The following is a 57,671-nucleotide window of genomic DNA, read 5'->3' as shown; positions in this document are numbered from 1 at the left end:
TCGTCGACAATGAACTGCATCTTGCCCGCCTGGAACGTTCGGTCCGGGAACTGGGCATTCCCCTGCCCGCTTCGCTCGACGATATCCGCGCCGCCCAGATCGAACTGATCCGCCGCAACGAATTGCGCGAAGGCGTCGTCTACATGCAGGTGACGCGCGGCGAAGCCGAGCGTGATTTCAACTACGCGGACGATATCAAGCCGAATTTCGTGATGTTCACCCAGGCGAAAAATCTCGCCAATGCCCCGTCGGTACTCAATGGCGTGCGGGTGGATGTGGCGCCCGATACGCGCTGGGCCCGCCGCGATATCAAGACCGTCATGTTGCTTGCGCAGGTGCTGGCGAAGAAGCAGGCCAGAAGCAAGGGGTTTCACGAGGTGTGGCTGGTCGAAGACGGTTTTGTCACGGAAGGCGGTTCCTCGACGGCCTTCATCATAACCGGCGACAATGTGCTGGTTACGCGCCCGAACTCCCATGCCATCCTTCCGGGCTGCACGCGCCGGGCGGTCATCAGCATTGCCGAAGAGCAGAACCTGCGGATCGAGGAACGCCTGTTCACTGTCGATGAGGCGAAGGCTGCGAAAGAAGCGTTCCTGACGAGCGCATCGAGCTTCGTGACGCCGATCGTCGGCATCGCGGATCACATCGTTGCGGATGGCAAGCCGGGGCCGATAACCCGCCGCTTGCAGGAAATCTACATGGAACTTGCGAGAAACAGCGCCGAGCCGGTGCTCTGAAATTCTTGCGATTTCGGGCTGGTGTCAGGCTCTTTCATGTATGTAGGAATGGCCTCACCACTTTTGATTTGCACGGGAGAAACAGGATGGCCGGAACGGCTCGCGATTACGGTATCACCTGCGGTGCGATGCCGACCGGCGTGAACAATGCCATCACGGATGTTCCGGGCGTTCTCGTCGGCCATCGCACCTTGCGCCAGGGCGATATCAATACGGGCGTGACGGCCATTCTCCCGCATAATGGCAATCTCTATCGCCGCAAGGTTCTGGCCGCCTGCGATGTCATCAACGGTTTCGGCAAAAGTACCGGCCTCGTCCAGATCGAGGAACTGGGGACGCTTGAAACGCCGATCCTGCTTACCAATACGTTCGGCGTCGGCACCTGCGCCAATACCCTGATCCGCGAGGCGATTGCCGCCAACCCGGATATCGGGCGCACGACGGCGACCGTCAATCCGGTCGTGCTTGAATGCAATGACGGGCCGCTGAATGATATTCAGGCGATGGCGGTCACGGAAGACGATGCAAGGCTGGCTTTACGGGATGCGGGACCGGGGGTCGCTGAAGGCAATGTCGGCGCCGGAACAGGCATGACCTGCTTCGGCTTCAAGGGTGGCATCGGCACGTCGTCGCGCCAGTTCGAGCTTGGCGGGATGGTGCATCATCTTGGCATTCTGGCGCTGACCAATTTCGGGCGTACTGGCGATCTGGTGCTTCCCGATGGGCGGATGCCCTCCTCGAAGGCCGCCCCCCAGCCGGAGAAGGGGTCAGTCATTCTGGTGTTGGCCACGGACGTAGCGATGGAACACCGCCAGCTCAGGCGCGTAACCCGCCGCTGTGGCGCCGGGCTGGCGCGTCTCGGTTCCTTCTGGGGGCACGGAAGCGGCGACATCGCGGTCGGCTTTTCCACGGCGGTCACGTTCGACCACGACGAGCAGAGGGACGTGTTCAATATCGCCGTGCTGAACGAAAACCGTATCGATACGCTGTTCCGCGCCGCCGCCGAGGCGACACAGGAGGCCGTTCTCAATTCGATGTGCATGGCTGAACCCATGCGCGGAAGGGCTGCGAGCCGCCACTCGCTTGCGGACTGGCTGGAAATTCATGGGAACTAACCGTCCTTATTTCCTGTGCATTGCCGCTCATCAAACCCTGATCCACGATGAGGAAAGTGGCAATATGCGCTCAACCATGAGTCGCTGTCGCCTTTAACAAGGTCCCTCGAATGTGGGCTTTCGGCGCATATTCCTTGTGGATATAAAGGGCGCTTCGTTTCCGGGGCGGTCGATATGCTCTCCGTAGACAATGCCGAATTTCAGGACCCGATTTTTGACGATATCGCTTGTTCGCCTGACCGTTTTGGGAAGTATCGCTCCGCTACTGGCCGCTTGCATCGCGGTCGGTCCTGACTATCGCAAGCCGGATGTGCTGACGCCTTCGGGCTGGAATAGCAAGACCGGAACGCAGGCCCCCCGTCTCGGTGACTGGTGGAACCGCCTTGGCGATCCCCTTCTGGACCAATTGATCGCGGACGGGATTGCGGGCAGTCCCGATATGGCGACGGCCAAGGCGAAGGTTCGTCAGGCGCGCGCCAATTTCACATCGGCGGGCGGCGGGCTTTATCCAGACCTTAAGGGAGCCGGAAAGTACCAGAGGTCCGACGGTCCGGTAACGGCGTCCGGGGACCAGTCCAGCCTCGGCTTCAACACGACATGGGAACTCGACCTTTTCGGCGGCAACAAGCGCGGCGTCGAGGCCGCTTACTACAATGTCGAATCCGCCAATGAACAGTTGCGGGCAGCACTGGTCACGCTCATCGGCGACATAGCCACCAATTATGCAAATTTGCGCGGTGCCCAGGCTGACATCGCCATTGCTCAGCGCAATGCCGCGTCGCAGCGGCAGACAGTGGCGCTCACGCGTAGCCAGCTCGAAGCCGGACAGATTTCGCAGGTCGATCTTCTGAGTGCGGAAACGCAGGCCGCGACCACGGAATCGCAGATACCGGGTCTGCGGATCAATTACGCGCAATATCTGAACCAGCTTTCGGTGCTTACGGGGCGTTCCTCGTCGGCGCTTGCGGCCGTTCTGGACAAACCGCGCTCGATCCCGACCGTGCCGCGCAAAGTGTCTGCCGGACTGCCCGCCGACCTGTTGTCCAGCCGCCCGGATATAAGGGCTGCGGAACGCGATTATGCAAGTTCCACCGCAAGCGTCGGGCAGAAACAGGCCCTGCTTTATCCGTCTGTTTCGCTGACCGGCAACATCAATACGGGCGGGGCGAGTTTCGGCGATCTGGGCAGGCTGTCGACGATCAGCTGGGGCTTCGGGCCGAGCCTTACGGTTCCGATCTTTCAGGGTGGCAAGCTGAACGCTGATGTGGAAGCTGCGAGAGCGGCCCGCGACCAGTCCTTCATCGCCTATCGTAAAGCCATCCTGACGGCGCTGAGCGAAGTCGAGAATGCCAGCGTGTCGCTCAACCAGAACCGGTTGCGGGCGGCGCAGTTGCGGAGGATCGTCAGCAACAGCCGCAAGATCAATCAACTGACGCTTGAACAGTACCGGGCAGGCACGAAGAGCTTTGTCGATGTGCTGACCGCGCAGCGCGATCTTCTGACCGCGGAAAACAATCTGAGCCAGACCAGAACCCAACTGGTCGTCAATTATGTAGCGCTGCAAAAGGCTTTGGGCGGCGGCTGGAACGGGCTTGTCGAGGTCGGGAAACCCGAAGTCGTCGACGGCCGCACAGGGCCGCATATCGTCAGGAGAACGCCCGTGCCGCCGCTGACAACGGATAAGAGACCATTATGAAATCCAAGCAGAAACGCGGTTTTCGCTGGCGCCTCTGGCTGGCTGTCCTCATCGCATTGCTGATCGCCGGATATTTCGTCATGCGCTATCTGACGCAGAAGGAGCCATTGCCTGCCACGATGGCGATTGCGCGGGGCGATATTGAAAGTTCGGTGCTCGCCACCGGCACCCTGCGGCCGAAGAGCCTTGTCGCCATCGGCGCGCAGGCGACGGGGCGCATCCTCTCGTTCAAGGTGGCGCCGGGGCAGCAGGTCAAGGCGGGTGACGTGGTGGCGCTGATCGATTCCACCAACCAGCAGAACGAGCTGAACAAGGCGCAGGCCACGCTTAGTCAGAACGAAGCGACCCGGACGCAATATCTGGCCGAACTGGAACTTGCCCGGCAGGATCTCGCCCGCAACCAGATGATGATCGGCAGGAACGCCGTGGCGCGAGCGGAATATGACAAGGCCGTCAGCGCGCTGAAATCCAAGGAGGCGCAGGTCGCCAACAGCGAAGCGGCCATCGCGGTATCGAAAATCGATGTGCAGATCGCCGAAACCAACCTCGCCTATACGCGTATCACCGCTCCGGTGGACGGTACGATCCTTGCGGCCGTGGTGCAGGAAGGCCAGACCGTCAATGCCGAGCAGAGCGCGCCGACCATCGCCATTCTGGGGCAGCTCGACACGATGACCGTCGAAGCGGATATTTCGGAAGCCGATATCACGCAGGTGCGTGAGGGAATGCCGCTTTATTTCACGATCTCGGGCCAGAATACGAAGCGCTACGATGCCAGGCTGGAAAAGATCGAACCGGCGCCGGATTCCATCGTAAGCGACAAGAGCTTCACGACGACAACAGCGACAGCCGCGGCGGGCACGGCAACCGCTTCGGCGATCTATTACAAGGGGATTTTCAGCGTTCCAAATCCAGACGGCCTGCTCAGAACCTATATGACGACGGAAGTTCATATCGTTTTGGCGAATGCGAAGAATGTGCTTGTCGCTCCCGTATCCGCGCTTCGCGACGCGAAGGTGGAGAACAAGGCCATGGTTCGTGTCGTCACGGCAGACGACAAGATCGAGGAACGGACGGTCGAGACCGGCATTACCGACAGGATCAACACCGAAATCAGGTCGGGACTGAACGAGGGCGACAAGATCGTGATCGACAACCAGTCCGCGCCCGCCGGCCCGACTGGAATGTGACATGAGTGAAGCGCCGCTCATCACGCTCACGGGCATTTCCCGACGCTATCCATCGGGCGAGGATTTCACGACGGTTCTCAACCATGTGAACCTGACCATCGAGCGCGGTGAGATGGTGGCGATCATCGGTGCGTCCGGCTCGGGCAAATCCACGCTGATGAACATTCTTGGCTGTCTCGACCGTCCTTCGGAGGGCGAGTATCTGATTTCGGGTCGCGCCACCTCGGAGCTCGAGGCCGATGAGCTGGCCGAACTGCGGCGTGAGCATTTCGGCTTCATTTTCCAGCGCTATCATCTGTTGGGCGAACTGGATGCGGTCGGAAATGTCGAAATTCCAGCCATTTATTCGGGCCAGAACAAGACGGCACGCCGCGCGAAGGCCGAAAACATCCTGCGGCGGCTCGGCATGGGCGAGCGCACCCATCACCGACCGAGCCAGCTATCGGGCGGGCAGCAGCAGCGCGTTTCCATCGCCCGTGCGCTCATCAACGATGCCGATGTCATTCTGGCCGACGAACCGACCGGCGCGCTCGACAGTCATAGCGGCGAGGAAGTCCTCGGCATCCTGCAGGAACTGAACCGAGAAGGGCGCACGATCATCATCGTCACCCACGACCGGCAGGTGGCCGCGAGGGCAAGCCGCATCATCGAGATCAGCGATGGCGAGATCGTTTCCGACACGCGGAAGGATGAGGTTGCACCGCCGCCTGCCCCCCTGTCCGCAAAACAGGAGGAGAAACCCGGTTTCCTCGCCGGTATGCGTGACCGTTTCAGCGAAGCATTCGTGATGGCGCTGCGTTCCATGAATGCGCACCGGTTACGCACTTTCCTGACCATGCTCGGCATCATCATCGGCACGGCGTCGGTCGTCTGCGTCGTGGCGCTCGGCCAGGGATCGCAGCGGCAGATTCTGGAGCAGATCAGCGATCTCGGCACCAATACGCTTTATATCACGCCCGGCAAGGGCTTTGGCGATCTGAAGGCGGCGCAGATCACCACGCTCAATATAGGCGATGCGACCGAGATGGCGAAACTGCCCTATGTGGTGGCGGCGACGCCCTCTGACACGACGAGTTCCACCGTCCGCGTCGATGGCAAGGAGGTCAGCGTCTCCGTCAACGGGGTCGGCTCGGAATATTTCGTTACGCGCAACAGCAAGCTTCTGGAAGGACGTTTCTTCGATCAGCGCAACGTCGATGACCTGGCACAGGTCGCGGTGATCGACGAAACCGCCAAAACCACCCTTTTCCCACACGAAACCGGGTCCGTGATCGGGAAGATCATCCTTTTGAAGAATGTCCCGGTTCGAATCGTCGGCGTTGTGAAAGCCGAGGAGCGCGGAATGGGTTCCGCACAGACACTGGAAATCTATATCCCCCATACCACGGTGCGGACCCGCATGACCGGTTCGCGCTCGTTGCAGATGGTCATCGTGCGGATTGCCGACACCATGGATGCGGCGGAAGCGGAGAAGGTGATCACGGCGTTTCTGACCAAACGTCATGGAGAGAAGGATTTCTCGATCTTCAACACCGACACTTTGCAGAAGACCATTCAGGCAACGACCGCGACACTGGCCCTGCTCGTCTCCAGCATCGCAGGCATATCGCTGTTCGTGGGTGGCATCGGCGTCATGAACATCATGCTTGTGGCCGTTTCGGAAAGGATCAATGAAATCGGTGTCCGCATGGCCATCGGGGCGCGACGGAGCGATATATTGCAGCAATTTCTCATCGAGGCGGCACTCGTCTGCCTCATCGGCGGCATTCTGGGCGTTCTGTTCGCGGCGGGATTCGGCGTGCTGTTCGCACAGTTCAACACCATGTTCCATCTCATCTATTCGACGGCATCCATCGTCATCGCGCTGCTTTGCTCCAGCTTGATCGGCATCGGTTTCGGCTTCGTGCCAGCCCGCAATGCTTCCAAACTCGATCCCGTCGTGGCGCTTGCGCGCGATTGACCTCGGCAAGCAGGTGAGTCCTTTCCGCCGTTCCGCAACAGTGCCGGAGCGGCGGAATTTACAGGCGGCCAAAACTACCAATGATTGTCTTATTCCTCATATATCATAATAAGAATATTCTTTAATTTATTGAATTATATTTATAATCATATGCAACCGAAGGTCTTGATTGATTAGTTCCATAACAGACGGCATTGCCGCCTGCCGGATAAATTTCTCTCATTCGAGCCGTTTCGGAAGGAGGTTGTTAACCTTCATTTTCTATTACTTGGGCTCATTCAGGCGACAGTATCTATGGTTCAGGTATCATGCGTAATTTGAGAGAAAATTTCCCCCAGTCTACCGGAAATCGTACAGAGAACGCCCAAGACCCGAAACTGTCTCGCGGTCAGACGGGAAGTCACAATCCAGCCAGCGACGATGCCTGGAAAATCCACTTTTCGCTCGGTGAGAACGTTCGGTTTACCCGCACACCGGAAGCGGAGTTGATGCGCCGTCGCGGTGAGGAATTGCCGGAAATCAGCGAACGTTCGCATGGTGATGCCGCAGAAGATGCTTCTGCCGCCAACGTGGGGGAAGTGGCCGAATCTCAACCGATGGCCGTTGCGGCACTGCAAGAGACCGTGTCGCTCGGCATGGTTCGCTCCCCTGTTGCGCCCACGCCGCCCATCGTGCCGAAAGCGCCCGTTGCCGTCGCAGCACCTGTCGCGCCCGTATTGGAAGCTGCTCCGGTTGTGGTCGCCGCGAAAACACCGGCACAACCTTCGGCGTTTGCCTATCTGTCCGATTTCGCCTTCTGGGAAGGCTGCGATGTCGATGCGGCTCTCGTTCCGGCAACGGAACGTACCATGATGGACGCTGTTGTATCGGTCGCTCCCGTCGAGCCGCGCAAGCCCGCGCCGACAGTTGAGTCCATTCTTGCGCAGTTTCGCATTCGCGAATGGTCCAAGCAGCCCGCCGAGGAACCGGCAGTCGCAACCGTGCCGCAGCCGGCGGCTGAAACTCCCGCGCCCGTCGCGACGCCTGCTCCACAGGAAATCCCGGCGCAGGCAGCTGTCGAGCCTGTCGCTGAAGTAGCTGCGGAGGCGGCTATCGAGCCAAGCCTTGAAACTGCCGGCGAAGCCACGGAAGACGAAGTCGTATTGACGGTCGCGGATGCTGAAGAACACGTCGCCGAAGAGGTCGAGATCGCCAGCCCGGTCGCCAAGGCGCCCGCTCCGGCAAAGGCCGCACCTTCGGTCGCTCTTTATCAGCCGCAGCCCCTCCCCCGCGCGGAGGCGCCAGTCATTCACGGCACTTACGAGTTCCCGCCGCGCGATCTGCTTCAAATGCCGCCCGTACTGGACGGAAACGTCATCACACAGGAAATGCTGGAGCGCAGCGCGGGACTTCTGGAAAGCGTGTTGGAAGATTTCGGCGTGCGCGGCGAGATTATCCATGTCCGCCCCGGCCCTGTCGTTACACTTTATGAATTCGAACCGGCTCCGGGCGTGAAATCATCCCGTGTTATCGGCCTTGCCGACGATATCGCCCGCTCCATGTCGGCGCTTTCCGCCCGCGTTGCCGTCGTTCCGGGTCGCAATGTTATCGGCATCGAACTGCCGAACGCCAATCGCGAAACCGTCTATCTGCGTGAGATGATCGATAGCCGCACCTTCGAGGCATCGAATTACCGCCTGCCGCTTTGCCTTGGCAAAGGCATCGGCGGCGAGCCTATCATCGCGGAACTGGCCAAGATGCCTCACCTTCTGGTGGCAGGCACCACCGGTTCCGGCAAGTCGGTTGCCATCAACACGATGATCCTGTCGCTGCTCTACCGCTTCAAGCCGGAAGAATGCCGCCTGATCATGGTCGATCCGAAAATGCTGGAACTGTCCATCTATGACGGTATTCCGCATCTCCTCACGCCAGTCGTGACCGATCCGAAAAAGGCCGTCGTTGCCCTGAAATGGGCCGTGCGCGAGATGGAAGACCGCTATCGCAAGATGGCCCGGCTTGGCGTGCGCAATATTGAGGGTTTCAATCAGCGCTCGGCCTCCGCCAAGGGCAAGGGCGAGACGGTGATGTGCACGGTTCAGTCCGGCTTCGACAAGGAAACGGGTGAGCCGACCTACATTCAGGAAGAACTAGACCTGACGCCGATGCCTTATATCGTGGTCATCATCGATGAGATGGCCGACCTGATGATGGTCGCGGGCAAGGATATTGAAGGCGCTGTCCAGCGTCTGGCGCAGATGGCGCGTGCTGCCGGTATTCATCTCATCATGGCGACGCAGCGTCCTTCGGTCGATGTCATCACCGGCACGATCAAGGCGAACTTCCCGACCCGTATTTCCTTCCAGGTCACGTCCAAGATCGACAGCCGCACGATCCTCGGCGAAATGGGCGCCGAACAGCTTCTTGGCCAGGGCGACATGCTGCATATGGCAGGCGGTGGTCGTATTGTCCGCGTCCACGGCCCGTTCGTTTCCGACGAGGAAGTCGAAAAGGTGGTCAACCATCTGAAGGAGCAGGGGCGCCCGGATTATCTGGCCACCGTCACGGAAGATGAGGAAGAAGAAGAGGCTGCGCCGGAAGCCGCCGTGTTCGACAATACCTCGATGGGGTCTGAAGATGGCGACGACGTATATGAACAGGCCGTCAAGGTCGTGATGCGCGACAAGAAATGCTCGACTTCCTATATCCAGCGTCGCCTCGGCATCGGTTATAACCGCGCCGCCTCGCTCGTCGAGCGGATGGAAAAGGACGGTCTGGTCGGCCCTGCCAACCATGTCGGCAAGCGCGAGATACTGACAGGCAATCGCGACTAGATGAGCATTTATAGAAGGCCGGGGTCATGGTGTGCCCCGGCTTTTCTCTGTCATTCCATGAGCTTGTCAGGGTGGTTTCAGCAAGATGGCGAGAGCCGTTTTGGCGGAATCGAAACTGTTGCGTGAATGCGCTTGTCAATAGTTAAAATTTGGTTAATACTTCATTCATTCGTACATTCTTGACATCAGGCCGGGGTAACCAGATGGTCGCCCTGCGCCCATAAACAGGGAGAATGATCGATGAAGAGCATAATTATCGGCCCTACCGACAAGGACCGGGCCGTTACGCGGCAAATATTGCAGCGTATCCATGCGCAGATGCCCAAACCATCCAACGACAAGACGCAGGTTTGCAACGTCCTGCGTCTTGCGAAGGGTGGTTATTCCCATCGTCGGCGGAAAATTCATAAACTCGCCTGATGGATGATGCGAGTATCGAGTTTCTTTGCAGCGCCATGCGCGCGCCAGCGCAGCAGGCGCTGTCATTGTTTCCGCAAATTCATTGCCGATGCTTCCGGTGGAAGCCTGTCCATTTCCGTATTTCGATCACGGACGCGACCTTTCCGCTCACGCTCTTTTGGTTATCGCGCTCTTTTTATAGGCTGACGACTGGAGTATTGGATGGGGATCAAGGATTTCCCTGCCTAAGGAAAAAACATGCCCTTCACCAGCGCACAAAACCAGCAGAATGTCAGGAAACATTCCCGTTTCTTCCTTGGTTTCATGGTCGTGCTGGGCACGATTTTCTTCCTCCTGTTTGTCGGCCTCGGTGTCTGGCAGGTGGAGCGTCTGCAATGGAAGCTTGACCTCATCGCGCGCGTCGACGCGCACATCCATGCTGAACCCGTCGCGGCACCGGGCAAGGACGATTGGGCCAATGTCAATGCGACGGATGACGAATATCGTCATGTCACGCTGACGGGAACCTATCTGAACGACCGGCAGGTGCTGGTTCATGCGCTGACCGAGCGGGGAGCGGGTTACTGGGTACTGACACCTATGCGCTCAGGCGACGGCGCGCTGACTTTCGTCAATCGCGGCTTCGTGCCGAGCGACGGGCGCGGTACATTGGGACAGGCGGAAACGCAAATTGCAGGCGAAACGACCGTGACCGGCCTTCTGCGGATGCCCGAACCTGGCGGTTTCTTCCTGCGTCCCAACGATCCGGCGCGCGACGACTGGAATTCACGCGACGTCGCGGCCTTTGCGGCCAAGGCCGGTCTGGGGCCGGTCGCGCCTTATTTCATCGATGCGGATGCAAGTTCCAATCCCGGCAAGCTGCCGGTGGGGGGGCTGACGGTGGTCAGGTTCCGCAACAGCCATCTTTCCTATGCCATCACATGGTTTGCGCTGGCCGCCATGGTTGCCGGTGCCGCCATTTTTGTCTGGCGGCACGAGCGGAAATCGTAAGGTCAGATATGCAAGGCGTGACCGAGCGCCTTCATGGTCGCTTCGGCAAAGCCCTCGCCCATGGTCGGATGCGCATGGATCGTTCCCGCAATATCCTCAAGCCGCGCACCCATTTCGACTGCCTGAGCGAAAGCCGACGACAGTTCGGAGATACCCGCGCCGACCGCCTGAATTCCCAGAATGAGATGATTGTCGGCGCGCGCGACGACACGGATCATGCCGTCGTCGCGTTCCATCGTCATGGCGCGGCCGTTGGCCTGGAACGGGAAAATGCCGATCTGGATTTCATGCCCGGTCTTGCGCGCCTCGTCGGGCGACAGGCCCACCGTCACGATTTCCGGGTCGGTGAAGCAGACCGCGGGAATTGCCCGCTTGTCCCAGACCTGTTTTCCGCCCGCGACGATCTCGGCGACCATTTCGCCCTGCGCCATGGCTCGGTGTGCCAGCATGGGTTCGCCGGTAACGTCGCCGATCGCATAAATTCCGCGCATTGAGGTGCGGCAGCGGTCATCGATGCGGATAAAGCGCCCGTCCATATCGAGCCGGACTTCGCTCAAGCCCCAGCCGTCGGTCTGCGGCTTTCGCCCGACCGTGACGAGTACCTTGTCCGCCTCGATGGTTTTCGTGCTTTCGTCCGCTGTCAATACTTCCAGCGCCTTTCCATCCGACGACAGCCCCTTGGCCGATGTGCCGGTCAGAACCTCGATACCCAACGCTTTCAGCCTTGCCATGACGGGGCGTGTCAGTTCGGCATCATATTGCGGCAGGATTCGGTCGGTGGCCTCGACCACGGTGACTTTCGCGCCTAGCTTGGCAAAGGCCGTCCCGATTTCCAGCCCGATATAGCCGCCGACAACGGCCAGCTTCGTCGGTATCTTTTCCAGCGACAGCGCCTCGGTCGAGGAAATGACATTGCCGCCGAACGGCAGCGATTGCACCTCCACTGGGACGGAACCGGTCGCGATCACGATATTTTCGGCATGAATGGTCTGGTGGCCCGTATCGGTATCTACCAGGACGGTCTTGCCGTCCAGAAACCGCGCCTGCCCGTGGAACATGCGCACGCGCGACCGTTTCAGCAGTCCCGCCACGCCGCTGTTGAGGCGGTTGACGATGCCGTCTTTCCATTCGACGGTTCTGGCGAAATCGATCTTCGGGCTTTCAGCGGTGATGCCAAGCGCGCTCTTCGCCGTGAAACCCGTCAGGCGATGAAATTCGTCTGCCGCGTGGATCAGCGCCTTGGACGGAATGCAGCCGACATTGAGGCAGGTGCCGCCGAGGCGGGTTTTCTCCACCAGAACAGTGTCGATGCCAAGCTGACCGGCACGTATGCCGCAGACATAGCCGCCGGGTCCGCCGCCGATAATCAGAAGCTTGCAGGAAATCTCGCTCATTCTATCAGCCTTCCACGAAGATCATTGCGGGCGTTTCGAGCAGGCTTTTCAGCTTCTGCACGAAGACGGCGGCATCCCAGCCGTCGATCACGCGATGATCGAAACTGCACGACAGGTTCATCATCTTGCGCGGCACGAATTGCGTGCCATCCCACATGGGTCGGACCGTCATCTTGTTGATGCCGACAATGGCCACTTCCGGCCGGTTGATGATCGGCGTGGTGGCGATTGCGCCAAGAGGTCCGAGCGACGTGATGGTAATGGTGGAGCCAGTCAGTTCCTCACGTTTGGCGGTGCCGTTGCGCGCCGCTTCCGTGACACGCGACAGTTCCGTTGCCGTCGCGAATACGGTCATGCTTTCGGCATGGCGCACCACCGGCACGATCAGCCCGTTCGGCGTCTGGGTGGCGATGCCGACATGCACGCCGCCGAACTGACGAATGATGTCCGCCTCGTCATCGAAATGCGCGTTCAGCCCCGGCTGTTCCTTCACCGCCTTGACGATGGAGCGGATAATGAAGGGCAGAAGCGTGAGGCGCGGACGCCCCTCCTTCTTCTCGTTATTGAGACCGCCGCGCAGGTCTTCAAGCTGCGTGACGTCCACCTCCTCGACAATGGTGATGTGAGGAATATGGCGCTTGGCTTCCGCCATGCGCTCGGCAATCTTGCGCCTGAGGCCGATCACCTTGATTTCGTTGATGGATGTATCGGCCACATAGCCCGACAGGGCCGGTGCGGCACCGCTTTCCATCTGGAAAAAGGCGTCGAGATCCTCATGCGTGATGCGCCCGGCCGGACCTGTGCCGCGTACGCGGCGCAGGTCGATGCCAGCATCCCGCGCCCGCAATCTGACGGACGGTGTGGCGAGCGGTTTTTCCCCTTCGCCGCGAACCGGGCCGGCACCCGTAAAGGGACGGCTCGCGCTCTCGCGCTTCGGCGTGGCGGGTTTTTCGGGAACGGGCGTTTGCAGGAGAACCGGCGCTTGGGTCGCGGCAGGGACGTCCGGCTTGGTTTCGACCGGCGCAGGCGCTTCGGGTTCCGGCTCTTCAGCCTTTTCTGTCGCGCCGCCTTCAATTTCGAGGCGCACGAGTTCGGAACCAACAGCGATCTTTTCGCCGACTTCACCGTTGAGCGCCACGACCTTTCCGGCGCGGGAGGACGGGATTTCCACCGTTGCCTTGTCTGTCATGACGGCGGCGAGAAGATCGTCTTCGCGAACGACATCGCCAAGCTTCACATGCCATTCGACAAGCTCGGCCTCGGCAACGCCTTCGCCGACATCGGGGAGTTTAATCGTAAACAGAGCCATCTTATCTCCCCTCAGGCTTCCATAATCGATGTCAAGGCGCGCCCCACCCGGTCGGGACCGGGGAAATAAGCCCATTCCTGTGCATGAGGATAAGGCGTATCCCAGCCGGTGACGCGGATGACCGGCGCTTCCAGGTGATAGAAACAATCGCGCTGCACCAGTGCCGCCAACTCCGCGCCATAGCCGCAGGTCAGCGTTGCTTCATGCACGATCACGCAGCGCCCGGTCTTTTTGACCGACGCCATGATGGTTTCGGTGTCGAGCGGCAAAAGCGTGCGCAGATCGATGATTTCGGCGTCAACCCCGGTTTCTTCCGCTGCAGCAAGTGCGACGTGAACCATGGTGCCATAGGCAAGCACGGTCACATCGCTCCCCTCTCGCCGGATCGCGGCCTTGCCGAGCGGCACGGTGTAATAGCCTTCCGGCACATCGCCCAGATCGTGCTTTTTCCATGATGTGACGGGGCGGTCATGATGACCGTCGAAAGGACCGTTATAAAGCCGCTTGGGTTCGAACATGATGACGGGGTCGGGATCTTCGATCGCCGCCAGCAACAGCCCCTTGGCATCGGCAGGCGTTGACGGCATCACTGTTTTCAGGCCGGACACGTGGGTAAACAGCGCTTCCGGGCTCTGGCTGTGGGTCTGGCCACCATAGATGCCGCCGCCGGAAGGCATACGGATCACGATGGGACAGGTAAATTCGCCCGCCGAGCGATAGCGCAGGCGCGCGGCTTCCGAAACGATCTGGTCGTAGGCGGGATAGACGTAGTCGGCGAACTGTACTTCGATGCAGGGGCGCAAGCCGTAAGCGGCCATGCCGATGGCCGTGCCGACAATGCCAAGCTCGCTGATCGGCGCATCGAAGCAACGATCCTTGCCGTATTTCTTCTGCAAACCGGCGGTGCAACGGAACACACCGCCGAAATATCCGACATCCTCACCGAACACGACGACTTTACGGTCCCGTTCCATGGCGATATCGTGGGCGTTCTGGATCGCCTCGATCATGGTCATTTTCGTCATGGATCAGAACCCCGCTTCCTGACGTTGGCGGATAAGGTGCGGCGGCGTTTCGGCATAGACATCCTCGAACATGTCGCGCATGGACGGTCTGCGCCCGTCATGCAGCGTGCCGATGGCTTCCGCTTCACGCTGAGCCGCGACCACGAGGTCCATTACCTCGGCCTCGGCCTGTTTATGGCGTTCGTCAGACCACGCACCGCGCTGGATGAGATGGTTCTTGAGACGCAGGATCGGATCGCCAAGCGGCCATGCATCGCTTTCGGCCTTGGGACGATAGGCCGATGGATCGTCGGAGGTGGAATGTCCGCCAGCGCGATAGGTCACATATTCGATGATGGTGGGGCCAAGGTTGCGGCGCGCCCGCTCCACCGCCCATTTGGCGACTGCATGAACGGCCAGATAATCATTGCCGTCAACACGCAGCGCCGGGATGCCGAAACCGTGGCCACGTGCAGCGAAAGTGCCGGAACCGCCGCGCGCAATGCCCTGAAAGGTGGAAATCGCCCACTGATTGTTGACGATATTCATCACGACCGGAGCCTTGTATGTCGAGGCGAAGACCAGTGCCGCGTGGAAATCGCTTTCCGCCGTCGAACCGTCACCGATCCATGCCGCGGCGATTTTCGTATCATGGCTGATGGCGGACGCCATCGCCCAGCCGACGGCCTGCGTATATTGCGTTGCGAGATTGCCGGAAATGGTGAAAAAGCCATGTTCTTTCGATGAATACATGACGGGGAGCTGGCGGCCCTTCAATGGGTCGTGCTCGTTGGAGAAAATCTGGTTCATCATGGTGACGAGCGGGTAATCGTCGGCGATGAGCAGGCCCGCCTGCCGATAGGTCGGGAAATTCATGTCGCCCTTGGTGAGCGCCTTGCGGAAGGCACAGCTTACCGCCTCCTCGCCCAGATGCTGCATGTAGAATGAGGTCTTGCCCTGCCGCTGGGCCATCATCATGCGGGCATCATAGGCCCGCAGGGTCATCATGTGGCGCAGACCTTCCTTCAGCTCATCGTCGCTCAGCGTGCCCGCCCATGGGCCGACCGCCTCGCCATCGCGGTTCAGAACCCGGATGATGCTGAAAGCCAGATCGCGCATCGCTTCCGGCTTTTCATCGACTTCCGGCCTTCTGACGCTACCGGCGCGCGGAATCTTCACGTGGGAAAAGTCCGGCACGTCACCGGGGCGCCATTCAGGCTCGGGGACATGCAGGGATAGTACGACATCGTCGCTCATGCGGGCATACCTCGCAATACTGGCATTTGATAGTCGAATGAAAGATTATAGGCGGTTAGCGCCAAAACCGCGACCTCGCCCTTGAAGGCATCGGTGCGGCATGTTCAGCAAGACCTCCCCAGGCCCCGCCAGCGCAATCTTCCCGAAGGAAAACCGACTGCTCCTCCCATGCGACATGAAGCCGGTTTTTCCTCCTCCGGCTTCACTTCATTCAGGGTGAAGTGGCTTTCAAAATAAAGCAAGAATATTTTTCATCGGCACGACCAGGTTTAAACGAAAGCGGTTCTCTGGATCGCACAACGCGTTCGCGCCGCCCTCGAGGAAATAAGTTTATTCCCATGATTTCCGGGCTGTTTTATATGGAAAGAAATAATATTGCCTTGCGCAACATTCTTGCGAATGATTGACGGGCGCGTCAGTACTGATCGGTACTATTCTGGCCGATATGGGAGGATTACGGAATGGAAAATGCGGTCAGGTGAGACATTGTGTCCACACTTTCTTGCGTTGGCACGCAACGGATACCGGTAGCGATTCTGATGATGGACAAGAAAAAACCGCGCCGGTTGGCGCGGTTTCGAACACGAATATTCTTCAATATGCGGATCAGCGGATCGCCTTCCCGTTCGCATCGAAGCGATGCATCTTGGCATCGTCGGGCGAAATGAAGATGACGTCGCCTTCATTGTGGTGATGTTCGCCGAACAGGCGCACCGTTATCAGGCCCGCTGCTTCTGTTTCCACGTAAAGGATCGTGTCGGCACCGAGATGTTCGGCATGGATGACCTTGCCGTTCCATTTGCCGGCGTCGCTGCTGACGGATAGATGTTCCGGGCGGATGCCGACAGTCTTTGCCGCCGCATCGCCGATGCGGGCGCCTTCGATGAAATTCATCTGCGGCGAGCCGATGAAACCGGCGACGAACAGATTGTCGGGCTTGTTGTAAAGCTCCATTGGCGAGCCGATCTGCTCGATATTGCCTGCATTCAGAACGACAATCCGGTCCGCAAGCGTCATGGCTTCCACCTGATCGTGGGTGACGTAGATCATCGTCGCCTTCAGTTCCCGGTGCAGCTTGGCGATTTCAAGACGGGTCTGGACGCGGAGTGCAGCGTCGAGGTTCGACAGGGGTTCATCGAACAGGAACAGTTCCGGCTCACGCACCAGTGCGCGGCCGATGGCGACGCGCTGGCGCTGGCCGCCGGACAGTTCCGCCGGACGGCGGGCAAGATAGAGATCGAGCGCCAGCATGGTGGAAGCCTTGCTCACGCGGCTTTCGATCTGGTCCTTCGGCGTCCCGGCCTGTTTAAGGCCAAGGCCCATATTGTCCTTGACCGTGAGGTGCGGATAAAGCGCGTAAGATTGGAACACCATGGCAATGCCGCGTTTCGACGGCGGCGTGACGGTCACATCTTCACCGTTGATGAGCACCTGCCCCGAAGTCACGTCTTCCAGCCCGGCGATGGAGCGCAGAAGCGTGGATTTACCGCAGCCGGAAGGGCCGACGAAGATGATGAATTCGCCGTCCTGCACTTCCAGATCGATGCCTTTCAGGACTTCCTGTGCACCGTAACGCTTGTGTATCGATTTTAGTAGCAGCGATCCCACGTAACAAATTCCCTTACAGTTTTACCGGTTGGCCCGAGCGCACGCTTTCATCTGCCGCAAGGCAGATGCGCAGCGACTGTAGCGCGTCGTCCATATGACGGTTGAGATCGATATCCTCGGCTATGGCCTTGAGCATGTAGGCCTGCTCGCGCTCGCACAGTTCCTGATGGCCCGGTTCGTCGGCCATGGAAAGATCGGTGTCGGGTTTCAGGAACTTGCCGTCCGGTCCCCGTTCGGCGCGGTGTACGCGGATGGTCGAGGTCTTGGTGTGGGCATCCACATCGTCGGACTTGGTGACAGCCTCGTTCATCACGATGGAAACGCAGCCATTGGGCGAAATCACGTCCTTCACGAAGAAGGCCGTTTCCGACATCATCGGCCCCCAGCCTGCCTCGTACCAGCCGACCGTGCCGTCATCGAACAGCACCTGCAAGTGACCGTAATTATACATGTCCGGCTCGATCTCATCGGACAGGCGCAGGCCCATGCCACGCACCTCCACCGGCTTTGCGTCGGTGATCTGGCACATCACATCCACATAATGCACGCCGCAATCGACAATGGGCGATGTGGTGTTCATCAGGTTCTTGTGGGTTTCCCAGGTCGCGCCGCTCGATTGCTGGTTGAGGTTCATGCGGAAGACATAAGGTCCGCCGAGGCCGCGCGCTTCCGAAATCAACCGCATCCAGGACGGATGATGGCGCAAAATATAGCCGATGACGAGCTTGCGCCCGTTGGCCCGCGCGCAGTGGATCACGCGGCGCGCATCTTCGACCGTGGTTGCGAGCGGCTTTTCCACGAAGACATGCGCCCCCTGCTCCATGGCCGCGACGGCGTATTCGGCATGGCTCTCCGAATAGGTCGCGACGCAGGCGAGATCGGGCTTCAGTTCCTTCAGCGCTTCATGGAAGGAAGGGTGGATTTCATAGGCTGCAAGTTCGTCGGGAACCGCGACCTTCGTGCGATTGACGAGGCCGACGATCTCGAAACCCGGATTGCGGTGATAGGCAAGCGCGTGGCTGCGGCCCATATTGCCGAGCCCGGCAGACAATACACGGACGGGCGCCCCGGTTACTGAACTCATTTGACTGCTCCGGCTGTGATGCCGCGGATCAATTGCCGCGAAAAGAGAACATAGAGGATGAGGACCGGCAGCATTGCCAGCGACAGCGCCGAGAGAACGGCATTCCAGTTGGTGACGAACTGGCCGATGAAGAGCTGCGAACCGAGCGTAACCGTCTTGGTGGCTTCGCCAGGTGCGAGGATCAGCGGGAACCAGAGATCGTTCCAGATCGGGATCATGGTGAAGACGGCGACCGTGGCCATTGCCGGACGGATCAGCGGCAGCACAAGCTTGAAGAAGATCGCATATTCCGACATGCCGTCTATGCGCCCGGCATTCTTGAGATCGTCCGACACGGTGCGCATGAATTCCGACAGGATAAAGATCGCAAGCGGCAATCCTTGCGCCGTATAGACGAGGATCAGCGATGTCAGCGTATTGACCAGCCCGACCGCCACCATGCCCTGCAATAGCGCCACCGTACCAAGCCGGATCGGGATCATGATGCCGATGGCGAGATAAAGCCCCATCAGCGTGTTGCCCTTGAAGCGGTATTCGGCGAGCGCGAACGCCGCCATGGCCCCGAACAGGATCACCAGGAAAATGCTCGCGACGGTAACGACGGTGCTGTTCTGGAAATAGGTCAGGAACGAACCCTGCTTCAGCACTGTCTCATAGCCGATAAGGCTGAAGCTTTCCGGTGTCGGAAGCTGGAGCGGCGTGCGAAAGATCGCATTGCGGTTCTTGAGCGAATTGATCAATGTCAGCGCCACCGGGAACACGGCGATCAGCATGTAGAAGATCAGGGCCGCGTGAACGAGCGTGGTGCGAACGGGCGAAGTGCGTGCTTTCGACATGGTTCTCGCTCCTCAGAACTGATAGCGGCGCATACGGCGCTGGATGCCGAACAGATAGAGCGACACGCCGGCCAGAATGATGAGGAACATCACCGCGGCAATCGTTGCGCCCATGGATGGATTGCCGAGTTGAAGCTGGAAGCCGAAGAAGGTGCGATAAAGGAACGTGCCCAGAATATCGGTTGCCTTGTCGGGGCCTGCCAGCGCGCCCTGCATCGAATAGATCAGATCGAAGGCGTTGAAGTTGGCGACGAAGGTCATGACCGAGATCAGTCCGATGGACGGGAGGATCAGCGGCAGCTTGATCTTGAAGAACTGGCTCCAACCGGTGATGCCGTCACATTCGGCAGCTTCGATAATTTCATCGGGAATATTCAAAAGTGCCGCATAGATCAGCATCATCGGGATGCCGACGAACTGCCAGACCGAGACGAGCGACACGGTGACAAGCGCCGTATCGGCCTTGCCAAGCCATGGACCGAACAGCCATTTCAGGCCGACGATGTCCATCATCCACGGCGCGACACCCCAGATCGGCGACAGGATCAGCTTCCAGATGAAGCCGACGATCACGAAGGACAAAAGCGTCGGAAGGAAGATCGCCGTGCGGTAGAAAGCGGCAAGGCGCAGCTTTGGCAGTGACAGCATTGCAGCCAGCAAAATGCCGATCGGATTTTGAACCAGCATATGAATACAGAAGAATATAACGTTGTTTTTCAAGGCATTCCAGAAATCGCGCGACCAGTTCGGATCGCCGAAAAGCATCTGGAAATTCGCAAAGCCCACAAAGCTGCGCTGTCCGTCAACGACATTGAAGAAGGCCTGCCTGAGCGTTTCGATCAGCGGCAGGACCATCACCACCGTATAGATGAAGACACAGGGCAGAAGAAACACGAGAATGTGCCAGCGCCTGGGGCGTTTTTGCGCAATGATCGGCAGGTCGGCAGGCTGGCTCATACGGTATCGCTCTTTTAGAACGCATCCCGGAAAGTGTGAAACGGCTTTCGGATGAGATGCGCGTGAAACCAAAGAATGAGAGCGCCGATCTGGTGAACCAGATCGAAACGCGCTCTGGACATTTCATTCGCCGGATTGCGCCGACGGGAAGTCAGAATGCGCACGGGCGGTGGTTCCAGGGAACACCGCCCGTGAATTTATAAATTACTTGGCTGGCTTGTACCAGCTATCGAGACCGTCCTGCAGCTTCTTGGCAGCAGCTTCCGGCGTATCGGTGCCATTGATGACATTGGCCGATTCAACCCAGGTTTCGTTTTCCAGGTTCGGCGTGCCGCGCGACAGAATCTGATAAGTCGAACGGATGGTCGGCTTGCACTTTTCACGCCAGGAGACGAATTCCTGCGCCAGCGGATCGCTCATCTTTACCGCGGTCGAGTTCAGGCTGAAGAACCCCGGCAGCGCATTGGCGTAAATTTCCGCAAATTCAGGCGAGGAGACCCAGTTCAGGAACACCTTTGCCTGTTCGGCGTGCTTGCTCGAGGCATTGAGACCGATGCCGATATCGTTGTGGTCGGAGATATAGCAGGCGTCGCCTGCGTTCTTCACCGGCGGCGGGAAAGCACCCATCTTGAACTGGGCCTGTGTGTTGAACAGACCGATTTCCCATGAACCAGCCGGGAAAATGGCGGCGCGACCGAGCGTGAACAGGTTCTGGCTGTCCGGATAGGTCTGCGCCTCAAAACCGTCGCCCAGATAATCCTTCCACTTGGCGAGCACCGCGAACGGCTCCACCCATTGCGGATCGGTAAGTTTCTGCTCGCCCGCGATCAGAGCCTTGCGGCCTTCTTCGCCCTTCCAGTAGGTCGGGCCGATATTCTGGTAGCCCATGGTTGCGGCTTCCCACATATCCTTTGTGCCCATGGCCATCGGAATATAATTGCCGTCAGCCTTGATCTTGTCGAGCATCGCGAAGAATTCGGCTTCCGTCGCCGGAGGCGTGATGCCGAGTTCGTCGAACGCGTCCTTGTTGTAGATGAAGCCGTGGATGACCGAAGCCATCGGCACGCAGAAGGTCTTCGTGCCGTCATCGGTGGTCCAGGCGGACTTGGCGACGTCGGAGAAGTTCTTCATGCCTTCGAGGTCGGTCAGATCGGCAAGCTTGCCCTTGTTGAAGAGTTCAAGCGACGTATCGAACGGACGGCACGAAATGAGGTCGCCGCCCGAACCGGCATCGAGCTTGGCGTTAAGGGCCGCATTATATTCCGTCGGCGCGCTCGGTGCGAAATTGATCTTGATGCCCGGATTTTTGGCTTCGAAAGCCGGGATGATCTTTTCCTGCCAGATCTGCAGGTCGTCATTGCGCCAGCTTTCGATCGTCAGCGTGACGTCTTCAGCAAGCGCGACCGATCCCGACGCCAGAAGCGTGGAACCCAGCAGCATGAGTTTCAACGTATTGCGAACCATTTGACCTTCTCCCTTTTGTAGCGCGAACACGCAAAGAGGCGAAATACGCCAGACCGTTTCGGTGCGATCACTTCCTTGCGCCGGAGAAAAGTACCGGCCACCGCCGGCGGTCTTCCTCCCAATTCCGCGTGATCCCTGCCCTCAGCGGTACTGCGTTCCCCTTCTGCTGAAATTAATGCCAAAAACGTACCAATTGTCCAGAGAAGTTTACAGAATTATCGCAGAAAAATGGCTTTCGCTCGCTTTTTGCAAACTTTATCAAGGAATTAATCAATATTTTCACAAGGCTACAAAATCGCTTGGTTAATGGTATTTTTTTGGTATCTTCGTGATGGAGGTATCTTCATGACTGAATTCTTCATTGGCGTCGATGGCGGCGGCACGGGATGCCGCGCTGTGGTGGCAGGTGGCGACGGTGCGATTCTCGGTTCGGGGCGCAGCGGCTCGGCCAATATCGTTACCGATCCGCAGACGGCTCTGGTCAATGTCACCAAGGCCATCGACAATGCTTTTGACGATGCCGGTCTCAGCAAGGCGCATTATGCGGCCAGCCATGCGGTGCTTGGGCTCGCGGGCGGAAATGTCGAGGGCGCGGGTACGCCGATAGAGCAGGCGCTTCCCTTCGCGCATTCCAATGTGGAATTCGACGGGGTGATTGCCTTGCAGGGCGCGCTGGGCGATCAGGACGGAACAGTTGCCATTCTCGGCACCGGCACGGCCTATATCATGCGGCGCGAAGGCCAAATCCACATGGTTGGCGGCTGGGGATTTCCGTTGAGCGATCTTGGCAGCGGCGCACGACTTGGCCAGAGCCTTTTGCAGGAAAGCCTGCTCGTGCATGACGGCATTCATCCGCGCAGCCCGCTGACGACGGACATTCTGGACGAGTTCGGCAACAATCCCGACAATCTGGTCGAATTCGCGTGGACAGCCAAACCGGGCGATTTCGGCAAATATGCTCCTCGCGTTTTTCAATATGCCAGTGAGGGTGACGAAACGGCCCGTATGCTTCTGGAGCGGTCGGCAGCTTATATCAGCGAGACGCTCGATGTGTTGATCGCCCGGGGTACGGAACGCATCAGCCTGCTTGGCGGCATGGCTCCACTCTATGTGGAATGGCTGCCGCCGCACCAGCAGGCGCTTCTGGTCAAGCCGTCCGCCGACGCTCTGACGGGAGCGTTACAGCTTGCGCTCAAGCGCTATGGCTCGCAAAGCGGAAGGGGGCATGAATGAGCGGAAATTTCAGCGCCTTCCTGCCGAAAAACCTGCAGGGTTCAACTCCTTCGAGCGGCGCCGGACCGCTCTACATGCGACTGCGTCAGTCGTTGGAAGCCGCGATCCGCGCCGGGCAACTGGTAGATGGCGAAGCCCTGCCCCCGGAACGGGACATCGCCGAATATGCCAATATCAGCCGCGTCACGGTGCGCAAGGCCGTGGACGATCTCGTGAAGGCCGGACTTCTGGTACGTCGCCACGGTTCAGGCACTTTCGTCGTGCGTCCTGCCGAAAAGGTGCAGCAATCGCTCTCGATGCTGACATCCTTTACCGAAGATATGGCGCGCCGTGGCGTCGCGACCCAGTCCAAATGGCTGGAACGTGGGCTTTATTATCCCTCGCCGGAAGAAATGATGAAGCTGGGTGTCTCGTCGGAGATGCGCGTCGCGCGCCTTGGCCGCCTGCGCATGGCCGGGGAACTGCCGCTCGCTATCGAGCGGGCAAGCCTTTCAAGTGAAATCCTGCCCGATCCCGATGCGGTCAGGGGGTCGCTTTATGCCGAACTCGGTCGGGCGGGTTTTCGGCCCGTGCGCGCCGTGCAGCGTATATCCGCCTGCAATATCAAGGGAGCTGACGCGCATATTCTGGGCGTGACGGAAGGCGATGCGGGCCTGTCCATCGAGCGGATTTCCTATCTTCCATCCGGCCGCGTGGTCGAATTCACAAAATCGCTCTATCGCGGCGATGCCTACGATTTCGTCGCGGAACTGACGATACCGCACCCCTGAACGGAGTTGTCAGGAAAACGGCCCGTTTCTCGGCCGTTTCCCGGGCCGTTTGAATGTATCAGTGGTGCTTGTTGCCTTCGCGGGCAAGTTCCGCTGTCGGGTCGGTTGCAAGACGCTTGCGTGCCCGATCGTCCATCAACTCGTACCACATGGCGTTGAGCACGGCGAAGGCCGCAGCAAGCGGAAGCCCCAGCAGCCATGAAAAATACCACATTTTCTTTCCTTTCCATCCTGACATTCTCCGTGGACGCAATGAATGATTGCGCGCCGGAGAATGCGTGAACAAATAGCCGTAGCAGTTCCAGCGGATGGAACCGCTTCGCAAGGCTCAATAGGCGTGGTTGCTCTCGTCCTCGATCATGCCCTTGTCCACCTTGCCCCACAGGACCTTGTAGACCCAGGAAGTGTAGGCAAGGATGATGGGCAGGAAGATGATCGTCACGACCAGCATGATGAACAGCGTCAGATGACTGGACGACGAATCCCACACCGTCAGGCTCGAACGGGGGTCGATGGACGACGGCAGAATAAACGGGAACATCGACACGCCGACCGATGAAATGACGCCGAAGATCGACAGTTTGCCGAACAGGAGCGGCGCCAGTTCGCGACCGCCGCGCAGGGCGATCAGGACGGCGAGCGCGCCCAGAATGCCAAGCGCCGGAGCAATCAGCAGGATCGGATAGTTCGTATAATTGGCGAACCATGCGCCGTGATCGAGCTCGACGGTCTTGCGCAGCGGATTGGAGACGCCATCAGTCACAATGGCGCTCGTGATCCTGTATCCCGAAACCCAGAGCCAGCTTACGACACCCGCCAGCACATAGAGCGCCAGCGTCAGAATGGCCGCGATGCTGCCATATGACCGGGCGCGTGCCTGAACGTCTCCGGTTGTCTTCAATACCAGCCACGATGCGCCGTGCATGGAAAGCATGGTCACTGAAAGCACGCCGCAAAGCAGCGCGAAGGGATTGAGCAGACCGAAGAACGACCCTTCGTAGAATATCTGCATATCGTCGTTCAGACGGAAGGGAACGCCCTGAAGGACGTTGCCGACGGCTACGCCGAAGATCAGCGCCGGTACGAAACCGCCGATGAACAGCGCCCAGTCCCAACCCTTTCTCCATGCCTCACTGTCACGCTTCGAGCGGTATTTGAAACCGACCGGGCGCAGGATGAGGGCAAAGAGGATGACGAACATTGCCAGGTAGAAGCCTGAAAAGGACACCGCATAAAGCGGCGGCCAGGCGGCAAAGATGGCGCCGCCACCAAGGATAAGCCAAACCTGATTGCCTTCCCATACCGGGCCGATCGTGTTGATGATGATGCGCCGTTCCACATCGGTTTTGCCTATGACGGGCATCAGGATGTCGACGCCGAGGTCGAAACCGTCCATGGCGGCAAAGCCGATCAGCAAGACGCCGAGCAGCACCCACCAGATGAGGCGCAGGGTTTCATAGTCCAACAATTCGCTGAGTATCATGATCCTTACTCCGCAGGTGCGATGCTGGCCGGGGCGAGTATGGCTTCCGGCTTGCTGTCGGGTTCAGGTCCGGCCTTGATGGCGCGTAGCATCAGGCCCATTTCGATGATGAAAAGAACCGTATAGATCGCCACAAAGCCCAGAATGGTCAGCAGCACGACGGAAGCTCCGAGGTTGGAGACCCCGACCGCCGTTGGCAATATGCCTTCGATAATCCAGGGCTGGCGGCCGAACTCGGCGACGATCCAGCCCATTTCGGCTGCAATCCATGGCAGCGGTATCGCGAATACGGCGACCCGGAGCAGCGTCGGATAGTGGTCGAGCGCACGGCGCGCGGACAGCACGAAGAAAGTGCCCGTCAGCAGGATCAGGAAGAACCCGATGCCGACCATGATGCGGAAGGACCAGAACAGCGGCAATACGCCGGGAACGGTATCGTTCGCCGCCTGGGTGATCTGCGCGTCGGTGGCGTTGCGCGGATCGTCCACGTAACGCTTCAGCAGGAGCGCATAGCCCATCCACTGGCTGTTGTCGGCGAAGACGTCCTTGACGTCCTGCGGCACGGCATTCGTGTCGCCAGCGGCGCGTATTTTCTGCAAGGCGTCATAGGCGACGATACCGTTGCGGATATGGCTTTCCGCGCTCTGGACCAGTTCATCGATGCCCTGGATCGGCGTGGTGAGCGAGCGCGTGCCGATCAGCCCCATGACCCAGGGAATGTGAACGGCGAAATGCGTCTCGCGCGTTTCCTGATCCGGGAAGCCGAATGCGGTGAAGGAGGCAGGAGCTGGCTCGGTTTCCCACATGGCTTCGATAGCCGCGATCTTCATCTTCTGGTGTTCGTTCGTCAGATAGCCGCTTTCGTCGCCCAGAACGACAACGGAGAGCGATGCGGCCAAACCGAACGATGCGGCGATCGTCATCGAACGCTTGGCCAGTTCGGTCGAGCGCCCTTTCAGCAGATACCAGGCAGATACGCCGAGGACGAACATCGATGCCGTGGCGTAGCCTGCGGAAACCGTATGGACGAATTTCGCCTGCGCGACCGGGTTCAGGAGAACGGCGTAGAAATCGGTGATTTCCATGCGCATGGTTTCGGGGTTGAACGCCGAGCCGACCGGGTTCTGCATCCAGCCATTGGCAATGAGAATCCACAATGCCGAGAAGTTGGACCCTGCCGCGACCGCATAGGTCGCCATAAGGTGTCCGACCTTCGAGAGGCGATCCCATCCGAAGAAGAAAAGACCGACGAACGTGGCCTCCAGGAAGAAGGCCATGAGGCCTTCGATGGCGAGCGGCGCACCGAAGATATCGCCGACATAATGGCTGTAATAACTCCAGTTCATGCCGAACTGGAACTCCATCACGATGCCCGTAGCGACGCCCATGACAAAGTTGATGCCAAACAGCGTACCCCAAAATTTCGTCATCTGCCGCCAGATGAGTCGCCCCGTCATTACGTAAACGGTTTCCATGATGGCCAGCATCACGGAGAGACCCAAGGTCAGAGGTACGAAGAGGAAGTGATAAAGCGCCGTGATCGCAAACTGCAACCGCGACAGGGAAACAATATCGAGTTCCATCTCTTTAAGCCGGTAATCCGGCCCTCCTGGTGTTATGAGCAGCGCTTCGAGGCTGCCCCTTATGAAAGCGGGTGGTTCGTGAAAACCGCCTACCCGCTTCAATTCGCCGACATGAACCGCAAAACGGCCCGATGCTCGTCACTCACCTCATGGCTTCAAGGATTTCATCGAATCTCGATGATCCCTTACTCCCGGTTTCGACGAGAATGCCTTGATTCAAAACAATGATGCGGTCGCAAATGCGCGCCTCCCGCCGGATATGCGTGGCGATCAGGAGCGTTCGTGAGCCGAGCCGCTGTTTCAGGCGGCCAAGCACATCTTCCGCGGTTGCCCGGTCGAGACCTTCCGTAGGCTCATCGAGCAGCCAGAGCGGCGCATCGGTCAGGAAAAGGCGTGCAAGCGCCAGACGGCGTGCCTGCCCGCCCGAAAGCCCCAGACCTCCCTCGCCCAGCGCGGTGTCCAGCCCGCCCGAAAGGGAGCTGACGAAGGCGCCCAGACCCGCAGCCTGCATGGCTTCCATCAGTTCCGCGTCAGCAGCACCGGGCCGTGCAAGGAGGAGATTGTCGCGCAGGCTGTCCTGAAACAACTCCGTCCGCTGCGTGAGAAGACGGGCAGGCAAGGCCGCAACGCTGCCCTTTTGAACGGGAAGTTCTCCCGCTATCATATTGAAAAGCGTTGATTTTCCTGCACCGCTCGTGCCAACGATAGCCACACATTCGCCTTCCGCGATATCGAGATCGACAGCCCGCAAGGCGTCGTGCGGCGCGCCATCGCGACGGATGGTTATCTTCTTCAGGCTGACCGCCTCCCCCTTGTCGGGACGCTGCAGCGGCACGATTTCCTCGTCTGCCTGCAATTGCGGCGCTATACGCTTTGCGGCCAGAACCGTGCGTCCAAGTTCCATTGCGCCGCGCCGCAATGCCGAAAATGGCTCCATCGCCCCCAGAATGATGAGCAATGCGAGGGCTGCAACGGGCGCGCTCACGGCTTCAGCATTGACCAGCAGGCCGACAACAACGAGACCGCCCGCAAGCAGCGCGGCATGAACCATGCCGAAACCTGCGCCTGCTGCGATCTCGATACGATTGAGCTGGCGGTCTGAGGTCGCGACGTACGTGTCGGCGCGAGCAAGCGCCAGTTTCTGATGTTCAAGCCGCCCCGCCATCAGAAGTTCGGTTTGCCCGGCAACAAGATCGACGGCGCGCGCGCGCAGCGCTTCCGTGCCCTTGGCGCGTCTGCGCATCGGCTTTTCCGCGCGTCTCGCCGCGGCTATCGGAATTCCCAGCCCCGTCACCACCAGCACGGACATTACCAGAAGTCCGAAAAGGAGGTTCATCAGGCCAAGAGCTATCCCTGCTGCGAGCGCCGTTGCGACCGCAGCGCCAGCCGGTACGAGAACGCGCAGATAAAGGGAATCGAGTGCATCTATGTCGGCGGTCAGCCGGAACAGGAGACGGGCGGGACGCTTCAAAAGTGTTTCTGCTGCCATGGGGCGCGCCCAGCTCCGAAACAGCTTTTCGCGGAGCGCGGCAAGAATTGCCAGCGTTGCATCATGCGTGACGAGCCGTTCGAGATAGCGCGAACCGGTGCGCAGGATCGCCAGCAGGCGGATACCGGCGGCGGGTGCAAACACGTCAAACACCACTGCCGTGGTCAAGCTTAGGCCCGCAATGGCCGTTGCGGTGATGAACCAGCCCGAAAGGCCCAGAAGGGCAATCCCTGCGAGCACGGTGACGGTCGCGGTCGCGATGCCGGCCAGAAGCGCCCTGCCCCTGATGCGGAAAAAGAGCAGCAGGATAGGCCGCAATGCGTCAAGGCCCTTCATTCGGCTGCCCTCCTCTGCCAGAGGCAAGCGTCTTCCGCATCGCCGTCGAGGCGGATCACGCGATGCATCCTGCGCGCGAGCGCTTCGTCATGGGTCGCGACGACCAGCGTCCGGTTCCGGGCAAGCCTCGTCAGACTGTCGGCAATGACTGTCGCCGTCTCCTGATCGAGATGAGCGGTCGGTTCGTCGGCCAGAATGATGTCGGCGGCAGGATCGATCGCGGCACGCGCCAGCGCCAGACGCAATGCCTCGCCGCCCGAAATTCCGGCGCCGTTCTCCCCGATCAGGCTGTTGCCGGTGACACCGAAGACGTTGCCTAGCGCCATGTCGTCGACGATTGTCTGAATGGTTGCGGCGTCGGCTTCCCGACCGAGAACGATATTCTGCCGGGCGGAGCCCGCGAAAATATGCGGCTTCTGGCCGATCCAGCTCATCCGTGAACGAAGAGCCGCAGCCGTGTCGTCAGTCATTTCCGTATCGGCGATCCTGATCGTGCCGGTTTGTGGTGTCGTCAGACCGGCGATCAGCGCAAGAATGGTGGACTTGCCGCAGCCGCTTGGCGCCAGCAGCGCCACATGCTCGCCCGGTTCGATGTCGAGATTGAAATCTTCAAGAACATTGGCCCCGGTTGCATAGGCAAAGCCGACATCGTGCAGCGCAATCGAGGGAGCATTGGTGGCGCGCGAAGCGGACATATTCGTACCGCCGACAATGGTGACTGGATGTTCTGCGAGTTTCTCCAGCGCATCGATGGCGGCTTCGCCCGCCGCGCGGTCGTGCCAGACGGCGGAAAGATCGCGAAGCGGCTCGAAGAAAGCGGGCGACAGAAGCAGGATGAACAAGCCTTCCGCAAGCGTCAGCTTGTGGCCCCAGGCACCGAAATCGAGCTGCCCCAACAGATGAAAACCGATATAGACCGCCACCATCGCGACGCCGATGGCCGCGAAGAGTTCCAGAACCGCGGAGGACAGAAAGGCGATGCGGAGGACGGACATGGTCCTGGAGCGCAATGTCTCGGCATTTTCGCGCAAGCGGTTGGCCGTCGCATCCACCGCGTGGAATGTGCGAATGGTGGCAAGGCCGCGCAGGCGGTCGAGCAGAAAACCGTTCATACCGCCGAGAGCAACGAGTTGCCTTTCGCTAGCCGCTTTCGCGCGCCAGCCGATCAGGGCCATGAAAATCGGGATGAGCGGCGCGGCAACAATCAGGATGAGCGCGGGAGCCCAGGAAAGCCAGAGCACGATGCCAAGTATCGCCAGCGGAACCAGCATGACGCGGATGCGCACCGGCACGTAACGGGAAAGATAGGGAACGACCATCTCCGCCTGTTCGGCAAGAATGCTTGCGGTTTCGCCCGAGGACGGCCGCGTTGCATCCAGAGGCGAGCGTTGTGCAAGGGCCGCGACAGCCTGCACACGCAGCCGGGAAAGTTCTTCCCTCGCCGCGTCGAACGCCTTTGCAGCCCCGGCGCTGTCGAGGAGACTGCGCAGGCAACCGAGCAGGAACATGCCTGCCGCGCCATAATAGATGGAATTGTCAAAACCGGTATCGGCCAGTCGACCGATTGCATAGGCAAGAATGCCCGCCTGAGGCAGCCACAAAAGGGCTGCGGCTGCCTGAAGATATGCCCCCCGCTTCAGCAAGGACGGAACAGGACGACGTTGCGAGCGGCGCGAATGTCTTCCGTCGCCTGCCGCCTTGCCGTCTTCTGCCGTCAATGATTCCGTTCGGGGGACAACGGATGTCACTCTCGCTTAGGCTCCTTTTTGGCCGATGTTCGCCCGCGCCCCAGAGCCACGATCCTGTCCGTGGTCTCAAGAAAACGGGTCACTTTGGCACCGAGCGCCAGAAGGCTGGTCAGCCGGTCGGTATCGAGCTTCTTGACGTCGTCGTACCAGTTGGTCAGCCGCTCGATCAGGCCGTACATGTCCTTCATGCGGTCCTGTGCATAAACGTCGCTATCGCCTTCCGGCCGCTCCATGAGAATCTCGCGCAGCACGGAGAGCGTCGGATCGATCTCGCGTTTCTTGCGCTCCTCGGCAAGCGTACGCAGGATTTGCCATACATCGTCGGGCGTCGTGAAAAAATCGCGACGATCACCGGGAATGTGCTTCAACAGAACAAGGTTCCAGCCTTGCAGTTCACGTATGCCCATGGACACGTTCGACCGCGATACGCCGAGGGATTCGACGATCTGGTCTGCACAAAGAGGCTGCGGCGACACGTAAAGCAGCGCATATATCTGCCCGACCGTGCGGTTTATGCCCCACCGGCTGCCCATTTCTCCAAAATGGAGCACAAACGACTGAACGATTGGCGACAATTCCAAAATTCTCTCTCCCGTAAATTCTGAAATTTCAGAAATTACTGAAATCCAGATAATTCAATTAGCATCGACCTTCAATCCAGATGTCCCGAGCGAAAGCTCGAATGGACAATTGGCCGCAGCCAGAGGTTACTCGCGGGGCATTCCTCCAAATGCTCCTGAAACATGGCAAACCGCAGCTTCCGGTCCGCGATACGGTGTCAGTCGGGCCGAGGATTCGGCAAAAGGCAGATGATGTTTCCGCATGTCAGGATAGCCGGTCTTGAAACAAACTCCAAAACAGCTCGCCGGCCTGCCCGGAACGCTGTGCCGCTGCTTTTCTCAAAGAGCGGCCAAATCCCCATTTCGAGCAGACGGAAAACGCACGTTCTCCACCCTCTCGCACCCTCAAGCACCATGTTCACCGAACCAGGATCTGTTACGAGCGGTTCGCAATAGACCCTATAACGGATCGGAAGAAGAAGGCAGCTCCTTGCTGTCCTGCGTCCTGTCGCGATGGATCACGGCGCGGCTGAGCAGCATGAGCGTTACCGGCGTTGTGACGATCACAAAGACGGCAATCAGCACTTCATGCAGAATCGGCTTCGATTGCAAGATGGAGAAAAATATGATCGACGCGATCAGGATTCCACCCGCCCCGAAGGAAGAACCGATCGTCGGGGCATGAATACGCTCGTAAAAGGTCCTGAACCGGACCAGCCCTATGCACCCGACGAGCGTCAGGAAGGCTCCTGCGACCAGAAAGAACGAAATGGCGATAGCGCACCATAGGGGAAGATCGGCGGCATGGATCATTCGATCACCTCCCCGCGCATCAGGAACTTGGACAGCGCCACTGTCGAGACGAAGCCGAGAAGGGCGATGATCAGGGCAACCTCGAAATAAATGACGCTGCCGGTGCGGATGCCGAAGGTCAGCAGGAGCAGAAGCGAATTGAGATAAAGCGCGTCGGCCGCGAGAACGCGGTCCTGCGCGCGCGGGCCAGCCAGCAGACGATAGACCGCACATGCCATTGCGGCGAGAAGCATGAGCTGGGCGGCAAGCAGGGACCAGAAGACAATGACTGCGCTCATGCGGATTTCTCCTCTTCCACCAGGTCTTGTGTCCCGAAAATCCTGATCAGCGGCTGCTCGTACCGGTGCTTGATCGTATCCCGCCATTCCTGCGCGTCTTCAAGATCGAGCACATGGATGGTGAGTTCCTGCTGGGCGGCATTATAGTCCACCCAGGCGGTGCCGGGCGTTGCGGTTACGATACAGGCCAGAACGGCAAGTGCGGTGCGATTTTGCAGGTCGAGCCGTATCACGACAAAGCCGGGGCGGCGCTTGCGCTTGCGGGACAGGATGATGCCCGTAACGGCGATATTGGATTGCAGGATGTCATAGCTCACCGCCCCGAAAAGCCAGAATATCGTCGGGATCGAACGAAAGTGGTTTTTCTGAGGCTGCAAGGCTGTCATGAACAGGCAGGCGGCGAGCGCTATGACGGCGCCGAGCAGAAACTGCGCCCGCGTAAAGCCGTTCAGAAGCAGCCAGAACACGATCAGTGCGACGAACAGAAGCGGATAAGGCATGATTTTCTTCATTTTGCCTCCTCCATTTGCACGCCTGCGCGCGGCGCGTTCAGCACGCTACCGATATAGGCTTGCGGATTGCGCAGGGAACGGGCGGTCTCATCCATGTAACGCATGGCCGGACCGGCTCCGATCGTCAGCGCCAGACAGATCAGCAGAAGCCCCGCGACAGGAACCGCTTCACGGACCAGAACCCGCGGCACATTGCCTTCGAGCGACGCCCAGAATGTGCGGATGCCGGTACGCGTCATTGCAATGAGCGCGGACAGGCCGGACAGAAGGATCAGCGTAACCAATACCCAGTTTGCCGGGCTGACCGGCATTGCGAGTTGGGGCGTCGCGCCCTCGCCATTGAACACCGCCGCGAGCAGGAGGAATTTGGCGATGAAGCCGGAAAATGGCGGCAGGCCGATAAGCAATATCGCGCAGATGCCGAAGAGGGTGCCAAGCACGGCAAGAGTGGCTGGCAGCACCGCTCCCACCTCGTCTTCCTCTTCTTCCTCCTCCTCGTCGCCATAAGCTTCCATCGTAACGGCGAGAACGTTGGCGGCTGCGTCCTGCCCGCGCTCGATGAGTTCGATGAGCAGGAAAAAGGCGGCAATGGTGAGTGTCGAACTGACCATGTAGAAAAGGGCGGCTCCGGTCATGGCGGCGTTGCCGCTGCCGATGGCGGCGAGAAGCGTGCCGGAAGAGACCAGAATGCTGTAGCTTGCCAGCCTCCCCATCGCCTGCGACGCGACAACCCCGATCAGCCCGAAGGCCAGCGTGACCATGCCGCCGAAATAGAGCCAGTCATTGCCGAACCCGTAGGACGTTCCAGCATCGATGCCGAACATCAGCGGCGACAGGCGCAGGAGCACATAGATACCGACCTTGCTCATGATGGCGAACACCGCCGCCACGGGCGCGGCCGCAGCCGTATAGGTCGGCGCGAGCCAGAAATTGAGGGGCCACATCCCGGCCTTTACGAGGAAGGCGACGCCGAGTACTGCCGCCCCCGCTTCGAGCAACATGCGGTCCTCGGGCGCGACTTGCGAAATCTTCCGGGCGAGATCCGCCATGTTGAGCGTGCCGGCGACGCCGTAGATCAGGCTCACGCCGATCAGGAACAGCGACGACGCGACCAGATTGACGGCAATATAGTGCATCCCGGCCCTGACACGCGCTGGCCCGGACCCGTGCAGGGCAAGCCCGTAGGATGCAGCCAGCATGACCTCGAAGAATACGAAGAGATTGAACAGGTCGCCCGTGAGGAAGGCGCCGTTCAAGCCCATCAGCAGGAGCTGGAAAATCGTATGGAAATGAGGGCTGGCCTTGTGCCAGTGCGCCAGTGCAAAACTGAGCGAGGCCATGCCGAGAAGGCTGGCCAGCACAAGCATCAGCGCGGCGAGACGATCCAGTACGAGCACGATCCCGAAAGGGGCCGGCCAGTTGCCGATCAAATAGACAAAAGCGTCCGGAGCCTTTTCGGTCGCCATGCCTGCAAGCGTGACGGCGATTGCGATGAGGCCAAGCGTCGAGATGGAATTGATCGCCATTTTGAGCCTGCGCTTGCGCTCATCGAACAGCAGCAGCACCGCTGCTGTCACGAGCGGCAGGACAATGGGAGCAACGATGAGGTGCGTTTTCCAGTCCATCACCGGTTCTCCTTGCCGTCCACATGGTCCGTACGCGTCAGCCCGCGTGAGGCGAGCAGCACGACAAGGAAAAGCGCAGTCATCGCAAATCCGATGACGATGGCGGTCAGAACGAGCGCTTGCGGCACAGGATCGGTATATTGCGCAGCCTGAATATCAACGCGGGAATCGAGCACCGGCGCTGCATTGGTGCGCAAACGCCCCATCGAGAAGATGAAGAGATTGACCGCATAGGAAATCAGGGACAGGCCGATCGCCACCTGAAATGTGCGCGGGCGCAGGACGAGCCATACGCCGGAGGCCATCAGCACGCCGATTGCAAGGGCGAGAACGAGTTCCATCAGTTCTCCTCCTTCGTTGCGGCGAGTTTCTCGACACGATGCTTGCGCAGCGACTGGTGCGCGAGAGCGATCAGCACGAGAACCGTTGCACCGACGACCAGTGTGAAGACGCCAAGATCGAACAACAATGCGCTTGCGGTCGGCATTTTTCCAATATGCGGTATCTCCGTATATTGGAAGAAGGTTGTCAGGAATGGATAGCCGAACAGCCAGGAACCAGCGCCCGTGGCGGCGGCGAAGAACAGGCCAAGCCCGATCCAGCGCAGCGGAAGGATACGCAGGCGATCCTCGACCGAACGCGCGCCAGAGGCCAGATATTGCAGCAGGAATGCGATTGCGAGCGCGATGCCCGCCGCGAAACCGCCGCCCGGCAGATCGTGCCCACGCAAGAACAGGTGAACGGCGAAAACGATGATGACGGGAAACAGCCACTGCATGATGACCGACGGCACAGCCAGATAGTCGGCCAAAGTTTCGCCTGCCTTGCGGTCGGGCGTTGCCTCGTCATAGGCATCCTGAATTTTCTGCTGCGCGGTCGAACCGGTGGTATCGGGCGCGGGGCGGAAACGACGCAGAAGCGCGAAGACCGTCAGGCCGACGACGCCAAGCACCGCAATTTCTCCCAATGTGTCGAAGGCGCGGAAATCGACCAGAATGACGTTGACGACATTCTTGCCGCCACCGCCCGAATAGGCGTTTTCCAGGAAATAATCGCCAATACTGCTGGGCGGCAACCGCGTCATGACGGCATAGGCGATGAAACCTGCCCCTGCCCCGCTGGCCACCGCCAGCAGCAGGTCGCGATAGCGACGGATACGCGGCCCGACCCGCACCGGCATCGGATCGGGATCTTCCCAGCGTTTGGGAAGCCAGCGCAGGCCGAGGAGCAACAGCACGGTGGTCACGATTTCGACCAGCAACTGCGTCACGGCAAGATCCGGCGCGGAGAGCCAGACGAAGGTGATGCAGGTGATCAGACCCGCGCCGCCGAGCAGGACAAGCGCTGCCAGCCGGTGAAATTTTGCCTGATAGGCTGCCCCTATCGCGCAGGCGCCGCCAAGCAGCCACAGACCGGCGAAAATCGGGTCCACCGGCTGGACACCAAGCGCTCCCGATTGCAAACCGGCGGCAAAAAGCGGCCATGCGGCTGCAATGACGGCGATGGCAACCACGATGCGAAGCTGCGGCTGAAGGCGACGGGTGCTGAGGAAGGCTTCGGCCTTGCGCGCCCAGTTCCACGACAGCGTGACCAGAACACGTTCGAAGATGCGCTGCCCTTGAAGATGCCGGAAAAGCGGCGGGCCATCCTCGCTCGTCATGAGATAGTTCTTCAGCGTCCAGTGCAGGAGAACGCCGCCGATCATGGCGACGATGCTCATCATCAAAGGCAGGTTGAGGCCATGCCAGACCGACAGGCTATATGCGGGCGTCGCGCTGCCAAGTACCGACAGCACCGCCGAATGCAGGAACGGGCCGATGGAAAGGCCCGGCACGATGCCGATCAGCAGGCAGAGCAGGACGAGAAGTTCGATCGGGCGGCGCATCCAGTGCGGCGGCTCATGCGGTTCTTGCGGCAGGTCGTGCGGCGACGGTCCGAAGAAGGTCGAATAGATGAAGCGCACCGAATAGGCGACTGTGAAGACGCTCGCGACGGTGGCCACATAGGGCGTGATCGTGTCGAGCCACGACGCCAAATGGGTTTCGACCGCCTCGGCAAAGAACATTTCCTTGGAAATGAAGCCGTTGAGCAAAGGCACGCCGGCCATCGCCGCGCTCGCCACCATGGCGAGCGTAGCCGTATAGGGCATGGGCCGCAGAAGGCCGCTCAATTTACGCATGTCGCGCGTACCGGTTTCATGATCGATGATGCCGGCCGCCATGAACAGCGACGCCTTGAAAATCGCATGGTTGACCATGTGGAAAATCGCGGCAACGGCTGCAAGCGGGCTACCGAGGCTGAGCAGCACGGTAATCAGACCGAGATTGCTGATGGTCGAATAGGCGAGCAGACCCTTGAGGTCCTGCTGGAAAACCGCAAAGAAGCTCGCGAGCAGAAGCGTGATCAGTCCCGCCGAACCGACGATCCAGAACCATTCTTCCGTGCCGCTCAGAACCGGCCACAGGCGGGCGAGCAGGAACACACCGGCCTTCACCATGGTGGCCGAATGCAGGTAAGCCGAGACGGGTGTGGGAGCCGCCATAGCGTTGGGCAGCCAGAAATGGAACGGAAACTGCGCGCTTTTCGTGAAGGCGCCAAGCAGAATCAGGACCAGTGCGACGCTGTAAAGCGGGTGCGTACGCACGACATTGCCCGCCGCCAGCACCTTGTCGAGATCGTAGCTGCCGACGATATGGCCGAGCAGCAGCACGCCTGCGAGCAGACAGAAACCGCCGATACCCGTCACGGTCAGCGCCATGCGCGCACCATCGCGGGCACTGGCATTATGGTGCCAGTAGCCGATCAGGAGGAACGAGAAGATGCTGGTAAGCTCCCAGAACACGGCGAGCAGTATGAGGTTCCCCGACAGGACGACGCCGAGCATCGCGCCCATGAAGGACTGGAGGAACGAGAAGAACCTGGGAACCGGGTCTTCGGGTGACATATAATAGCGCGCATAGATGACGACCAGCAATCCGATGCCCGTAATGAGCATGGCGAAAAGCCAGGCAAAGCCGTCCATGCGAAACGTGACATTGAGACCGTAGGCGGGGAGCCATTCTATTGTGCCACGCAGGACCTTGCCGTCGGATACGATGGGATAAAGGCTCGCAGTCACCACAAAGGCAACAAGTGCAATCGCCGCCGTGAACCAGGCGGAACCGCTACGATCCGCACCTCTGAAAAGTCCCGTTATGGCGCTGCCGAGAAATGGAAGAAGGACAAGCAGGAAAAGCATTCTGCCGTCCATCGTCATGCGCCACAGGCCTCCAAACCGAATTCAGATATTGAACCGAAGCAGGCATCGCTCAAGAAAACAGCTACAAAATCGCTCCGGCAAAGTCGTAAAGAGGAATCATATGTTCTGATGGCCTTATTATGACCGGTTGCGAAACATTATGGCAATGGCTTTCAATGGCTTATCGCTCGATTTTGAATCTTTTCACCGTCTTCCGATCCGGAAAATCTGTATTTTGGCGCCGGTCCCGAACCGTGATCGATATGGGCAAGTCATAATGCCGCGAAATTCTTTCAGATCGATGACGCTACACCTTTCGCCGATCGTTGACAGTGTGTTTCGCAATTATGGGCTGGCTTCGATGGCGTCGATGGCAATAAGTTCCGCCCGACTATTCGCCGGGCTGTTTTGAGAATCCCAAGCCGGACAGCCTGTAGGACCGCTGAAACACAGGAAAACGCAAATGAACAATTCTCTGCTGAATTCCATCAAGAAGCGCCGTACGCAGTATGCATTGGGCAAGACCCTCCCGCTCTCCCAGGACGATGTCGCCCAACTGATCCGCGAAGCGGTCAGGCATACGCCGTCTTCGTTCAACTCCCAAAGCTCCCGCGCCGTGACCCTGTTCGGCGCACAAAGCGACAAGCTGTGGAATATCGTGAAGGAAACGCTTCGTCCCATCGTTTCGGGTGATGCTTTCGCCCAGACCGAAGCCAAGATCGATAGCTTTGCCGCAGGCGCCGGCACGGTGCTGTTCTACGAAGACCAGAATGTCGTTAAAGGCCTGCAGGAAAATTTCCCGCTTTATGCCGACAATTTCCCGGTCTGGTCCGAACAGTCCGGCGGCATGGCGCAGCATTCCGTCTGGACTGCGCTTGCCAATGCAGGCATTGGCGCGAGCCTCCAGCATTACAACCCGCTGATCGATCAGGAAGTTGCTCAGATCTGGGATATTCCGTCGTCGTGGAAGCTTCGCGCACAGATGCCGTTCGGCTCGAACGAGCAGCCTTTCCCGGAAAAGGCTTTCATGGACGATGCCGATCGCTTCAAGGTCTTCTTCTGATCGTTTATCGCAGCGACATGAAATCGAGCCGGAGGAATTTCCTCCGGCTTTTCTTTTAGAGCATCATACAGTCAAGCGCGATGCCCGGCCTTCTTATTTTTCGTCATTGAATGAGAAAGGCGGTAATTGCTCCAGCGCTGACTTCAGCGCTTCCGACCAGCTTTCCGATACGGTTTGATAATATGGGTCGGTCGCTTCGAAACGCCTGTAGGCACCCAGCCTGAAACTGTCGTTTTCGTAAACCTGCATGTCCAGCGGCAGGCCCACGGAAAGATTGGCTTTCAGCGTGGAGTCGAACGAGACGAGAAGCAGTTTCACCGCTTCCTCGAAACTCATCTGCTCCTGATAGGCGCGCACAAGGATAGGTTTGCCGTATTTGTTTTCGCCAATCTGGAAGAACGGCGTATCCGCCGAGCTCTCGATAAAGTTACCCTCGGGGTAGATGTAGAAAAGACGCGGCTGTCCGCCCTTGATCTGTCCGCCGAGAATAAACGATGCACCGAAGGCATCGGCATTCTGCCCGCCGGTCGCGGAATTCTGGATTACTTCCTTGACGGTATCGCCGACGAGACGGGCCACCTGAAACATGGAAGGGGCATCGAAGACCGAGGGATGCCTGTCAGCCGGGGCCTTCATACGCTCTTCCAGAAGGCTTGCCACGGCCTGCGTCGTCGCGAGGTTTCCAGCCGACAGAAGCACGATTACCCGCTCGCCCGGATTGATCCAGCTTCGCATCTTCGAAAATGTGGAGATGTTGTCTAGCCCGGCATTCGTCCGTGTATCGGACATGAATACAAGGCCGCGATCGATTTTCATTCCAACGCAATAGGTCATCGGCAATATCCGGCAGGCAATCTGCGATCTGGCTGTCTTATAATGCGCATCAAGCGATGCACTTAAAAAGATCACTGCCCTACATTGATGTGAACCGCAAGGCTTTCTGCCGTGCTGCCAAGACGGACGCCGGAAATCGGTGCCGCATCGCGATAGTCGAGTCCCGTCGCAATCCGTACGTATCGGTCATTCGGACAGATATTGTTCGCGGCATCGAAACCGACCCAACCCAGGCCGTCGATATGAGCCTCCGCCCATGCATGGCTCGCGGTCTGGGCCTCGACGCCCTCCATCATCAGATATCCCGAGACATAACGGGCCGGAATGCCGATCGATCTCGCCGCCGCGAGGAATATATGCGTGTGATCCTGACAGACGCCCTTCCCGGCCTGAAGGGCGGCTTCGGCATCGGTGAACACACTGGTCGTTCCCGGCATATAGGCCACTGCCGTATGGACGGCATTCATCAAGCCGTGCATCCGGGCCAGCAGTTCCTCGTCTTTCGGCAGTTCATCCGCCAGTGCCTGGATACGCTCACCAGGCAGGGTCAAGGGCGTTTCGCGCTCAAAAAGCCAGAGCGGCGCATAGCCATAGACGGGGCCCAGTACCCCAACCCGGTCCTCCACCTCAACGCTGCCGCTGGCGGTTATGATGATTTCGTCAATGTTACGGGCGTGCTGGACGAGATCGGTCCTGTTACCAAAGCCGTCAATATAGGACACTTCCGGCGCGCCGCCTTCAATCTTGAGTTCCCAGTGCTTGACCACCTGCCCCGGCACGGTTGGCGGATGCAGCCGCAACCTTTGCACCGCATAAGGAACCGGATGCTCATAGCGATAATGCGAAACGTGCCGGATATTGAGCAGCAAGCGAAGACCTCAATAGAAATTATAGGTTTCGGCAATCTCATTGCCGAGCCTATTGTTGCGGACGATGAACTCGCTCAGAAATTCGTGCAGCCCGACATCGAAGATCGCGGATATGTCCTGATTTTGCAGGCTCGCATAAATTTTATCCCCTGTCTCGTGACAAGTCGCGCGATTATCGTAGTCTTTCGACAGATAGTCGAGATGTTCGGCGATGCTGCGATAGCAGTAATGAAGGGAACGCGGCATCCGGCCGTTCAGGATCAGGTATTCCGCCACTTGTGCCGGGCGGTAATCGCCATCGTAGACCCAGCGATAGGAGCGGTGCGCGGACACCGATCGCAAGATCGACTCCCATTGATAATTGTCGAGTGTCGTCCCGACATAGGAGATCGCAGGCAGCAGGACATAATATTTCACATCGAGAATGCGGGCAGTATTGTCCGCCCGTTCGATGAAGGTGCCGAGGCACGCAAAATCAAATATCTCATTGCGCAGCATGGTGCCATGAAACGAGCCGCGAATAAGCGCGGTCTCGCGCTTGATCTGGTCGAGAAGTTGCGGAAGATCGGGCTCCCTCAACGGTTTGCACAGCGATTTCTTGAGGCTCATCCACGCTTCGTTGACGCTTTCCCATGCCTCGCGCGTCAGCGCCGTGCGCACCATCCGCGCATTGGAACGCGCGGTTTCGAAACATGCCATCACGCTCGACGGATTATCCGTGTCACGCAGCAGAAAATCCGCGACATTGGCAGCGTTGTAGTTGTCATATTTGGCGGAAAATCCGTGATTGGCGCCCGCCGAAACCGCCACCGAAGACCATTCCTCCGGCGCATCCGAGGTTTTCGTCAGTGCCATGCGAAGACCCGCATCAACGAGACGCGCCATGTTTTCGGCTCGCTCTATGTAGCGAAACATCCAGTAAAGTCCGTTTGCCGTACGGCCAAGAAGCATAAATCATTCCCCTTTTTCGCGCTCCGGTCTTGCCGCCGTTTGGTCGCGTTCGATGCAATTCAATATTGGATCATGCCATTCAATCATCCAGAACCCATGTGTCCTTGGTGCCTCCGCCCTGGCTCGAATTCACGACGAGCGAACCCTCCTTCAGCGCCACGCGGGTGAGCCCGCCCGGCGTGATGCGGATACGGTCCGACACAAGAACGAAAGGCCGCAGGTCGACATGGCGCGGCGCAAGCCCGCTGCTGGTGAATATGGGCGTCGTCGAAAGGGCGAGCGTTGGCTGTGCAATATAATTGCGTGGGCGCACTTTCAGTTTTTCAGCAAAAGCGTCGCGCTCGGCCTTGGTTGCCGCCGGACCGACCAGCATTCCGTAACCGCCCGAACCGTGCACTTCCTTGACGACGAGATCGGCAAGATTGTCCAGCACATAAGCGAGACTGTCCGGTTCGGAGCAGCGCCAGGTCGGCACGTTCTCCAGAATGGCCTTGCGCCCCGTATAGAACTCGACGATTTCCGGCATATAGGAATAGATTGCCTTGTCGTCGGCGATGCCGGTTCCGGGCGCATTGGCGATAGTGATATTTCCTGCCCGGTAGACATCCATGATACCGGCAACGCCCAGCGTGGAATCCGGCCTGAAGGTGAGAGGATCGAGAAACGCATCGTCCACGCGTCGATAAAGCACGTCGATGGCGCGGTATCCCTGCGTGGTCCGCATCGCGACGCGGCCGTCAACGACACGCAGATCGCTTCCCTCGACCAGTTCGACGCCCATCTGGTCAGCGAGGAATGCGTGTTCGAAATAGGCCGAATTGTAAATGCCGGGCGTCAGCACAGCGACTGTCGGCACGCCTTGCGTGCCGGGAGGAGCGACGCTGGCAAGCGACTGGCGCAGCAATTGCGGATAGTTCTCGACCGGACGAACCTTGACGTTCTGAAACAGTTCGGGAAAGAGCTGCATCATCGTTTCGCGGTTTTCCAGCATGTAGGAAACGCCGGACGGCGTACGGGCATTGTCTTCCAGCACATAGAACTGGTTCTCGGCAGTTCGTACGATATCGACGCCGATAATATGCGTATAGACATTGCCCGGCGGCCTGAAACCGATCATTTCCGGCAGAAAGGCTTCGTTGCCCGTGATCAGCTCCTTGGGAATACGTCCTGCCCGGATGATTTCCTGCCGATGATAGATATCGTCAAGGAAAGCGTTGAGTGCCATCACGCGCTGTTCGATGCCTTGCGACAAGCGCCGCCATTCCTGCCCGGAAATGATGCGCGGAATGATGTCGAACGGAATAAGACGTTCGCCCGCTTCCTGATCGCCATAAACCGCAAACGTGATGCCCGTCTTGCGGAACACGCTTTCAGCGTCATCGCATTTTTGCAGAAGTTTGTGCGGGTCCTGCCGGTCGAGCCACTGCTTGAGAAATTCGTAAGGCTGGCGGACACTCCCGCCATGATTGAGCATCTCGTCGAATGGCTTCACTTAATTCCCCTTCTTTTTTCCCTAATATTCAGCCCGGACTTAGGGAAATGCAAGCATGGAAATCATGCAAAGGTGCAAAGCAGGGTTGCGCAATTCTATCGCGACAGAAGACGCCAAAAGGTTCAGTCTATATGATCCGGAATTAATGCTGGAACTCAGCCCGGTCGGTGAGCCTTGACGATTGCGGGATCGGTATCGATGCGCCCTGCCCCGATCAGGTCGAGACAATAGGGCACCGCCGGAAAGATCGCCTGCAATGTCATGGCGATGGAAGCCGGTTTTCCGGGCAAATTGAGGATGAAGCTTCTGCCGCGACTTCCGGCTGTCTGGCGCGACAGGATGGCCGTCGGCGTCTGTTCGAGGCTCACACGACGCATCAGTTCACCGAAACCCGGCAGTTCCTTATGCAGGACAGCCTGCATGGCTTCCGGTGTTTCATCGCGTGGGCTCGGTCCCGTCCCGCCGGTGGTGAGAATGAGATCGCAGGCTTCGCTCTCGCAAAGGTCGATAAGGGTGTCGCGCACGGATTCCATGCCGTCCGGAATGACACGCCGGATTGTTTCATAAGGTGTGACGACAGCGTTTTTTACCCATGCCTCCATGGCCGGGCCGCTCAGATCTTCATACTCGCCGCGGCTTGCGCGGTCGGAAACTGTCACGAAACCGATCTTTACCATCACATCCTCTCCGCAAATCATTGGCGACCTTATAGGCGCTTGCCGGTTTGATGTGAAGGTTTGCATATTGCAAATGAAAACGCCGCCCCGGAGGCGGCGTTTTCATCATAGCGGATGAGGATTACGGCGTAACGTCGAAGCCGAACCATTTTTCCGACAGGCGCTTGATCGTGCCGTCAGCCTTGGCAGCGTCAATGGCTTCATCGAACATCTTCTTCAGTCCGGTATCGTCCTTGCGCAGGCCGACGCCGACGCCGCGTCCGAGAATGCCGCCCTTGAAGAAAGGACCCGTCATGACGATGTCTTCGTTGCCCGGCTTCTTGGCCGCATCCTTGAGATAGGCGAGCGAAGCCACGACAAGATCGACACGGCCCGACTTCAGGTCGAGGTCGTGCTGTTCGGTGGTCTTGTATTCGCGGATGTCGATACCGTCCTTGAAATATTTGTCGAGAAGCGTCAGACCGAGCGACGCTGTCTGAACGCCGACCGTGCGGCCCTTGATTTCAGCCGAAACCTCATCGATCGCCTTTTGGGCTGCGGCTTCTTCCTTTGCGAGATACAGCGTTTCGCCGGTATGCGGCAACTTGGCATAAGGGCTGTCCTTGAGCGTCGCGAAAGTCTGCGGTGTCAGGCCGTAGGAGACAGAGAAGCTGATGGTTTCCTCGCGCTTCGGCGTAGCCGTGAGACCTGCCATGATTGCATCGAACTTACCGGCATTGAGTGCCGGAATGATGCTGTCGAACGGCTGGGCGACCATTGTGCACTCGACTTTCATGCGGGCGCAAAGATCCTTGTAGAGATCGACTTCATAGCCATCCAGAGACCCATCGGGTTTCGTGAAGTTATAGGGACGGAAAGCGCCCTCGGTAGCGATGGTGATGTTGGTCCACTTCTTTTCCTCGGCATGGGCCGACACGCTCGTGAGAGCAAGAGCGGAGATGAACACGGCTTTGAAAAGTCCGACGGTCTTCATTGTATTTATCCTGTTACGATTATTCTGTCCGGCTCTCGCCGGAACTCTGTATTCCTGGTGGTCAGGCGGCGTTTTCGTGGCTGATGAACTTGCGAAAACGCTCGGATTTCGAATTGTGGAACACCTCTTCCGGCGGTCCGTCCTCTTCCACCAGCCCCTGATGAAAGAACACCACGCGGTTGGAAACATCGCGCGCAAAGCCCATTTCGTGCGTTACGACGAGCATGGTCCGGCCTTCCTCGGCAAGGCCGCGCATGACGCGCAGCACTTCACCGACCAGTTCAGGATCGAGCGCAGAGGTCGGTTCGTCGAAGAGCATGACCTTCGGCTTCATGGCAAGGGCGCGGGCGATCGCCGCGCGCTGCTGCTGGCCGCCGGAAAGATGAGCCGGGTAGAAATCCCGTTTGTCGGCAATGCCGACCTTTGCCAGCAGCGCTTCCGCTTCGGCAACGCATTCGGCGCGCGAGCGACCCTGCACATAGATCGGTGCTTCAATGATATTTTCCAGAATGGTCTTGTGGGACCACAGGTTGAAGCTCTGGAACACCATGCCCAGTTCCGAGCGAATGCGCGAGACCTGCTTCTTGTCCGTCGGATAGGCTTCGCCCTTCGAGTTCTTCGCCATGCGGATGGGTTCGCCCGAAACCGTGACCGTGCCTGACGAGGGCGTCTCCAGGAGGTTGATGCAGCGCAGGAAAGTCGATTTACCGGACCCGGAAGACCCGAGGATCGATATGACTTCACCCTCGCGCGCTTCGAGCGAAATGCCCTTCAGCACTTCGTTTGCGCCGAAACTCTTGCGCAGGTTTTCCACTTTCAGCGCGACCGGTGCGTTGGGAGAAACGTTTTTGCTCACGATGTTTGTCCTTCGGAGGAAAGCTTGACGACCGGCTGGCGCAGATACGGCGTCAGCCGATATTCCGCGAACATCAGCACGCGCGTCAGAACAAAGTTTACGGCAAGATAAATCGCGCCTGCGATCACGAAGATTTCGATGGCCCGATAGCTTTCGGCGATCAGCTTCGCCGCGATGCCGGTCACTTCCATGAGCGTGATGATGGAGGCAAGCGAAGTTGCCTTGATCATCGAGATCATCTCATTGCCGTAGCCCGGAAGGGCCTGGCGGATGGCAAGCGGCATCACGACGCGGTGGAAGCAGGTGAAGGCGGACATGCCGCAGGCCTTGGCGGCTTCTATCTGGCCAAGCGGCACCGACAGGAGGCCGCCGCGGATGATTTCACCTGCATAGGCCGCGTTGTTCAGGGTGAGCGCGATGATCGCGCACCAATAGGGTTCGCGCAAAACAGGCCACAGGAACGAATAGCGGATCGCAGGAAACTGGCTCAGGCCGTAATAGATGATGAATATCTGTACCAGAAGCGGCGTTCCGCGAAACACGAAGATGTAAAGTCGTGCAATCCAGTCGAGCACCTTGACGCCCGAAAGACGCATCATGGCGACAAGCAGTGCTAGGAAGGCGCCCAGCACGATGGAACTTGCCGCAAGCTTCAATGTCAGCGGCACGCCGCCGAGCATCTGGAAAAATGCATCGGAATAGAATTCGAGGTTCATTTTGCTCTCCTGACGCCACGCGAGAAGTGGCGTTCGGCCACTTGCAGCAAGCCGCCGGAAACCGACGAGATCAACAGGTAAAGCGCGCCCGCGATGAGGAAGAAATTGAATGGCAGGCCGGTGGAGCCCGCGCCGATCTGTGCCTGACGCAGAAGTTCGACCACGCCCGCCACCGAAACAAGGGCAGACTCCTTGAGTGACACCTGCCAGACATTGCCGAGGCCGGGTAACGCATGGCGCAGGGCGAGCGGCGCAATGATGCGGCGAAATTTGAGTGTCCTACCCATGCCGCAGGCGGTAGCGGCTTCGATCTCACCCTTCGCAACGGCCCTGAATGCGCCACGGAACACTTCAGTGTGGTGTGCGCCGCAGGAGATGCCGATTGCCAGCACACCGGCGAGGAAACCCGGAAAGCCGATAAAGCCTTCCGCGCCGAGATATTTGCCGATGGCGGTAACGGCTGCGCTGCCGCCGAAATAGAACAGATAGATTACAAGGAGATCGGGAACACCGCGAATGATCGTGGTGTAGCCGTCCGCGACTGCGCGCAGTGTGCGTCCGCCGGAGATTTTGGCCCAGGCGGCGAAAACGCCGATGGTTGCACCGAGAAGAAAGCCCAGCACGGCAAGCGCGACGCTGACCAGTGCGCCCATCATCAGCACATAGCCCCAGCCGTCCGGCCCGAAGCTGAGAATATCGAGAAAGCCTATCTGCTTCATGATGCAACGGGCCCTGCGAAAAATGGGGAAATGGAGGTCATTTCAATTTTCAAAGTCTGTCTGGCCTGCCGGATCATTTTAGAGTTTTAGGCAAGGCGGGTTGAACGCTGTCGGGAATGGGATTGACGAAAACGGTTCCGTCGAGCCGTTTTTCATGATCGCGCCTGGCTTCTTCTATCCGCTTCGGGTCGCGTAACAATTCGATGGCCGTGCTGCCCATTATCTTGGCGGCATGTGCCATTCCCTTGTGTGCCGCAGGCAGCTTGCCTTGCGCCACCATCTGCCACGAGTGCAGTGGAGTACCGATTGCGCAGGTTGCACCGCGCATCTGCACCGTCGGAACGACCCAGCTGACGCTGCCGACATCGGTGGAACCGACAAGCGTGTTGTCGCCCTTGTAGGGCGTGTAAATATCCTCGCAAAGCGCAAGGTCGGACTTCGGTTCGACACCGAAACGGCGGAAGGCGTCCGAAATATCTTCTCTGGACAGGGTTTTCTGGAAGCGGCTTGCAGTCACGCGATCCTGTTCGTCGAATTGCGGTGGCCCCAGGCGCTCCAGTTGCGACTGCATGATCTGTTCGAGCGGCGTATTGCCGATCAGATTGGCGTCACCGCTGATGATTTCACTGCGCACCGTCGTTTCGGTCATCAGTGCGGCACCATCGGCGATCTTCCTGACCCGTTCCAGAAGAGACTGCATTTCCGGCAGGTTGCGCGCGCGGATGAGATAGCGCACGGTTGCCCTGGCCTGAACCACGTTGGGAGCAACGCCGCCCGTATCCGTCACCGCATAATGAATGCGCGCGGTGGAGGGCATATGCTCTCGCATGTAGTTGACGCCCACATTCATCAGTTCGACAGCATCGAGAGCGCTGCGCCCGAGATGGGGCGCAGCCGCGGCATGGGCGGCACGACCGCTGAAATGGAAATTGACCTCGTTGCAGGCAAGAGAAACCGGGTCGTTCACACCGGCAAATGGCGCCGGGTGCCAGCAAAAGGCGATGTCTACATCATCGAACAGCCCTTCCCTGACCATGAAGCCCTTGGCGGACCCGCCCTCTTCCGCCGGGCAACCGTAATAGCGTACGCGCCCCTTGATACCGTGGGTCGCGAGGTAATCCTTCACGGCGGCGGCAGCAAGAAGAGACCCCGCGCCGAGCAGATTGTGTCCGCAGCCATGGCCGTGACCGCCGGCTTCGGCAGGCTGTTCCTGATCAAATCCCGAAACCTGGCTCAGCCCCGGCAGGGCATCGAACTCTCCGAGAATGGCAATGACTGGACCGTCTTCGCCAGCCTCACCCATAACGGCGGTCGGCAGGCCGGCGACGCCCCGCTCGACCCGAAATCCTTCCGCTTCAAGCATTGCAGCATGGGCAGCGCTCGACTTGTACTCTTCGTAATTGGTTTCCGGATTGTCCCAGACCGTGTCGCTCAGTTCAAAATATGCCGCGCTTTTGGCGTCGACGATGTCCCAGATATCGTGATGGTTTTTCAACTTGACTCCATCGCTCATTCGCCTTCACCAATCGCAATGGTGGCAGGACTGTGCGGATATACGACAAGGCGCTGAAATATCCGCATGACTATAGTTTTGATGATGCTGATAGAACCAGGACCATGCTCTCGCAAGGCCAGATCAGGGACTTGACGCGAAATTGCATATTTTCAGACAGTTTTCTTGGCCCGAACAGCTACTTCGATGAAGCTCGTCGTTCAAAGCAGCGTGCGCGCGCCTTCGATCTGTTACTGGTTATTGTTGGAGCAGGTTTGTTTCCGTCAGACGGGTGCTTTCATACAAGCCAGAAAAGATCATCGAAATCGAAGTCATATTCTTCCGGTTTGTCTGTATTCTGCCGTTGCAACGGAAGCGCGAGCTTCGCACCGCGCGTTCCCCTGACGCAACTTGAGGTTATGGACATTCATATTTCAGATTGCTCAAACGGTAATTTTTTGCATGGAAAGAATAATATACATTAACAACTTTACAATAATCCATCTTGCAGTATAAATGAAAAATAAATTCAGCCTGCCAGGCTAATGACCTATACGTTAGCCAACTGCGGAATGTTTGGAATGCCGTTTTCTAGGGACTACTACTTCGGGCGTTTTAGACCCGCTGAGTTGAAAAAGCTGCAAGTGGCTTATGCAAAGTCATGCGAAGCGATGGCACGCTGCCCTATAACCTCTCCTCATAAAGACGCAATGGCCCGCGAAATCATCCAGATTTATGAGTGCGGCGTTAACGACGCCGACAAAATTGCCGAACTCATGTTGCAAATAGAAGCGGTCAAGCCCCGTACAGTAAACGATGAACTTCTTTTCCAGAAAACGGCGTTCAAGACCAAGACCGCGTGAATGGCAGAATGAATCGGTCGCGGACGGCATATTGGCAAGCAAGGTCCGATACCAAGCTCAGTTTTGGTAAACCTGTTTGAGATCATACGCCCTATATCGCTGCTAGCGATAATCTTCCGCTATGCGGCCGACAAGAACTCGAAAACATCAATAAAATCAAAGACTATGGCGGAGGGGGTGGGATTCGAACCCACGGTACGATCTCTCGCACGCCGGTTTTCAAGACCGGTGCCTTAAACCGCTCGGCCACCCCTCCGCATATGCCAAGGATGGCAAAGCAGATTTGTCGCCTGTTTATAGGCATCGAACAACAGCGTCAATCTGCCACTTGCTGCGATTTTGAAGTTTCGTTCCACGCGACAAGAAACCAGTTCTGCATATTCCCATCGCCTTGGAACGCGAGTGCCCGCCAACAGCGGCTATGCCTTCAACCTGTTTGTTGTTTCGGTCAAGTCATGCAATCTGGTAAAGCCCGAGCAAGACACTATCCTCCAAGAAAGATAGGCTTGTTCTTGTGATCGTTGCAGCATAAGTTGAGCACATTAATCAGAATAAAAAGGGGGGAACCATGAGTCTGGACTCCGTGAAGGCCTTTTTCGCAGCCAAGGCACCGGAAATCGAAGTTATCGAATTGCCGACCAGTACAGCGACCGTTGTGCTCGCAGCCGAAGCGCACGGCGTGGAACCGGGGCAGATCGCCAAAACACTTTCCTTCTCGGCAAAAGACCAAACCATACTCATCGTCACCCGCGGCGATGCGCGTATCGATAATCGCAAGTTCAAAGACCAGTTCGGTACCAAGCCGCGTATGCTCGATGCAGGGACTGTTCTTGCGGAAACCGGCCATCCGGTCGGTGGCGTGTGTCCGTTTGGTTTGCCGAGCGCCCTGCCCGTCTTCTGTGATGTGTCGTTGAAGGCCTTCGTGGAAGTCGTGCCTGCGGCAGGGGCGACCAACAGCGCCGTGCGTATCGATCCACATAAAATGGCCGAACTGGTAAGTGCAGAGTGGATAGACGTTTGCCAATAATTTCAATCGGTTCTCCAGAGAACCGCGATGAATTCAGTGTCTCTATGATTTTTATCCTTTAAAGGTGAGAAAAGACTTCATATATTTTAAGAATGATTCTAAAGTGGGTTACGAAGCAGATAACCGCTTTAGCGCATGGTCCGGTCGAGCCTTGAACCGTTCTGGACTGTAGTTGCGACAAGACCAGAATTTGGAGCAATTCCGAAACAGGGATGGGCCGGTATCGGTCGGGAATTGCGAACTCAAGGATTGGAGTCCTCTTGGCCTCGATGTCGAGGTAACAAGGGCTTCAGGACGTGCTGAAAGGAACAGTCATGCGTCTTACCCGCCAGACGAATTATGCCGTTCGTATGCTCATGTATTGTGCTGCCAATGACGGCAAGTTGAGCCGCGTGCCGGAAATCGCGCGTGCCTATAATGTTTCGGAACTGTTTCTGTTCAAGATCCTGCAACCGCTTGTCGAAAACGGGCTTGTTGAAACTGTGCGCGGTCGTAATGGTGGGGTGCGCCTCGGTCGCGCGGCCACGGAGATTTCGCTTTTCGACGTGGTACGCGTCACCGAAGAAAATTTCGCGATGGCGGAATGCTTCGAAAACGATGCCACCGAGTGCCCGCTTGTCGATAGCTGCGCTTTGAATTCCGCGTTGCGGGAAGCACTCAATGCATTCTTCGGCGTATTGATGAAATATAGCATTGCCGACCTCGTCAAGGCGCGGCCGAATGTGCGGCACCTGCTTGGCCTTGATGAAATGGAAGAGCAGCGCGTGGCAAGCTGACAGGCTTGTTAAAGCATGTCTCCCGAAAGTGGGAACCGGTTTCAGGATAAAGACATACGTCGAAACAAAAACTTAAAGCGTGTCGCCCGAGTATGATTGAATGCGACACGCTTTAGTGTTTGAACGAAAGGCCCGTCGTGAGATGGGCCTCTTATATTGCACGGCCGAACCATCTGCCACGATGGTGCGGCTTTGTTTGTTTTTTGGGGTGATGGAAAGCGTCCTGGTGCAAATCCCGATCAGTTCAGCGGGATTGCATTATCGTCCTTGCTTGCCTGATAAGTTCCGGACAGCGTGTCGTATTTCGCGAAAACCCCTTCCAGTCTCTTGCCCAGGCGCAAACGATCCGCTTCCGGTAGAGAAGCCACCATTTTCGTTATCGAATGGCTATGCCAAAAGGCATTGTCCCGATTATATCCGCCCGGCTCCAGCGTGAAGACTTCCTTGAGAATCTTCAAATCATGCGGGATGGAGAAAGCGTCGCGGGAATCCTCGTGGCTGAACAGATAATAGAAATTGTCGAATCCGCTCCACGTAATAGCCGAAAGACACATCGAGCATGGTTCGTGAGTGGACAGGAAGACCATATCCTTCGTGTCCGGCCGCTCATTCTCCGGCATCTCGTAGAAGCGTTTCAACGTATGCACTTCACCGTGCCAGAGCGGATTTTCCGTCTCGTTGTTGGTTTCGGCCAGAACGAGCGAAAGATCGGACTTGCGCAGGAGAGCCGCGCCGAAAACCTTGTTGCCCTCGGCAACACCCCGTTCCGTCAGCGGAATGATATCGTATTCAATGACGTCGATCAGTTTTTCGAGCAGCTTCAGATCGTCTGGTTGCACAGGTGCAGTCCTCCCGAATTTCGCAGTGGAACACCGGGCCGTTCAGCCCGGCGTATTTTCATCACTCCGCAAAGAATGCGAAGCGAATGACGAAGAGCGCGGCCACCAGCCAGGTCGCAAGATGTACGTCGCGAGCCTTGCCCGTGAAGCCCTTGAGCACGACATAGCTGATGAAGCCGAAGGCCAGGCCATTCGCGATGGAATAGGTGAACGGAATAGCCAATGCCGTCAGGGCGGCGGGTGCGGCTTCCGTGACGTCCTGCCATTCGATTTCGGTCAGTTCACGCATCATCAGGCAAGCGACATAGATCAGGGCCGGAGCCGTTGCATAGGCGGGAACCGAACCGGCGAGCGGTGAAATGAACAGGGCTGCAAGGAATAGAAGCGCAACGACCAGTGCCGTCAGACCCGTGCGTCCGCCAGCCTGAACGCCGGAAGCGCTTTCCACATAAGCCGTCGTGGAAGAGGTTCCGAGAAGCGAGCCGCCGAGAATCGCGCTGCTGTCGGCGAAAAGCGCTCGACCGAGACGATTGGGCTTGCCCGGCTCGATCAGGCCGCCGCGCTTTGCAACACCAATCAGTGTTCCCGTCGCATCAAAAACCTCAACAAGCACAAAAACGAGAATGACATGCAGAATTCCTGTGTGCAGCGCGCCCATGACGTCGAGTTGCAGGAAAGTCGGCGCAAGGCTCGGCGGGGCCGAGAAGACACCACCGAACTGGCTGATGCCGAGCGCAATCGAGGCTACGGTGACAATAAGGATACCGATAAGGATGGCGCCGCGAACCTTAAGTGCATCCAGCACGGCAATGATGAAGAAACCTGCGATAGCCAGCAACGGACCGGACTTCGTCAGATCGCCCAGACCAACCAGCGTGGCCTCATTGCCGACCACGATACCGGCGCTCTTCAGGCCGATCAGGGCCAGGAACATGCCAATACCCGCTGCGATCGCACTTCGCAGCGAATGTGGAATGCCTTCCACCAGCCAGCGGCGTATGCCGGTAACCGTCAAAATGAGGAAGATGATCCCCGAAATGAAAACCGCACCGAGCGCCTGCTGCCAGGTAAAGCCCATGGCGCCGACGACGGTAAAGGCGAAGAAGGCGTTCAAACCCATGCCGGGCGCCATACCGATCGGCCAGTTCGCAACCAGCGCCATGATGATCGAGCCGAGAGCCGCAGCCAGACAGGTCGCCACAAACACGGCATTTCGATCCATCCCGGTGGTAGACAGGATATCCGGGTTAACGAAGATGATATAAGACATGGTCAGGAAGGTCGTCACGCCGGCGATAATTTCAGTCCTCGCCGTGGTGCCATGTTCCTGTAGTTTAAACAGCTTATCGAGCATCGTCCCTCCAAGGCAAAGCGCCCGTCAATTGGCGCTCCATCTCATGTGAACCTCGGCGCGCAATTTTCTGCGCCCCGTTACCACCGATCTGGAGCAACCTCTGCGATTGCCATAATGTTAATCGTCGCTGCCCTTAGGCAGTCGGACGTGTTCCCCATACACCCATCGCGCGCAAAAGCACAGTTCGGCCGCGTGAGTGCCAGTTTATCGACATGATTCAGTGTGGACTGTCTTTTCGCTCTGCGCCAGCTACCTACTGGCAGGGAAATGTTTGAAACAGATTCAAAAAAAGGCAGAAGCGGCGATCGGAAGATTTCTTATCCGGCGGAACCGTTACCGGTACGCTCGACGCACATCGCGCCTGTTGAACAATTATTTGTATGAAGGGGAAAAAATGAATGCTGGCAATACATAAAACAAAAGCGCCGGGACTGGAGACCGACGCTTTGTTATTTTACTCGATTTTTACTTACGGGGCGATCTTTCGGGAGACGCACCATAAGTTATTATCGACCGAAAACGGCGCTGTGAATCTGCGAACGCGAAACGCCGATATCGGCAAGAAGATGGTCGTCCATTGCACCGAGTTCGCGGAGAGCGCGGCGACGGGATACGAACTGCTTTACTTTCTGACGAATGTTCATTTGCTTTCTCCTCGTTTGGATGACTGTTAAATAGGCTTTTGCCTAAATTTCCACCATGGATATGATTGCAAATGAGGCATGCGTTTTCGCTTGGGCTCAGGGCGTTGAAAAGGCCCAATCTGCTTACATTACAAGCAAATAGGCCGATATAGACTTAAATGGCTTTTTGCAGAAATGTCTTTTGCCAATAGGCTCTCAATCGATTAAAGGAGCGAAAGGAACGAACTCCTCCCCGTCTCCTTCGGACATCGTCATGCTTTACGGTATTTTTCTAGCGTTTGCATCCTATGCGGCATTCGCGGTCAGCGACGCCTGCGTCAAGTTTCTGGACGGCACCCTGTCGCCCTACGAAGTTGCCTTTTATGGCGCTATACTTGGTTTACTTGCCATCCCCTTTACAAAAAAAGCCGGGGACGCGTGGCTCGACATGTTTCGCACCACCAATATCAGGATGTGGCTGTTGCGAACCGTGACCGCTGCAATGGGGACGATCGGCAGCGTCACGGCATTCACACATCTTTCCATGGCGGAAGCCTTTGCGTTGATCTTTCTTCTACCGGCCTATGTAACCATCCTGTCGGTGATCTTTCTGAAGGAGCAGGTCGGATGGCGGCGCTGGTCCGCCGTGCTCATCGGCTTTATCGGTGTTCTGATCGTTCTGCGGCCCGGTTTCCGCGAGCTTTCAATCGGTCATCTCGGAGCGTTGGCTGCCGGGATGGGCGGCGCGATGAGCATCATAATTTTCCGCATCATGGGCAAGCATGAAAAACGTATATCGCTTTATACGAGCGGGCTTGTCGGCCCGATCATCATCTGCGGCATATTGATGGCGCCTTCCTATGAGGCACCCAATGCCGAACAGTGGGCATATCTCGCCGGATATGGGCTTCTAGCGGCGTTTGCCAATATTCTGCTGATGCTGGCAGCCCAGCGTGCACCTGCAAGCGCCATAGCTTCCCCGCAATATAGCCAGATGATCTGGGCCATCCTTTTTGGATATTTCATCTTCCACGACCACATCGAGAGGCCCATGCTGGCCGGTATCGTGCTTATCACGATTTCCGGCCTCTTCACATTCATTCGCGAAAGGCAGCGTGGCGTCGAAGGTCCGCCAGCCGTGGTCACGTCCGAGCCGACGCCTGCACTGGTGGAAGAAAACCCGGAACCTGTTTGAAGTTGGGTATAGTCAAGTTCGCGCTTGTTTCCGGTACCGCGCCCTCTTACGATACGGAAGCTTGCCCGGAGCGCAATCCGCCAGCTAAGAATGGACCAGATGCGCTTCGAACCAAGGGACCAGGAACACCGGACCGATAGATTGGACCTGCCCCTGTTCCGGGTATTTCCCCGACAACGATCTGTATTTCAACGTCGCCCCGACGCGGGCGAAAACACGATAATGATCTTCATCAAGGACTAGAGAGATGACCAACCATCGGGCGATGTGGACCTATTATAAAGGTGAGTGGCGTGAAGGCGATGTGCGCATTCTCGGTGCAGCCTCGCAGGCGACCTGGCTCGGATCACTCGTATTCGACGGTGCCCGCCTGTTCGAAGGCGTCACGCCGGACCTTGACCGCCATGCCGCCCGCGCTAACGACTCAGCCCGCGCTCTGGGGCTGGAACCAACGCTTTCCACCAACGACATCGAAGCACTCACGCGCGAAGGTCTGAAGAAATTCGCACCCGGAACGGATGTCTATATTCGCCCCATGTATTGGGCCGAGGAAGGGGATGCCAGCGTTGTCGCACCTTTGGCCTCATCCACAGACTTCGCACTATGCCTCGAAGCTATCCCCATGGTCGAACCCAAGGGGTTTACCGTTACGACGACCTCTTTTCGGCGCCCCTATCTGGAAGTGATGCCGGTCAACGCCAAGGCGGCCTGCCTCTATCCGAACAATGCGCGCATGTTGCACGAAGCAAAAGCCAAGGGCTTCCACAACGCGCTTGTGACCGACGTTGTCGGCAATGTCGCGGAGACCGCGACGTCCAATGTCTTCATGGTGCGTGGCGGCGAAGTATTCACCCCCGTTCCCAACGGCACATTCCTGAACGGCATCACGCGCCAGCGCGTCATTACGCTCCTGCGTGCCGCAGGCGTCACCGTGCATGAAACCACGCTGAAGATCGAGGATTTCCGCGAAGCCGACGAAATCTTCTCCTCCGGCAATATGAGCAAGGTCGTACCGATTATCGGGTTCGATGATCGCCAACTCGAATACGGCCCAGTGACCAAGCGCGCCCGCGCTCTTTATTGGGAATGGGCTCACGCCTGACGGCTTCTTCACCGATACCTCCGGATGCTGTTTTTCCGGAGGTGTTTTCTCATTCATACCCCCTGCCATCCGATGATTGAACACACGCCTCTCTTTCTCGCGATCGCTGTCATTGCAGCATTTCTTGTCGGGCTTTCAAAAGGCGGCCTGCCCTCGGTCGGCACGCTTGCGGTTCCATTGATGGCTCTCGTCATATCGCCGATCACCGCAGCCGCGCTTTTGCTGCCGATCTACGTTATCAGCGATATGTTCGGGCTATATCTCTACCGTCACCATTTTTCAGCACGCAATCTCGCCATCCTGATACCGGCCTCAATCGTCGGAGTTGGAATCGGCTGGATGTTCAGCGCGTCTCTTTCTCCGAGCTTCATCGGAATGCTGGTGGGGCTGGTAGGCATTCTTTTCTGCCTCAATGCGTGGTTCGGCGCCCACTATCGCAAGAGCGCGCGGAAAGCTGACATTCCAGGCGGGGTTTTCTGGGGCATATTGACGGGGCTGACCAGTTTCGTCTCTCATTCGGGCGCACCGCCGTTCCAGATGTATGTGTTGCCGCAGCACCTCCAGAAGCTGGTCTTTGCCGGAACGTCGACAATCCTCTTTGCCATTGTCAACGCCGTCAAGCTCGTGCCCTACTGGCAATTGCAGCAGTTTTCCAACCTTGATACGTCGCTCGGCCTCTGGCTTGTGCCTGCGGCTGTGGTCGGCACATTCATCGGTGCGAAGCTTACGAGGATTCTTCCTGATGGCCCGTTCTTCCTGCTGGTTCAACTGACCCTTTTCGGGCTTTCCATCAAGTTGATTGCTGACTGGGTCGCGCCTTATTTCTTTGGCTGAGGATCATCAACCACTGCTTGCAAGATATCGACCGTTCGGTCACCATACCTTCCACAAGCACTTTGCGGGAGGAAGGAAGCGAGGATGGCGGATGCAGATGCAATCATCATTGGAGCAGGACTTTCAGGGCTCGTTGCTGCTCACGAACTCGCGATAGCCGGGCGCAAGGTCATTCTTCTCGATCAGGAGGGTGAGAACTCTGTCGGCGGACAGGCCTTCTGGTCGCTCGGCGGCTTGTTCATGGTCGACAGTCCCGAACAGCGACGCCTTGGCATCAAGGATAGTATCGACCTCGCACGGCAGGACTGGTTCGGGTCGGCACAATTCGACAGGCCCGAAGATCACTGGCCGAAACGCTGGGCAGAATCCTATCTACAGTTCGCTGCCGGGGAAATGCGGCCGTGGTTGCACAGCCTTGGTATGCGATGGTTTCCGGTTGTCGGCTGGGCTGAACGCGGTGGCGTGGGCGCTGATGGTCCTGGTAACTCCGTTCCGCGTTTTCACATAAGCTGGGGAACCGGACCGGCCGTTGTCGCGCCTTTTGAACGATCGTTGCGGGAAGCGATCGCTAACGGGTTCGTGACGCTCAAATGCCGCCACCGGGTCAACGGCATCTCGGTCAGCGGCGGTAAGGTAAGCGGCGTGCACGGGGATATGCTTGCCCCCTCCACTGTCGAACGGGGGCAATCGTCATCCCGCGAAACCGTAGGCGGATTTGCCTATTCCGCGGACAGCGTGATCGTGACATCGGGAGGTATCGGCGGCGATCCTGAACGAGTGCGGCGGGCCTGGCCGCGCGAGCGGCTGGGGAAGCCGCCAGAGGAAATGGTGCTGGGCGTTCCTGCCTATGTCGACGGACGCGGCATCGATATCGCTGTTGCCGCCGGCGGGCATGTCATCAATGCCGACCGTATGTG

General features: G+C 58.2%; 51 protein-coding genes, 1 tRNA gene and 2 pseudogenes (2 of these 54 cut by a window edge). 19 read left to right on the top strand and 35 right to left on the bottom strand.

The window, feature by feature from the left end; translation table 11 throughout:
* From FHS76_RS03870 to FHS76_RS03835, 9 genes and pseudogenes are all read left to right on the top strand, one after another.
* On the top strand, positions 1-737 hold the 3' portion of the coding sequence (locus FHS76_RS03870) for a D-amino-acid transaminase (protein ID WP_235992554.1). The gene continues 109 nt to the left of window position 1, outside the view; the window shows 737 of its 846 coding nt (coding positions 110-846); the start codon falls outside the window, past its left edge; its stop codon occupies positions 735-737.
* Positions 738-823: 86 nt separating this feature from the next.
* Entirely contained in the window at positions 824-1,852 is a 1,029-nt protein-coding gene (locus tag FHS76_RS03865; RefSeq protein WP_183648355.1) for a DmpA family aminopeptidase, read from the top strand.
* 214 nt (positions 1,853-2,066) lie between these two features.
* Entirely contained in the window at positions 2,067-3,548 is a 1,482-nt protein-coding gene (locus FHS76_RS03860; RefSeq protein ID WP_183648352.1) for an efflux transporter outer membrane subunit, read from the top strand.
* A complete protein-coding gene (locus FHS76_RS03855) occupies positions 3,545-4,738 on the top strand; it encodes an efflux RND transporter periplasmic adaptor subunit (RefSeq protein ID WP_183648347.1) in 1,194 nt (397 codons plus the stop codon). The genes FHS76_RS03860 and FHS76_RS03855 overlap by 4 nt, the downstream gene beginning before the upstream one ends.
* 1 nt (position 4,739) lies before the next feature.
* The gene (locus tag FHS76_RS03850; RefSeq protein ID WP_183648343.1) at positions 4,740-6,698 is read left to right on the top strand and encodes a MacB family efflux pump subunit; all 1,959 of its coding nucleotides are present in this window, start codon (positions 4,740-4,742) and stop codon (positions 6,696-6,698) included.
* Between the two features lie 308 nt (positions 6,699-7,006).
* Positions 7,007-7,405: pseudogene (locus FHS76_RS22865) on the top strand (DNA translocase FtsK); the annotation flags it as partial.
* Between the two features lie 54 nt (positions 7,406-7,459).
* Positions 7,460-9,508, top strand: a pseudogene (locus FHS76_RS03845) (DNA translocase FtsK); the annotation flags it as partial.
* Positions 9,509-9,748: 240 nt separating this feature from the next.
* A complete protein-coding gene (locus FHS76_RS03840; RefSeq protein WP_183648337.1) occupies positions 9,749-9,928 on the top strand; it encodes a hypothetical protein in 180 nt (59 codons plus the stop codon).
* 237 nt (positions 9,929-10,165) lie between these two features.
* Positions 10,166-10,918 carry an SURF1 family protein gene (locus FHS76_RS03835; RefSeq protein ID WP_328700431.1) on the top strand — a complete coding sequence of 251 codons (753 nt, stop codon included), beginning with the start codon at positions 10,166-10,168 and terminating at the stop codon, positions 10,916-10,918.
* Positions 10,919-10,920: 2 nt separating this feature from the next.
* Here FHS76_RS03835 and lpdA read toward each other — a convergent pair whose 3' ends face one another.
* The 9 genes from lpdA to FHS76_RS03790 form a co-directional block, all read right to left on the bottom strand.
* On the bottom strand, positions 10,921-12,312 hold the full coding sequence (lpdA, locus tag FHS76_RS03830) for a dihydrolipoyl dehydrogenase (RefSeq protein WP_183648334.1): 1,392 nt from the start codon (positions 12,310-12,312) through the stop codon (positions 10,921-10,923).
* Positions 12,313-12,316: 4 nt separating this feature from the next.
* Complete coding sequence (locus FHS76_RS03825) at positions 12,317-13,621, bottom strand: dihydrolipoamide acetyltransferase family protein (RefSeq protein ID WP_183648315.1); 1,305 nt, start codon at positions 13,619-13,621, stop codon at positions 12,317-12,319.
* A gap of 11 nt (positions 13,622-13,632) precedes the next feature.
* Positions 13,633-14,646 carry an alpha-ketoacid dehydrogenase subunit beta gene (locus FHS76_RS03820; protein ID WP_183648312.1) on the bottom strand — a complete coding sequence of 338 codons (1,014 nt, stop codon included), beginning with the start codon at positions 14,644-14,646 and terminating at the stop codon, positions 13,633-13,635.
* Between the two features lie 3 nt (positions 14,647-14,649).
* Positions 14,650-15,882: a 3-methyl-2-oxobutanoate dehydrogenase (2-methylpropanoyl-transferring) subunit alpha gene (locus FHS76_RS03815; protein ID WP_183648309.1), complete on the bottom strand. Its 1,233-nt coding sequence runs from the start codon at positions 15,880-15,882 to the stop codon at positions 14,650-14,652.
* A gap of 606 nt (positions 15,883-16,488) precedes the next feature.
* Positions 16,489-17,490 (bottom strand): ABC transporter ATP-binding protein, encoded by a 1,002-nt coding sequence (locus FHS76_RS03810; protein WP_183648306.1) that lies wholly within the window; start codon positions 17,488-17,490, stop codon positions 16,489-16,491.
* 13 nt (positions 17,491-17,503) lie between these two features.
* Positions 17,504-18,574: a Gfo/Idh/MocA family protein gene (locus FHS76_RS03805; RefSeq protein ID WP_183648303.1), complete on the bottom strand. Its 1,071-nt coding sequence runs from the start codon at positions 18,572-18,574 to the stop codon at positions 17,504-17,506.
* Positions 18,571-19,410: a carbohydrate ABC transporter permease gene (locus FHS76_RS03800; RefSeq protein WP_183648300.1), complete on the bottom strand. Its 840-nt coding sequence runs from the start codon at positions 19,408-19,410 to the stop codon at positions 18,571-18,573. The genes FHS76_RS03805 and FHS76_RS03800 overlap by 4 nt, the downstream gene beginning before the upstream one ends.
* 12 nt (positions 19,411-19,422) lie before the next feature.
* Positions 19,423-20,367, bottom strand: coding sequence for a carbohydrate ABC transporter permease (locus FHS76_RS03795; RefSeq protein ID WP_183648298.1), 945 nt, complete (start codon positions 20,365-20,367; stop codon positions 19,423-19,425).
* 204 nt (positions 20,368-20,571) lie between these two features.
* A complete protein-coding gene (locus FHS76_RS03790; protein ID WP_183648295.1) occupies positions 20,572-21,831 on the bottom strand; it encodes an ABC transporter substrate-binding protein in 1,260 nt (419 codons plus the stop codon).
* 345 nt (positions 21,832-22,176) lie between these two features.
* On the opposite strand from FHS76_RS03790, the gene FHS76_RS03785 reads away from it, so the two are divergent.
* Together FHS76_RS03785 and FHS76_RS03780 are read left to right on the top strand one after the other, a co-directional pair.
* The gene (locus tag FHS76_RS03785) at positions 22,177-23,064 is read left to right on the top strand and encodes an N-acetylglucosamine kinase (protein ID WP_183648292.1); all 888 of its coding nucleotides are present in this window, start codon (positions 22,177-22,179) and stop codon (positions 23,062-23,064) included.
* Positions 23,061-23,834, top strand: coding sequence for a GntR family transcriptional regulator (locus tag FHS76_RS03780; RefSeq protein WP_183648289.1), 774 nt, complete (start codon positions 23,061-23,063; stop codon positions 23,832-23,834). Before FHS76_RS03785 ends, FHS76_RS03780 begins: the two co-directional genes overlap by 4 nt.
* 58 nt (positions 23,835-23,892) lie before the next feature.
* Here FHS76_RS03780 and cydX read toward each other — a convergent pair whose 3' ends face one another.
* The 12 genes from cydX to FHS76_RS03720 form a co-directional block, all read right to left on the bottom strand.
* Positions 23,893-24,048 carry a cytochrome bd-I oxidase subunit CydX gene (gene cydX, locus FHS76_RS03775; protein WP_183648286.1) on the bottom strand — a complete coding sequence of 52 codons (156 nt, stop codon included), beginning with the start codon at positions 24,046-24,048 and terminating at the stop codon, positions 23,893-23,895.
* Positions 24,049-24,162: 114 nt separating this feature from the next.
* Positions 24,163-25,317, bottom strand: a complete 1,155-nt coding sequence (cydB, locus tag FHS76_RS03770) for a cytochrome d ubiquinol oxidase subunit II (RefSeq protein WP_183648283.1) — start codon at positions 25,315-25,317, stop codon at positions 24,163-24,165.
* Positions 25,318-25,322: 5 nt separating this feature from the next.
* The gene (locus FHS76_RS03765; protein ID WP_183648280.1) at positions 25,323-26,900 is read right to left on the bottom strand and encodes a cytochrome ubiquinol oxidase subunit I; all 1,578 of its coding nucleotides are present in this window, start codon (positions 26,898-26,900) and stop codon (positions 25,323-25,325) included.
* A gap of 142 nt (positions 26,901-27,042) precedes the next feature.
* A complete protein-coding gene (cydC, locus tag FHS76_RS03760; protein WP_183648277.1) occupies positions 27,043-28,725 on the bottom strand; it encodes a thiol reductant ABC exporter subunit CydC in 1,683 nt (560 codons plus the stop codon).
* Entirely contained in the window at positions 28,722-30,473 is a 1,752-nt protein-coding gene (gene cydD, locus FHS76_RS03755) for a thiol reductant ABC exporter subunit CydD (protein WP_183648274.1), read from the bottom strand. Before cydD ends, cydC begins: the two co-directional genes overlap by 4 nt.
* A complete protein-coding gene (locus FHS76_RS03750) occupies positions 30,470-31,054 on the bottom strand; it encodes a GbsR/MarR family transcriptional regulator (protein WP_183648271.1) in 585 nt (194 codons plus the stop codon). The genes cydD and FHS76_RS03750 overlap by 4 nt, the downstream gene beginning before the upstream one ends.
* Before the next feature lie 438 nt (positions 31,055-31,492).
* On the bottom strand, positions 31,493-31,846 hold the full coding sequence (mnhG, locus tag FHS76_RS03745; protein ID WP_183648270.1) for a monovalent cation/H(+) antiporter subunit G: 354 nt from the start codon (positions 31,844-31,846) through the stop codon (positions 31,493-31,495).
* Complete coding sequence (locus tag FHS76_RS03740; protein WP_183648267.1) at positions 31,843-32,124, bottom strand: K+/H+ antiporter subunit F; 282 nt, start codon at positions 32,122-32,124, stop codon at positions 31,843-31,845. The genes mnhG and FHS76_RS03740 overlap by 4 nt, the downstream gene beginning before the upstream one ends.
* Positions 32,121-32,636, bottom strand: a complete 516-nt coding sequence (locus tag FHS76_RS03735; RefSeq protein ID WP_183648264.1) for a Na+/H+ antiporter subunit E — start codon at positions 32,634-32,636, stop codon at positions 32,121-32,123. The genes FHS76_RS03740 and FHS76_RS03735 overlap by 4 nt, the downstream gene beginning before the upstream one ends.
* Positions 32,633-34,261: a monovalent cation/H+ antiporter subunit D gene (locus FHS76_RS03730; protein WP_183648261.1), complete on the bottom strand. Its 1,629-nt coding sequence runs from the start codon at positions 34,259-34,261 to the stop codon at positions 32,633-32,635. Before FHS76_RS03730 ends, FHS76_RS03735 begins: the two co-directional genes overlap by 4 nt.
* Positions 34,261-34,602, bottom strand: coding sequence for a Na+/H+ antiporter subunit C (locus tag FHS76_RS03725; protein ID WP_183648258.1), 342 nt, complete (start codon positions 34,600-34,602; stop codon positions 34,261-34,263). The genes FHS76_RS03730 and FHS76_RS03725 overlap by 1 nt, the downstream gene beginning before the upstream one ends.
* Positions 34,602-37,517 (bottom strand): monovalent cation/H+ antiporter subunit A, encoded by a 2,916-nt coding sequence (locus FHS76_RS03720; protein ID WP_183648255.1) that lies wholly within the window; start codon positions 37,515-37,517, stop codon positions 34,602-34,604. Before FHS76_RS03720 ends, FHS76_RS03725 begins: the two co-directional genes overlap by 1 nt.
* A gap of 445 nt (positions 37,518-37,962) precedes the next feature.
* Between FHS76_RS03720 and FHS76_RS03715 the strand changes: the two genes are divergently transcribed.
* Positions 37,963-38,562 carry a nitroreductase family protein gene (locus tag FHS76_RS03715; RefSeq protein ID WP_183648252.1) on the top strand — a complete coding sequence of 200 codons (600 nt, stop codon included), beginning with the start codon at positions 37,963-37,965 and terminating at the stop codon, positions 38,560-38,562.
* A 93-nt stretch (positions 38,563-38,655) separates the two neighbouring features.
* Here the strand turns inward: FHS76_RS03715 and FHS76_RS03710 are convergent, their stop codons facing one another.
* The 10 genes from FHS76_RS03710 to FHS76_RS03665 all read right to left on the bottom strand — a co-directional run bounded on the left by FHS76_RS03710 (position 38,656) and on the right by FHS76_RS03665 (position 48,162).
* On the bottom strand, positions 38,656-39,396 hold the full coding sequence (locus tag FHS76_RS03710) for a proteasome-type protease (RefSeq protein WP_183648249.1): 741 nt from the start codon (positions 39,394-39,396) through the stop codon (positions 38,656-38,658).
* A gap of 71 nt (positions 39,397-39,467) precedes the next feature.
* Positions 39,468-40,265, bottom strand: a complete 798-nt coding sequence (locus tag FHS76_RS03705; RefSeq protein ID WP_183648246.1) for a transglutaminase family protein — start codon at positions 40,263-40,265, stop codon at positions 39,468-39,470.
* A 9-nt stretch (positions 40,266-40,274) separates the two neighbouring features.
* Positions 40,275-41,216, bottom strand: coding sequence for an alpha-E domain-containing protein (locus FHS76_RS03700; protein WP_183648243.1), 942 nt, complete (start codon positions 41,214-41,216; stop codon positions 40,275-40,277).
* Between the two features lie 79 nt (positions 41,217-41,295).
* A complete protein-coding gene (locus tag FHS76_RS03695) occupies positions 41,296-42,708 on the bottom strand; it encodes a circularly permuted type 2 ATP-grasp protein (RefSeq protein WP_183648240.1) in 1,413 nt (470 codons plus the stop codon).
* 155 nt (positions 42,709-42,863) lie between these two features.
* On the bottom strand, positions 42,864-43,385 hold the full coding sequence (gene mog, locus FHS76_RS03690; protein ID WP_183648238.1) for a molybdopterin adenylyltransferase: 522 nt from the start codon (positions 43,383-43,385) through the stop codon (positions 42,864-42,866).
* A gap of 121 nt (positions 43,386-43,506) precedes the next feature.
* The gene (locus FHS76_RS03685) at positions 43,507-44,358 is read right to left on the bottom strand and encodes a transporter substrate-binding domain-containing protein (protein WP_183648235.1); all 852 of its coding nucleotides are present in this window, start codon (positions 44,356-44,358) and stop codon (positions 43,507-43,509) included.
* A 61-nt stretch (positions 44,359-44,419) separates the two neighbouring features.
* Positions 44,420-45,214 (bottom strand): ABC transporter ATP-binding protein, encoded by a 795-nt coding sequence (locus tag FHS76_RS03680; RefSeq protein ID WP_183648232.1) that lies wholly within the window; start codon positions 45,212-45,214, stop codon positions 44,420-44,422.
* A complete protein-coding gene (locus FHS76_RS03675) occupies positions 45,211-45,930 on the bottom strand; it encodes an ABC transporter permease (RefSeq protein ID WP_183648229.1) in 720 nt (239 codons plus the stop codon). The genes FHS76_RS03680 and FHS76_RS03675 overlap by 4 nt, the downstream gene beginning before the upstream one ends.
* Positions 45,927-46,649 carry an ABC transporter permease gene (locus FHS76_RS03670; protein ID WP_183648226.1) on the bottom strand — a complete coding sequence of 241 codons (723 nt, stop codon included), beginning with the start codon at positions 46,647-46,649 and terminating at the stop codon, positions 45,927-45,929. Before FHS76_RS03670 ends, FHS76_RS03675 begins: the two co-directional genes overlap by 4 nt.
* A 73-nt stretch (positions 46,650-46,722) precedes the next feature.
* Positions 46,723-48,162, bottom strand: a complete 1,440-nt coding sequence (locus FHS76_RS03665) for a M20 family metallopeptidase (RefSeq protein WP_183648223.1) — start codon at positions 48,160-48,162, stop codon at positions 46,723-46,725.
* 560 nt (positions 48,163-48,722) lie between these two features.
* On the opposite strand from FHS76_RS03665, the gene FHS76_RS03660 reads away from it, so the two are divergent.
* Entirely contained in the window at positions 48,723-49,004 is a 282-nt protein-coding gene (locus FHS76_RS03660) for a hypothetical protein (RefSeq protein ID WP_183648449.1), read from the top strand.
* A 166-nt stretch (positions 49,005-49,170) separates the two neighbouring features.
* Here the strand turns inward: FHS76_RS03660 and FHS76_RS03655 are convergent.
* A tRNA-Ser gene (locus FHS76_RS03655) sits at positions 49,171-49,260 on the bottom strand.
* A gap of 312 nt (positions 49,261-49,572) precedes the next feature.
* On the opposite strand from FHS76_RS03655, the gene FHS76_RS03650 reads away from it, so the two are divergent.
* A complete protein-coding gene (locus FHS76_RS03650; protein WP_183648220.1) occupies positions 49,573-50,031 on the top strand; it encodes a YbaK/EbsC family protein in 459 nt (152 codons plus the stop codon).
* A gap of 314 nt (positions 50,032-50,345) precedes the next feature.
* A complete protein-coding gene (gene rirA / locus FHS76_RS03645; protein ID WP_183648217.1) occupies positions 50,346-50,807 on the top strand; it encodes an iron-responsive transcriptional regulator RirA in 462 nt (153 codons plus the stop codon).
* 239 nt (positions 50,808-51,046) lie between these two features.
* Here rirA and FHS76_RS03640 read toward each other — a convergent pair whose 3' ends face one another.
* The 3 genes from FHS76_RS03640 to FHS76_RS03630 form a co-directional block, all read right to left on the bottom strand.
* Entirely contained in the window at positions 51,047-51,646 is a 600-nt protein-coding gene (locus FHS76_RS03640) for a nucleoside deaminase (RefSeq protein WP_183648215.1), read from the bottom strand.
* A gap of 61 nt (positions 51,647-51,707) precedes the next feature.
* Entirely contained in the window at positions 51,708-53,000 is a 1,293-nt protein-coding gene (locus FHS76_RS03635; protein ID WP_183648212.1) for an NCS2 family permease, read from the bottom strand.
* A gap of 506 nt (positions 53,001-53,506) precedes the next feature.
* Positions 53,507-53,644 carry a DUF1127 domain-containing protein gene (locus tag FHS76_RS03630; RefSeq protein ID WP_183648209.1) on the bottom strand — a complete coding sequence of 46 codons (138 nt, stop codon included), beginning with the start codon at positions 53,642-53,644 and terminating at the stop codon, positions 53,507-53,509.
* A 253-nt stretch (positions 53,645-53,897) separates the two neighbouring features.
* Here FHS76_RS03630 and FHS76_RS03625 point away from each other — a divergent pair, with 253 nt between their 5' ends.
* The 4 genes from FHS76_RS03625 to FHS76_RS03610 all read left to right on the top strand — a co-directional run.
* The gene (locus FHS76_RS03625; RefSeq protein ID WP_183648204.1) at positions 53,898-54,818 is read left to right on the top strand and encodes a DMT family transporter; all 921 of its coding nucleotides are present in this window, start codon (positions 53,898-53,900) and stop codon (positions 54,816-54,818) included.
* A 247-nt stretch (positions 54,819-55,065) separates the two neighbouring features.
* Positions 55,066-55,920, top strand: coding sequence for a branched-chain amino acid aminotransferase (locus FHS76_RS03620; protein WP_183648201.1), 855 nt, complete (start codon positions 55,066-55,068; stop codon positions 55,918-55,920).
* 72 nt (positions 55,921-55,992) lie between these two features.
* Complete coding sequence (locus FHS76_RS03615; RefSeq protein ID WP_183648198.1) at positions 55,993-56,754, top strand: sulfite exporter TauE/SafE family protein; 762 nt, start codon at positions 55,993-55,995, stop codon at positions 56,752-56,754.
* An 84-nt stretch (positions 56,755-56,838) separates the two neighbouring features.
* Positions 56,839-57,671: the 5' portion of an FAD-binding dehydrogenase gene (locus FHS76_RS03610; protein ID WP_183648195.1), read on the top strand. The gene runs 820 nt beyond the window's last position; the window shows 833 of its 1,653 coding nt (coding positions 1-833); it begins with the start codon at positions 56,839-56,841; its stop codon lies beyond the right edge, outside the window.

Source organism: Brucella daejeonensis (assembly GCF_014199265.1).
Taxonomy (GTDB): domain Bacteria; phylum Pseudomonadota; class Alphaproteobacteria; order Rhizobiales; family Rhizobiaceae; genus Brucella; species Brucella daejeonensis.
The sequence above is the reverse complement of the archived record's forward strand: the minus strand, read 5'-3'. Positions and strand labels throughout refer to the sequence as shown.

Coding starts and splice junctions, on each gene's coding strand:
- FHS76_RS03785 (WP_183648292.1), top strand. CDS start 22,177: ATGACTGAATTCTTCATTGGCGTCGATGGCGGCGGCACGGGATGCCGC.
- mog (WP_183648238.1), bottom strand. CDS start 43,385: ATGGTAAAGATCGGTTTCGTGACAGTTTCCGACCGCGCAAGCCGCGGC.
- FHS76_RS03855 (WP_183648347.1), top strand. CDS start 3,545: ATGAAATCCAAGCAGAAACGCGGTTTTCGCTGGCGCCTCTGGCTGGCT.
- FHS76_RS03790 (WP_183648295.1), bottom strand. CDS start 21,831: ATGGTTCGCAATACGTTGAAACTCATGCTGCTGGGTTCCACGCTTCTG.
- FHS76_RS03630 (WP_183648209.1), bottom strand. CDS start 53,644: ATGAACATTCGTCAGAAAGTAAAGCAGTTCGTATCCCGTCGCCGCGCT.
- FHS76_RS03815 (WP_183648309.1), bottom strand. CDS start 15,882: ATGAGCGACGATGTCGTACTATCCCTGCATGTCCCCGAGCCTGAATGG.
- FHS76_RS03675 (WP_183648229.1), bottom strand. CDS start 45,930: ATGAACCTCGAATTCTATTCCGATGCATTTTTCCAGATGCTCGGCGGC.
- FHS76_RS03850 (WP_183648343.1), top strand. CDS start 4,740: ATGAGTGAAGCGCCGCTCATCACGCTCACGGGCATTTCCCGACGCTAT.
- FHS76_RS03710 (WP_183648249.1), bottom strand. CDS start 39,396: ATGACCTATTGCGTTGGAATGAAAATCGATCGCGGCCTTGTATTCATG.
- cydC (WP_183648277.1), bottom strand. CDS start 28,725: ATGAAGGGCCTTGACGCATTGCGGCCTATCCTGCTGCTCTTTTTCCGC.
- FHS76_RS03820 (WP_183648312.1), bottom strand. CDS start 14,646: ATGACGAAAATGACCATGATCGAGGCGATCCAGAACGCCCACGATATC.
- FHS76_RS03720 (WP_183648255.1), bottom strand. CDS start 37,517: ATGACGATGGACGGCAGAATGCTTTTCCTGCTTGTCCTTCTTCCATTT.
- FHS76_RS03635 (WP_183648212.1), bottom strand. CDS start 53,000: ATGCTCGATAAGCTGTTTAAACTACAGGAACATGGCACCACGGCGAGG.
- FHS76_RS03805 (WP_183648303.1), bottom strand. CDS start 18,574: ATGAGTTCAGTAACCGGGGCGCCCGTCCGTGTATTGTCTGCCGGGCTC.
- FHS76_RS03780 (WP_183648289.1), top strand. CDS start 23,061: ATGAGCGGAAATTTCAGCGCCTTCCTGCCGAAAAACCTGCAGGGTTCA.
- FHS76_RS03740 (WP_183648267.1), bottom strand. CDS start 32,124: ATGAGCGCAGTCATTGTCTTCTGGTCCCTGCTTGCCGCCCAGCTCATG.
- FHS76_RS03735 (WP_183648264.1), bottom strand. CDS start 32,636: ATGAAGAAAATCATGCCTTATCCGCTTCTGTTCGTCGCACTGATCGTG.
- lpdA (WP_183648334.1), bottom strand. CDS start 12,312: ATGAGCGAGATTTCCTGCAAGCTTCTGATTATCGGCGGCGGACCCGGC.
- FHS76_RS03700 (WP_183648243.1), bottom strand. CDS start 41,216: ATGCTTCTTGGCCGTACGGCAAACGGACTTTACTGGATGTTTCGCTAC.
- FHS76_RS03725 (WP_183648258.1), bottom strand. CDS start 34,602: ATGGAACTCGTTCTCGCCCTTGCAATCGGCGTGCTGATGGCCTCCGGC.
- FHS76_RS03660 (WP_183648449.1), top strand. CDS start 48,723: ATGCCGTTTTCTAGGGACTACTACTTCGGGCGTTTTAGACCCGCTGAG.
- FHS76_RS03865 (WP_183648355.1), top strand. CDS start 824: ATGGCCGGAACGGCTCGCGATTACGGTATCACCTGCGGTGCGATGCCG.
- FHS76_RS03835 (WP_328700431.1), top strand. CDS start 10,166: ATGCCCTTCACCAGCGCACAAAACCAGCAGAATGTCAGGAAACATTCC.
- cydX (WP_183648286.1), bottom strand. CDS start 24,048: ATGTGGTATTTTTCATGGCTGCTGGGGCTTCCGCTTGCTGCGGCCTTC.
- FHS76_RS03800 (WP_183648300.1), bottom strand. CDS start 19,410: ATGTCGAAAGCACGCACTTCGCCCGTTCGCACCACGCTCGTTCACGCG.
- mnhG (WP_183648270.1), bottom strand. CDS start 31,846: ATGATCCATGCCGCCGATCTTCCCCTATGGTGCGCTATCGCCATTTCG.
- FHS76_RS03840 (WP_183648337.1), top strand. CDS start 9,749: ATGAAGAGCATAATTATCGGCCCTACCGACAAGGACCGGGCCGTTACG.
- FHS76_RS03615 (WP_183648198.1), top strand. CDS start 55,993: ATGATTGAACACACGCCTCTCTTTCTCGCGATCGCTGTCATTGCAGCA.
- FHS76_RS03625 (WP_183648204.1), top strand. CDS start 53,898: ATGCTTTACGGTATTTTTCTAGCGTTTGCATCCTATGCGGCATTCGCG.
- cydB (WP_183648283.1), bottom strand. CDS start 25,317: ATGATACTCAGCGAATTGTTGGACTATGAAACCCTGCGCCTCATCTGG.
- FHS76_RS03825 (WP_183648315.1), bottom strand. CDS start 13,621: ATGGCTCTGTTTACGATTAAACTCCCCGATGTCGGCGAAGGCGTTGCC.
- FHS76_RS03795 (WP_183648298.1), bottom strand. CDS start 20,367: ATGAGCCAGCCTGCCGACCTGCCGATCATTGCGCAAAAACGCCCCAGG.
- FHS76_RS03665 (WP_183648223.1), bottom strand. CDS start 48,162: ATGAGCGATGGAGTCAAGTTGAAAAACCATCACGATATCTGGGACATC.
- FHS76_RS03730 (WP_183648261.1), bottom strand. CDS start 34,261: ATGGACTGGAAAACGCACCTCATCGTTGCTCCCATTGTCCTGCCGCTC.
- FHS76_RS03650 (WP_183648220.1), top strand. CDS start 49,573: ATGAGTCTGGACTCCGTGAAGGCCTTTTTCGCAGCCAAGGCACCGGAA.
- FHS76_RS03765 (WP_183648280.1), bottom strand. CDS start 26,900: ATGGAACTCGATATTGTTTCCCTGTCGCGGTTGCAGTTTGCGATCACG.
- FHS76_RS03715 (WP_183648252.1), top strand. CDS start 37,963: ATGAACAATTCTCTGCTGAATTCCATCAAGAAGCGCCGTACGCAGTAT.
- FHS76_RS03620 (WP_183648201.1), top strand. CDS start 55,066: ATGACCAACCATCGGGCGATGTGGACCTATTATAAAGGTGAGTGGCGT.
- FHS76_RS03685 (WP_183648235.1), bottom strand. CDS start 44,358: ATGAAGACCGTCGGACTTTTCAAAGCCGTGTTCATCTCCGCTCTTGCT.
- FHS76_RS03670 (WP_183648226.1), bottom strand. CDS start 46,649: ATGAAGCAGATAGGCTTTCTCGATATTCTCAGCTTCGGGCCGGACGGC.
- rirA (WP_183648217.1), top strand. CDS start 50,346: ATGCGTCTTACCCGCCAGACGAATTATGCCGTTCGTATGCTCATGTAT.